The organism is Weissella koreensis KCTC 3621 (assembly GCF_000277645.1).
Genome location: NZ_AKGG01000014.1, coordinates 1 through 57,671 on the forward strand (window position 1 = coordinate 1; position 57,671 = coordinate 57,671).

General features: G+C 34.1%; 59 protein-coding genes, 3 tRNA genes and 1 riboswitch (1 of these 63 running past the window's edge). Of the genes, 13 read left to right on the forward strand and 49 right to left on the reverse strand.

Going from position 1 to position 57,671, the window contains the following annotated elements:
- Window positions 1-14: 14 nt before the first annotated feature.
- The 3 genes from JC2156_RS05370 to JC2156_RS05375 all read right to left on the reverse strand — a co-directional run bounded on the left by JC2156_RS05370 (window position 15) and on the right by JC2156_RS05375 (window position 1,398).
- Complete coding sequence (locus tag JC2156_RS05370; RefSeq protein WP_006845606.1) at window positions 15-731, reverse strand: phage portal protein; 717 nt, start codon at window positions 729-731, stop codon at window positions 15-17.
- A 161-nt stretch (window positions 732-892) separates the two neighbouring features.
- The gene (locus JC2156_RS09005; protein WP_006845607.1) at window positions 893-1,039 is read right to left on the reverse strand and encodes a hypothetical protein; all 147 of its coding nucleotides are present in this window, start codon (window positions 1,037-1,039) and stop codon (window positions 893-895) included.
- Window positions 1,036-1,398 (reverse strand): hypothetical protein, encoded by a 363-nt coding sequence (locus tag JC2156_RS05375; protein ID WP_006845608.1) that lies wholly within the window; start codon window positions 1,396-1,398, stop codon window positions 1,036-1,038. Before JC2156_RS05375 ends, JC2156_RS09005 begins: the two co-directional genes overlap by 4 nt.
- Window positions 1,399-2,113: 715 nt before the next feature.
- On the opposite strand from JC2156_RS05375, the gene JC2156_RS05380 reads away from it, so the two are divergent.
- The 8 genes from JC2156_RS05380 (at window position 2,114) to JC2156_RS05415 (ending at window position 6,598) form a co-directional block, all read left to right on the forward strand.
- The gene (locus JC2156_RS05380) at window positions 2,114-2,452 is read left to right on the forward strand and encodes a helix-turn-helix domain-containing protein (RefSeq protein ID WP_006845609.1); all 339 of its coding nucleotides are present in this window, start codon (window positions 2,114-2,116) and stop codon (window positions 2,450-2,452) included.
- Between the two features lie 111 nt (window positions 2,453-2,563).
- Window positions 2,564-2,905 (forward strand): ImmA/IrrE family metallo-endopeptidase, encoded by a 342-nt coding sequence (locus JC2156_RS05385; RefSeq protein ID WP_006845611.1) that lies wholly within the window; start codon window positions 2,564-2,566, stop codon window positions 2,903-2,905.
- 290 nt (window positions 2,906-3,195) lie between these two features.
- Window positions 3,196-3,729 carry an Ltp family lipoprotein gene (locus JC2156_RS05390; RefSeq protein ID WP_006845613.1) on the forward strand — a complete coding sequence of 178 codons (534 nt, stop codon included), beginning with the start codon at window positions 3,196-3,198 and terminating at the stop codon, window positions 3,727-3,729.
- Window positions 3,730-3,803: 74 nt separating this feature from the next.
- Entirely contained in the window at window positions 3,804-4,142 is a 339-nt protein-coding gene (locus JC2156_RS05395; protein WP_006845614.1) for a hypothetical protein, read from the forward strand.
- Window positions 4,143-4,398: 256 nt separating this feature from the next.
- A tRNA-Ile gene (locus tag JC2156_RS05400) sits at window positions 4,399-4,472 on the forward strand.
- A 47-nt stretch (window positions 4,473-4,519) separates the two neighbouring features.
- Window positions 4,520-5,455 (forward strand): hypothetical protein, encoded by a 936-nt coding sequence (locus JC2156_RS05405; RefSeq protein WP_006845615.1) that lies wholly within the window; start codon window positions 4,520-4,522, stop codon window positions 5,453-5,455.
- Window positions 5,456-5,741: 286 nt separating this feature from the next.
- Window positions 5,742-5,921 (forward strand): hypothetical protein, encoded by a 180-nt coding sequence (locus JC2156_RS05410; RefSeq protein ID WP_006845616.1) that lies wholly within the window; start codon window positions 5,742-5,744, stop codon window positions 5,919-5,921.
- On the forward strand, window positions 5,918-6,598 hold the full coding sequence (locus tag JC2156_RS05415; RefSeq protein WP_006845617.1) for a site-specific integrase: 681 nt from the start codon (window positions 5,918-5,920) through the stop codon (window positions 6,596-6,598). The genes JC2156_RS05410 and JC2156_RS05415 overlap by 4 nt, the downstream gene beginning before the upstream one ends.
- Window positions 6,599-6,780: 182 nt before the next feature.
- Here the strand turns inward: JC2156_RS05415 and JC2156_RS05420 are convergent.
- Both JC2156_RS05420 and ccpA read right to left on the reverse strand, forming a co-directional pair.
- Window positions 6,781-6,869: transfer RNA gene (locus JC2156_RS05420), tRNA-Ser, on the reverse strand.
- 113 nt (window positions 6,870-6,982) lie between these two features.
- Window positions 6,983-7,981, reverse strand: a complete 999-nt coding sequence (gene ccpA, locus JC2156_RS05425) for a catabolite control protein A (protein WP_006845618.1) — start codon at window positions 7,979-7,981, stop codon at window positions 6,983-6,985.
- Between the two features lie 214 nt (window positions 7,982-8,195).
- Here ccpA and JC2156_RS05430 point away from each other — a divergent pair, with 214 nt between their 5' ends.
- Entirely contained in the window at window positions 8,196-9,296 is a 1,101-nt protein-coding gene (locus JC2156_RS05430; RefSeq protein ID WP_006845620.1) for a M24 family metallopeptidase, read from the forward strand.
- Between the two features lie 133 nt (window positions 9,297-9,429).
- On the opposite strand, the gene nrdF is transcribed toward JC2156_RS05430, so the two are convergent.
- From nrdF to nrdH, 3 genes are all read right to left on the reverse strand, one after another.
- The gene (gene nrdF, locus JC2156_RS05435; protein WP_006845621.1) at window positions 9,430-10,392 is read right to left on the reverse strand and encodes a class 1b ribonucleoside-diphosphate reductase subunit beta; all 963 of its coding nucleotides are present in this window, start codon (window positions 10,390-10,392) and stop codon (window positions 9,430-9,432) included.
- 26 nt (window positions 10,393-10,418) lie between these two features.
- On the reverse strand, window positions 10,419-12,590 hold the full coding sequence (nrdE, locus tag JC2156_RS05440; RefSeq protein ID WP_006845622.1) for a class 1b ribonucleoside-diphosphate reductase subunit alpha: 2,172 nt from the start codon (window positions 12,588-12,590) through the stop codon (window positions 10,419-10,421).
- A gap of 114 nt (window positions 12,591-12,704) precedes the next feature.
- Complete coding sequence (gene nrdH, locus JC2156_RS05445) at window positions 12,705-12,938, reverse strand: glutaredoxin-like protein NrdH (RefSeq protein ID WP_006845623.1); 234 nt, start codon at window positions 12,936-12,938, stop codon at window positions 12,705-12,707.
- 280 nt (window positions 12,939-13,218) lie between these two features.
- On the opposite strand from nrdH, the gene JC2156_RS05450 reads away from it, so the two are divergent.
- On the forward strand, window positions 13,219-13,908 hold the full coding sequence (locus tag JC2156_RS05450; protein WP_006845624.1) for a class Ib ribonucleoside-diphosphate reductase assembly flavoprotein NrdI: 690 nt from the start codon (window positions 13,219-13,221) through the stop codon (window positions 13,906-13,908).
- 88 nt (window positions 13,909-13,996) lie between these two features.
- Here the strand turns inward: JC2156_RS05450 and JC2156_RS05455 are convergent, their stop codons facing one another.
- The 25 genes from JC2156_RS05455 to JC2156_RS05575 form a co-directional block, all read right to left on the reverse strand.
- Window positions 13,997-14,446 (reverse strand): MarR family winged helix-turn-helix transcriptional regulator, encoded by a 450-nt coding sequence (locus tag JC2156_RS05455; protein ID WP_006845625.1) that lies wholly within the window; start codon window positions 14,444-14,446, stop codon window positions 13,997-13,999.
- A gap of 196 nt (window positions 14,447-14,642) precedes the next feature.
- The gene (gene ileS, locus JC2156_RS05460; RefSeq protein WP_006845626.1) at window positions 14,643-17,438 is read right to left on the reverse strand and encodes an isoleucine--tRNA ligase; all 2,796 of its coding nucleotides are present in this window, start codon (window positions 17,436-17,438) and stop codon (window positions 14,643-14,645) included.
- Between the two features lie 254 nt (window positions 17,439-17,692).
- On the reverse strand, window positions 17,693-18,493 hold the full coding sequence (locus JC2156_RS05465; RefSeq protein ID WP_006845627.1) for a DivIVA domain-containing protein: 801 nt from the start codon (window positions 18,491-18,493) through the stop codon (window positions 17,693-17,695).
- Window positions 18,494-18,508: 15 nt separating this feature from the next.
- Window positions 18,509-19,300 (reverse strand): YlmH family RNA-binding protein, encoded by a 792-nt coding sequence (locus tag JC2156_RS05470; RefSeq protein ID WP_006845628.1) that lies wholly within the window; start codon window positions 19,298-19,300, stop codon window positions 18,509-18,511.
- A gap of 24 nt (window positions 19,301-19,324) precedes the next feature.
- A complete protein-coding gene (locus tag JC2156_RS05475) occupies window positions 19,325-19,588 on the reverse strand; it encodes a YggT family protein (protein ID WP_006845629.1) in 264 nt (87 codons plus the stop codon).
- Between the two features lie 12 nt (window positions 19,589-19,600).
- Complete coding sequence (locus JC2156_RS05480; protein WP_006845630.1) at window positions 19,601-20,089, reverse strand: cell division protein SepF; 489 nt, start codon at window positions 20,087-20,089, stop codon at window positions 19,601-19,603.
- A gap of 13 nt (window positions 20,090-20,102) precedes the next feature.
- Complete coding sequence (gene ftsZ, locus JC2156_RS05485; RefSeq protein ID WP_006845631.1) at window positions 20,103-21,350, reverse strand: cell division protein FtsZ; 1,248 nt, start codon at window positions 21,348-21,350, stop codon at window positions 20,103-20,105.
- 30 nt (window positions 21,351-21,380) lie between these two features.
- Window positions 21,381-22,730, reverse strand: a complete 1,350-nt coding sequence (gene ftsA, locus JC2156_RS05490; RefSeq protein ID WP_006845632.1) for a cell division protein FtsA — start codon at window positions 22,728-22,730, stop codon at window positions 21,381-21,383.
- Window positions 22,731-22,870: 140 nt separating this feature from the next.
- Window positions 22,871-23,728 carry a cell division protein FtsQ/DivIB gene (locus tag JC2156_RS05495; protein ID WP_006845633.1) on the reverse strand — a complete coding sequence of 286 codons (858 nt, stop codon included), beginning with the start codon at window positions 23,726-23,728 and terminating at the stop codon, window positions 22,871-22,873.
- A 27-nt stretch (window positions 23,729-23,755) separates the two neighbouring features.
- The gene (murG, locus tag JC2156_RS05500; RefSeq protein ID WP_006845634.1) at window positions 23,756-24,850 is read right to left on the reverse strand and encodes an undecaprenyldiphospho-muramoylpentapeptide beta-N-acetylglucosaminyltransferase; all 1,095 of its coding nucleotides are present in this window, start codon (window positions 24,848-24,850) and stop codon (window positions 23,756-23,758) included.
- A complete protein-coding gene (gene murD / locus JC2156_RS05505; RefSeq protein ID WP_006845635.1) occupies window positions 24,850-26,202 on the reverse strand; it encodes a UDP-N-acetylmuramoyl-L-alanine--D-glutamate ligase in 1,353 nt (450 codons plus the stop codon). The genes murG and murD overlap by 1 nt, the downstream gene beginning before the upstream one ends.
- A 45-nt stretch (window positions 26,203-26,247) precedes the next feature.
- Entirely contained in the window at window positions 26,248-27,237 is a 990-nt protein-coding gene (mraY, locus tag JC2156_RS05510; RefSeq protein WP_006845636.1) for a phospho-N-acetylmuramoyl-pentapeptide-transferase, read from the reverse strand.
- 48 nt (window positions 27,238-27,285) lie between these two features.
- Window positions 27,286-29,415 (reverse strand): penicillin-binding protein, encoded by a 2,130-nt coding sequence (locus tag JC2156_RS05515; protein WP_006845637.1) that lies wholly within the window; start codon window positions 29,413-29,415, stop codon window positions 27,286-27,288.
- A gap of 16 nt (window positions 29,416-29,431) precedes the next feature.
- Window positions 29,432-29,791 carry a hypothetical protein gene (locus JC2156_RS05520; protein WP_006845638.1) on the reverse strand — a complete coding sequence of 120 codons (360 nt, stop codon included), beginning with the start codon at window positions 29,789-29,791 and terminating at the stop codon, window positions 29,432-29,434.
- A gap of 24 nt (window positions 29,792-29,815) precedes the next feature.
- Window positions 29,816-30,760, reverse strand: a complete 945-nt coding sequence (gene rsmH, locus JC2156_RS05525) for a 16S rRNA (cytosine(1402)-N(4))-methyltransferase RsmH (protein WP_006845639.1) — start codon at window positions 30,758-30,760, stop codon at window positions 29,816-29,818.
- A gap of 23 nt (window positions 30,761-30,783) precedes the next feature.
- Window positions 30,784-31,224 (reverse strand): division/cell wall cluster transcriptional repressor MraZ, encoded by a 441-nt coding sequence (gene mraZ / locus JC2156_RS05530; RefSeq protein ID WP_006845640.1) that lies wholly within the window; start codon window positions 31,222-31,224, stop codon window positions 30,784-30,786.
- A gap of 301 nt (window positions 31,225-31,525) precedes the next feature.
- A complete protein-coding gene (locus JC2156_RS05535) occupies window positions 31,526-31,912 on the reverse strand; it encodes a hypothetical protein (RefSeq protein ID WP_006845641.1) in 387 nt (128 codons plus the stop codon).
- Between the two features lie 12 nt (window positions 31,913-31,924).
- Window positions 31,925-32,686: an RsmE family RNA methyltransferase gene (locus JC2156_RS05540; RefSeq protein ID WP_006845642.1), complete on the reverse strand. Its 762-nt coding sequence runs from the start codon at window positions 32,684-32,686 to the stop codon at window positions 31,925-31,927.
- A 1-nt stretch (window position 32,687) separates the two neighbouring features.
- A complete protein-coding gene (prmA, locus tag JC2156_RS05545) occupies window positions 32,688-33,644 on the reverse strand; it encodes a 50S ribosomal protein L11 methyltransferase (protein ID WP_006845643.1) in 957 nt (318 codons plus the stop codon).
- A 249-nt stretch (window positions 33,645-33,893) separates the two neighbouring features.
- Window positions 33,894-35,369 (reverse strand): amino acid permease, encoded by a 1,476-nt coding sequence (locus JC2156_RS05550; protein ID WP_006845644.1) that lies wholly within the window; start codon window positions 35,367-35,369, stop codon window positions 33,894-33,896.
- 128 nt (window positions 35,370-35,497) lie between these two features.
- A riboswitch (Lysine riboswitch) is annotated at window positions 35,498-35,666 on the reverse strand.
- Window positions 35,667-35,725: 59 nt separating this feature from the next.
- On the reverse strand, window positions 35,726-36,085 hold the full coding sequence (locus JC2156_RS05555) for a DUF1634 domain-containing protein (RefSeq protein WP_006845645.1): 360 nt from the start codon (window positions 36,083-36,085) through the stop codon (window positions 35,726-35,728).
- On the reverse strand, window positions 36,085-36,924 hold the full coding sequence (locus JC2156_RS05560; protein WP_006845646.1) for a sulfite exporter TauE/SafE family protein: 840 nt from the start codon (window positions 36,922-36,924) through the stop codon (window positions 36,085-36,087). The genes JC2156_RS05555 and JC2156_RS05560 overlap by 1 nt, the downstream gene beginning before the upstream one ends.
- A 90-nt stretch (window positions 36,925-37,014) precedes the next feature.
- On the reverse strand, window positions 37,015-37,863 hold the full coding sequence (gene mreC, locus JC2156_RS05565; protein ID WP_006845647.1) for a rod shape-determining protein MreC: 849 nt from the start codon (window positions 37,861-37,863) through the stop codon (window positions 37,015-37,017).
- A gap of 54 nt (window positions 37,864-37,917) precedes the next feature.
- On the reverse strand, window positions 37,918-38,922 hold the full coding sequence (locus JC2156_RS05570; RefSeq protein ID WP_013989195.1) for a rod shape-determining protein: 1,005 nt from the start codon (window positions 38,920-38,922) through the stop codon (window positions 37,918-37,920).
- Window positions 38,923-39,170: 248 nt separating this feature from the next.
- Window positions 39,171-39,587, reverse strand: coding sequence for a JAB domain-containing protein (locus JC2156_RS05575; RefSeq protein ID WP_006845649.1), 417 nt, complete (start codon window positions 39,585-39,587; stop codon window positions 39,171-39,173).
- A 107-nt stretch (window positions 39,588-39,694) separates the two neighbouring features.
- Between JC2156_RS05575 and JC2156_RS05580 the strand changes: the two genes are divergently transcribed.
- Together JC2156_RS05580 and JC2156_RS08770 are read left to right on the forward strand one after the other, a co-directional pair.
- Window positions 39,695-39,778 (forward strand) — tRNA-Leu (locus tag JC2156_RS05580).
- Between the two features lie 546 nt (window positions 39,779-40,324).
- Window positions 40,325-40,615 (forward strand): SDR family oxidoreductase, encoded by a 291-nt coding sequence (locus JC2156_RS08770; protein ID WP_081482762.1) that lies wholly within the window; start codon window positions 40,325-40,327, stop codon window positions 40,613-40,615.
- Window positions 40,616-40,832: 217 nt separating this feature from the next.
- Here the strand turns inward: JC2156_RS08770 and JC2156_RS05590 are convergent, their stop codons facing one another.
- The 7 genes from JC2156_RS05590 to JC2156_RS05620 form a co-directional block, all read right to left on the reverse strand.
- Window positions 40,833-41,222, reverse strand: coding sequence for a hypothetical protein (locus JC2156_RS05590; RefSeq protein WP_006845652.1), 390 nt, complete (start codon window positions 41,220-41,222; stop codon window positions 40,833-40,835).
- Between the two features lie 45 nt (window positions 41,223-41,267).
- Complete coding sequence (locus JC2156_RS05595; RefSeq protein WP_006845653.1) at window positions 41,268-41,750, reverse strand: hypothetical protein; 483 nt, start codon at window positions 41,748-41,750, stop codon at window positions 41,268-41,270.
- A 154-nt stretch (window positions 41,751-41,904) separates the two neighbouring features.
- Window positions 41,905-42,402, reverse strand: a complete 498-nt coding sequence (locus JC2156_RS05600; RefSeq protein ID WP_006845654.1) for a hypothetical protein — start codon at window positions 42,400-42,402, stop codon at window positions 41,905-41,907.
- Between the two features lie 33 nt (window positions 42,403-42,435).
- Window positions 42,436-43,158: a CPBP family intramembrane glutamic endopeptidase gene (locus tag JC2156_RS05605; RefSeq protein WP_006845655.1), complete on the reverse strand. Its 723-nt coding sequence runs from the start codon at window positions 43,156-43,158 to the stop codon at window positions 42,436-42,438.
- Entirely contained in the window at window positions 43,148-43,360 is a 213-nt protein-coding gene (locus JC2156_RS05610; protein ID WP_006845656.1) for a hypothetical protein, read from the reverse strand. The genes JC2156_RS05605 and JC2156_RS05610 overlap by 11 nt, the downstream gene beginning before the upstream one ends.
- Window positions 43,361-43,363: 3 nt before the next feature.
- Entirely contained in the window at window positions 43,364-44,203 is an 840-nt protein-coding gene (locus JC2156_RS05615) for a Cof-type HAD-IIB family hydrolase (RefSeq protein WP_006845657.1), read from the reverse strand.
- A gap of 210 nt (window positions 44,204-44,413) precedes the next feature.
- Complete coding sequence (locus JC2156_RS05620; RefSeq protein WP_006845658.1) at window positions 44,414-45,121, reverse strand: glucosamine-6-phosphate deaminase; 708 nt, start codon at window positions 45,119-45,121, stop codon at window positions 44,414-44,416.
- Window positions 45,122-45,315: 194 nt separating this feature from the next.
- Here JC2156_RS05620 and JC2156_RS05625 point away from each other — a divergent pair, with 194 nt between their 5' ends.
- Entirely contained in the window at window positions 45,316-46,227 is a 912-nt protein-coding gene (locus tag JC2156_RS05625) for an AraC family transcriptional regulator (RefSeq protein ID WP_006845659.1), read from the forward strand.
- A 117-nt stretch (window positions 46,228-46,344) separates the two neighbouring features.
- On the opposite strand, the gene galT is transcribed toward JC2156_RS05625, so the two are convergent.
- From galT to JC2156_RS05670, 9 genes are all read right to left on the reverse strand, one after another.
- Window positions 46,345-47,814 carry a UDP-glucose--hexose-1-phosphate uridylyltransferase gene (gene galT, locus JC2156_RS05630; protein WP_006845660.1) on the reverse strand — a complete coding sequence of 490 codons (1,470 nt, stop codon included), beginning with the start codon at window positions 47,812-47,814 and terminating at the stop codon, window positions 46,345-46,347.
- Between the two features lie 24 nt (window positions 47,815-47,838).
- Complete coding sequence (locus tag JC2156_RS05635; protein WP_006845661.1) at window positions 47,839-49,014, reverse strand: galactokinase; 1,176 nt, start codon at window positions 49,012-49,014, stop codon at window positions 47,839-47,841.
- Between the two features lie 18 nt (window positions 49,015-49,032).
- Window positions 49,033-50,463: a glycoside-pentoside-hexuronide (GPH):cation symporter gene (locus tag JC2156_RS05640; RefSeq protein ID WP_006845695.1), complete on the reverse strand. Its 1,431-nt coding sequence runs from the start codon at window positions 50,461-50,463 to the stop codon at window positions 49,033-49,035.
- 509 nt (window positions 50,464-50,972) lie between these two features.
- Window positions 50,973-52,853 (reverse strand): hypothetical protein, encoded by a 1,881-nt coding sequence (locus JC2156_RS05645; protein ID WP_006845663.1) that lies wholly within the window; start codon window positions 52,851-52,853, stop codon window positions 50,973-50,975.
- Window positions 52,843-53,862 carry a WxLIP family cell surface protein gene (locus JC2156_RS05650; protein WP_006845664.1) on the reverse strand — a complete coding sequence of 340 codons (1,020 nt, stop codon included), beginning with the start codon at window positions 53,860-53,862 and terminating at the stop codon, window positions 52,843-52,845. The genes JC2156_RS05645 and JC2156_RS05650 overlap by 11 nt, the downstream gene beginning before the upstream one ends.
- Before the next feature lie 94 nt (window positions 53,863-53,956).
- Complete coding sequence (locus JC2156_RS05655; protein WP_006845665.1) at window positions 53,957-54,520, reverse strand: WxL domain-containing protein; 564 nt, start codon at window positions 54,518-54,520, stop codon at window positions 53,957-53,959.
- 238 nt (window positions 54,521-54,758) lie between these two features.
- A complete protein-coding gene (locus JC2156_RS05660; protein ID WP_006845666.1) occupies window positions 54,759-55,271 on the reverse strand; it encodes a cysteine hydrolase family protein in 513 nt (170 codons plus the stop codon).
- A 92-nt stretch (window positions 55,272-55,363) separates the two neighbouring features.
- Window positions 55,364-55,699: a DsrE family protein gene (locus tag JC2156_RS05665; RefSeq protein ID WP_006845667.1), complete on the reverse strand. Its 336-nt coding sequence runs from the start codon at window positions 55,697-55,699 to the stop codon at window positions 55,364-55,366.
- Between the two features lie 1,243 nt (window positions 55,700-56,942).
- Window positions 56,943-57,671 carry the 3' portion of a peptidoglycan recognition protein family protein gene (locus tag JC2156_RS05670; RefSeq protein ID WP_006845668.1) on the reverse strand. Its footprint extends 168 nt past the window's final position, so only the last 729 of its 897 coding nucleotides appear in the window; the start codon falls outside the window, past its right edge; the stop codon is at window positions 56,943-56,945.

Here is a 57,671-nt window from a genome sequence, read left to right on the forward strand (position 1 = left end):
ATAATAATATAGTATCAATATATTGAATCATGATCCAGCAAATTAACAAGTTTTTTTACTTCATTGTTACGATACTCGATAATAGGAACTCCATCAAAATAATTTTGCTTATACTTCGGCTTAGCTACATTGGTTATAACCATTCTGAGACCTGAAACAGTTCGATCTCCTTTAGCAGTATAAACCTTAATTAAATAACCATTTTCACGTCCATTCAAATCAAACTTTTTCTGATAATGAATACCAAACAAAGGATTCTTTTCTACTGAATCATCAGTAACCAGAACAACACCTCGTGGATCAATCGATTCAATCCGTTCTTCAGTATTCTTATCATCAATCGCTTTAAGGTATAACAACTCATAAGCTACTCCAAATACAGACAAATCTTTTTCCAGTTCGGTATCGTGAGATATATTGTCCATCTCATCAAAAGAATCTTGAATGGCTTTAATATTCTTTCCTGGTGCTGCTGTGTAGCTAAATGGTTTTCCTGTAACAAATCCAACAGCCATATCAGTAACATACTTAGCGTGATTTATTACTACCTTATTAGCTTTACTATTATTACTTAACTTACGAGTCAACACATCGTGTTTGCCGTTATAATAACGATCTAACTTATCGAATCGTTTCTTGTTATGAGCTTGTTTTCGCAATATAAAGTCTAATAATTTAAGACTAGGATTATTAACATCCCCTGCCAATTCTCTATCAATTGGAAATCCCAAAATGTTCCTCCTAACCAAAAAGGCCAGACGGTTTGTCTGACACCTTTACTGTTCTATTCTTATAAAGAACCATGAATACAAAGTAACGTATTACATCCATACTATGATCATGTTCTTTAACTGGCTTATCTTCACAACGTTTTCTGCGGTTACCTCCCAAATTATTCGTTAAAAACTAATTCTTCAAGGGCTTCAGTTGTCACCTTAGAAACATTAATATTTTGCTTCTTAGCAATGTTATTTAAATATTCTGGAATAGATATATTACGTCTAACTGTCTTTGAACGACCTTTTCTATACTCTTTCATTCCATATTAATTCCAATATGATATATTTCAAAAGTCGGATATTTTATACCACTAATTTGAATCGCTATAGTAACAACCAGAACTATTAAAGAGCTGGTTATTGCCATCATCATCACATTATTTAATTCCCTTCTGCTTTTTTTGTCATTTAGAATACGCTTCATAATGTTTGTACTTGTTATAGATATTAATATTCCAAACATGCCAACATAGAATCCAAAAACGATAGACACAAAAGTTACTATAGAATTCATTCCATCTTTAATTCCACTCATAGAAAAGATATTAAATTTAAAAGTATAAATAAATATTCCAATAAATATAGATATAACTATTGGCATTACTTTAAATTTATTCATAGTATCACCTCTTTTCTCTAATCCCTTATATCCTCTTTTATTGTATTAGGTGTAAAAACGGTTTGCATCTTTATTCTTATCATATGTAGGCTTTACGTAAATCATCTATAAACTTCCATCTTCGCTTACCACTCATAAAATAATATTCTTGAAAGTAAAGTCCATCTGTATTTTTATATGCGTATTTCATCGCCCTAACATCTTTTCTAATCTGCAAAATTTAAAATATTCTTCATTTCTTCAATGTATTTCTTTTCATATTTTGTAAATTCTGAATCGTTTTGAATTTTTTGAATTAATGAACTCAAATAAAAACCTTTTAATGTTGTTCCCTTGCTGTTATAAATTTATCCAGCCAACCACTCATATGATCCATTAATTTTATTAAGTACATTATCAATGCGAATGTACAAAGAACTTGAGGCCATATATTCATCTCCTTTTCTGTTTAATTTGTTAATTGAATTAATAAATTCATTTACAAAAAGTACAATACATTGTACTATAAATGCATACGAAATAACCCTATATATAACACGCTTGCACTTTTTATAGTATGACAGCTAAAGCTTTCTTGTTATATTTCTAGGTTTTATTTGTTATTCAAAATAATTAATTGTCTTAACAAACGTTATAGTACAACCTTTTGTGATTATTATAAAGGGTTAATTTCAATCAATTGTACTTTTATTAGAAATACCGGAGTGAATTAAAAATGTCTCTTTTAGATATAACTAAAAAAACAGCTAAAGAACGTGGCTTATCCCTTACAGATGTAGCAACAAAAGCAGGAATTGCACAAAAATCAATTTATCAATGGAAGACGGTTACACCGAAAGTTGATACTTTGAAAGCTGTTGCAGATGTATTAGGAGTAACTACCGATTATCTTTTAGGGACCACAGATGAAAAAAATCCCCATCGAGCTGATGAGGATGGCATGGAAGAATTTTACAGAATAGATCTCTCTCGTGTCCCAAAGTCAGAAAGAGACACGATTAAAAAAGCGTTAGATAAATATACACGTTTCCTCTTAGATGATATGTGGAAATAATATATATGCTAGATACTCAATTTAAATCATTATTCAATAAATCAGCATCCTTAGCATTAAAAGTGGCAATTTTTACTGATACAAAAGTTGACTTAATAACATGGGAAAACTATGTCCAACTTAAACTTAGAAATAAAAATAGGTGAAGAGTATTTCCCATATGAAATTAAAGACTTTTTATCTGGTAAGACTGTCTATAAAAATGGTCAACCAAGAATTGGAATAAACCCATACCTGCCTATAACTCGTCAGCCTTTCACTCTATCTCACGAATTGAGCCACTATATTTTACATATAAATAATAATTTATTTCAATCTCAAAACTTTAATAGTTTGATTAACGATGAATTTAATGGACGAAATTTAGAAGAACAAGAAGCTGATACGTTAGTAAGCTATATAATGGTTAATCCGTATGCTTTTATGCGTGCATTCGCTCTCAAAAACAATTAGGATGACATAACAGAATATTTTGAAATGTCCTCCACTGCTCTTTATCATCGAGTAATGTATTATCTTGTTTCTCAAAAAGAGTGCGATTTTTATGAATCACAACGCATTATTAAAAACTATGAAAATGGTAATTATGATGAGTTGTCTTCTATGTTATACATGGATATAAATAATTTAATCGATTATGCTGGTAGTTCTGAATTCGATTTTATTTCTGAATCTATATTTGAAATTATAAGTTAATATCATGTGCTAAGCATCCACAATAAAAGGCTCAAGGAGTAGGTATTATGAGTAAGAAGATCACTGACGAGAACGGAAACACATACGTTCAAAAGAAGCCTTTTTATAAGCGCGTCTGGTTCTGGATATTAGCAATCATTGTTGTAGCAATTATTGCTTCAAGTATGGGTGGAGATTCAGATGATAATAGTTCAAATGGATCATCACAAGCTGCTGATTCAAGTATTAGTAATGATTCTGAATCTAGTTCAGAATCAGAAAGTGACTCATCAGTTCCAACTGAATATAAATCAGCATTAAACAAAGCTAAGTCGTATTCATCTATGATGAACATGTCTAAGGCAGGTATTTACGACCAATTAACCGCTGATGCTGGTGAACAATTTAGTGCTGAAGCTGCACAATATGCAATTGATAATTTAGATGCTGATTATAATAAATATGCTCTGAAGAAAGCAAAGTCATACCAAGATGATATGTCAATGTCTCCAGATGCAATCCAAGAACAATTAACTTCTGACGCTGGAGAAAAATTCACTCCAGAAGAAGCAGCTTATGCTATTCAACATTTGAACGATTAATCCACTTCCCGCCTCTGGCGGGATACATATACGTGTTTAAAATTCACGATAAACTTTTTAAGGAGTAGTTAGTTATGAATGAAGAAAATAGTAAAGTAACGCCGCAAGAAGTTAAAGGATGGAGTTGGGGAGCCTTTATGTTTAGTTGGATCTGGGGATTTGGAAACAAGTCTTATCTAACATTTTTTACATTAATTCCTATCTTTGGTTTCATTTGGCGTTTCGTTTGCGGATTCAAAGGAAACGATTGGGCTTGGAAAAAAGGTAATTATTCATCTGTTGATGAATTTAAAAAAGTTCAGTCTACTTGGAATCGTGCTGGATTGTTCTTATTTATTTTAGCCATAGCTTTATCCGTTATTATTAACATAGCCATCCGCTTTATTTTGATTCCCGATCTTTTAAACATGTAATACTAGTAACCTCATCCCGTCTCTGCGGGATACATAAATATTTACATTGAAAGGCATAACAAGGATTTAATATGACACACTTTTCAAACACTATAGCTCCACCCTATATAATGTTAATTACAGCTTTACTAACATTTTTATGCGTAATAATTTTCATTATATTGCTTAATTTTTATGAAAAACATTTGAAAAAATAATAAATAAAAATTCCTACCAAAGTAAGGAATTATTGACCTGCAAGTCGTTAAACTGCCACGGACCTTTAGCTCAGTTGGTTAGAGCAAACGGCTCATAACCGTTCGGTCGTCGGTTCGAGTCCGACAGGGTCCATACGTGCTTAATATCCACGGTAAACTGTTTATTTTAAGGAGCAGGAAATGGATTTAGATAAAATATTATCTATATTTAAGAAGAAAAGTTTTTTGATAACATTGCTTTGTGTATTGTTAAGCATTGTCATGCTAATTGTGAGTGATAAAGCTAGTAAACAAAATACAGAACATAAACATGATCAAAAAACTTATTTATATATATCTGATAAATTGCTCTCTTATGATGATCTTTCATATCATAATACTGATAAAAATGGATTATTTAAATTCAAACCGAAAACCCATAAAAATACTCATTTGACAATTTATAATGGTGAAGTTAAAAATAAAGAAATTATCTTTGAATCTAAAAAATATGATAATTCTGAAATAACTTTAGATCTATCTAAAACAAAAGATTTTGAACAAAGCGGTGGCTTTCACATCATCGTAGTTGCAAAGCAAAAAGGACTTCCTAAAAATAAGAAATCATTTGATTTATCAAATAAATCTCCACTATATGAATCTTACGTTAGTTCACTAAATAGCGTTGAAGATGAAAAAGCAAGAAAAGAATATAGTGAGAGTGTTGAAAATGTAAAAACATCTAGTTCGAGTTCCGAACAAAGTTCCACAGAAATATCTACTTCGTCAGACTCTTCTACTGATATGAACAGTACAATTAAAGATTTAGTTGGTACTAGTTCTGATTTTAAGAAGGTAAAGGTCAATGGTAGTTACGTTGCTGATCCATATAATGCAGTAATAACCGTAACTTCTGATAAAGATGTTCGTGTAGTCATGGCGGCCATTCTTGAAAATATGCAAAAAAATGCTGGTGATAAGTTAAATAATTTTGATTCTATTTCTATCAGCATAAAAGATTCTAATGGAAATTATGCACTTAAAACTGATTACAATGTATCTACTATTATGAATAATTCAAAAGTGTACGAACCATTTAAGGTCAAGTCATTGGCTAATAGCTGGTCTGAAAATTAACACAACAAATAAAAAAACGCATATCCCCAACTCCGCTAAAAGTAAGGATATGCGTCAAAAAATGAAAGTAACTAGTTAAAGCTCTTTCGAGTATTTATTATACCAGACCCGAGCATATCTTTAAAACTACTTACTCATTATTAGATTTTTTAGGCTAGGGGCCTTAAAGGAGAAATAAGATGAGTATTAAAAAACAATCTAACGGAACTTATAATGTTCGAGTTACTTTCTCGGATAATTTAGGTAAGCGCCGTGAGAAAAATAAAAAAGTATCAATTCCCTAACTTTGGCCAAGAAATGGGAACGTGATATCTTAAATAAAGTTGATGATGGTGAATTTGATAAGTTCAATTCAAACATGACGCTAAATGACGCTTTTAAATCTTGGTTAGATATTTATTCTAAAAAAGTTTTGCCATCAACTTATCGTAAAGCTGAAAATTTTATCCATTTAAACAGGTCATGAGTACATTGGTTTCACTTGAAGTAATTCAGAAGAACCCATTTGATAAAGTTACTTTTCCAAAAGCAAAACCTGCTCCAGTATTTATGGACCGAGTTGATTATTATAAAAAGGATCAGCTAAAATCATTTTTAGATACAGCTGAAATTTTATATGCTGATAAAAAGTACCATGTGTATGCTCTCTTCCGTCTCTTAGCGTTTTCTGGAATGCGTAAAGGTGAAGCTTTAGCTTTGGAATGGAAAGACATTAATTTTGACGGATGTACCATTGCTATTAATAAAGCCTTATCAGTAGACAAGAATGGCAATACGATTTTGAGTACGCCTAAGACAAAAGCTGGTAATCGTATTGTCAAAATTGATAAAATTACCATTAACATATTAAAACATTATCAAGCTATTCAAGCCACATCTATTCTTAAAAGTGGTCTAAAGGCTAAAGGATTTGTCTTTACGAATAATGACCTACAATCTTATATGAAAATTCAAAAGCCACGTAAATGGTGTGAAACAATTACTAAGAAAGCAGATTTACCTCGTATTAAAATTCATGGATTTAGACATACCTATGCTACTCTTTCAGCTCAAGCTGGAATGAATATCAAGCAACTTCAATATCAATTGGGGCATGATGATGTTCAAACAACCTTGGCAATTTATACTGCTGTAACTGAATAAATGAAGGAAACTACTGCTGATATCTTTACCAGTTTAGTTAATTTCTAAAAAGTACCCACTCAGGTACCCTTTTATTCGAACTTCGGCGAACATTTGGGGACTTCAACGAACACATGTATAAAAAACAAACCCCGTCATATCAACGATTATCGCGATACAACGGGATTTGTTTTTTTATATTAAGGAGACAACGGGATTTGAACCCGTGCGCCGGCTCTACACCGGTTCGGCGGATTTCGAGTCCGCTGCATTACCACTCTGCCATATCTCCAACAAATACTATAGTTAATTATAACCATAATATTTAAGCGAATCAACTAAAAAAACCACATCAAATTAAATTTGACATGGATTACAAATGTGATTTAAGTAAAAAAAGAACCCTTAATTCTTTGTTGATTCACGTTTAGCATAGCCGTGTGCCAACAAGACTTCAGACGTTTCTAATTCTTCATTATTCATTAATTTTGTTAACATCCGCATTGAAACAGCCCCAATATCATAAATTGGTTGGATAACTGAACTCAATTGTGGTCGAGTCATAAGAGTAATATGTGAATTATTCACAGTAACTACTTCAAAATTATCAGGAATCTTAACATTATTATCAGTCATATAGTTAAGTACTCCAGCAGCCATTTCATCATCTACTACTACAGATGCTGTAGCACCAGAATCACGAATTTCATCACCTAATTGGTAACCACTCTCATACTCATATTCACCAGCAAAAATCAAATCTTCATCATATTCAATTCCAGCATCTTCCAATGCATTTTGATAACCCTTTAATTTAAAATCACTATTAATTGTTTGATTAAGTGGTCCTGAAATGAAACTAATTTTTTTATGTCCGCTTGCAATTAATTTTTCTGTAATTTCTTGCACAGCAGAAATATAATCAATGTTGACTGACGGCTTTTGATTTTTTAAATCTACCGATCCTGATAAGACAACTGGCACATTAGACTTATCCAATTCTTCTCGTAAACGATCATCAATGATATTTCCCATGTATAAAATACCATCAACTTGTTTACTTAATAATGATTCCACTACTTCAGATGCATTCTTTTCTTCCGAATTAGCTAAAATAATTTGATAGTTGTACATTCGTGCAACGTCATCAATTCCACGTGATAATTCTGAAAAATAGATATTTGTTACATCAGGAATCACGATTCCAACAGTTGTACTTTTCCGTGATGCCAATCCACGCGCAACTGCATTAGGTCGATAATTTAAATTAGCAATAACTGCTTCAACTTTATCTTTAGTTTCGCTACGCACATTTGTATTTCCGTTGACAACCCGTGAAACGGTAGCCATTGATACTCCTGCTTCGCGTGCAACATCATAAATTGTAACCGCTTGTTTTTCCATATTAAGTACCTCCTTTTGATAAATTAATTGATATAAAGGCTATTATATCAATTTATGAAAATAAATACAACCGTTTTCATTCCTAATTTACCAGGGGCTAAGCAACATTTTCACAATGTCTTTATTAAAAAAACTACTAAATTATGTAAATCAAATGAAAATTTTATCATAAAAGTGTAAAATATACATTAATATATTGATAAGGAGTAATATTATGTCTTCAAAAATTAATCAAGTTCAACAATGGCTAAACACCAACCAATTAGATGTTGCATATTTTTCGGATTTCCATTCTATCTCATACTTAACTGGTTTCGAGTCGGACCCTATTGAGCGCATTTTAGCATTAGTTGTTTTTGCTCAAGATGATCCAATTATTTTCGCTCCGGCGCTAGAAGTTGAGGCGGTTAAATCAACAGGTTGGCAATTCCCAGTTTATGGATACCAAGACCATGAAAATGGTTGGCAAATCCTTGCTAATCACATTAAAGAAAATACCAATCACTTAACTCATTGGGCGATTGAAAGTGAACAATTAACATTGGCTCGCGCCGAATTGATTAAATCTGCATTGCCCGAAATTAAATTTGAAGGTGATCTGACAGAAATAATTCAAAATATGCGCTTGCATAAGTCAGACGATGAAATTAAGAAAATGCATTTAGCTGGTGATGATGCCGACTTGGCATTTGAAGCAGGCTTTGCTGCTCTTCAAACTGGAACGACTGAATTATCAGTCGCAGCCAGTCTAGAATTTGAGACTAAGAAACGTGGAATTCCTGGAATGTCATTTGAGACATTAGTCCAATTTGGTGCCCATGCTGCCGATCCTCATGGTGCCACGGGGTTAACTGAATTAAAGAAGGGTGATATGGCGCTCTTTGACCTAGGTACAATTCATGATGGTTATGTCTCTGATGCAACTCGAACAGTCGCTTTTGGTAATGTTTCGGACCATCAACGCGATGTTTATCAAGTCGTCTTAGAAGCTCAACTTGCTGCTCAATCACAAGTTAAGCCCGGTATGACTGCCAGTGAATTAGATGGTATTGCTCGTGATGTCATTACCAAAGCAGGTTATGGAGAATACTTTGTCCATCGTCTAGGCCATGGACTTGGTTCTTCTGTCCATGAATTCCCACAAATCATGGGTGGAAATGATTTAGTACTTGAACCTGGAATGGCCTTCTCAATTGAACCTGGAATTTATATTCCTGGTGACATGGGAGTTCGGATTGAAGATTCAATCGTATTAACAGAATCAGGTGCTGATTCATTTACTCATCTATCAAAAGATCTTAGAATTATTGATTAATTTAAAATATAATAATATCTCTTGTAAACTCTGAAAATTGAGCTTAATTTTCAGGAATTTATGCTGTTTAATATGTTAACTCCAAATTAAAAGACTAGTTAGAACCAATCTCTAACTAGTCTTTTTTTACTTATTAATTTAACCCATAATTGTAATCACTATCATCCATAACTTCAACTTGACCAAGTCTATAACCGTTTCCAACCTGTGAGAAGAAGTCATGATTAGATGTAGTCGTTGAAATCCCATTCATAACAATGGGATTAACATCATCAGCACTATCTGGGAAAATAGGATCTTGCCCCAAATTCATCAAAGCCTTGTTGGCGTTATAACGAATGAAAGTTAAGACTGATTCTGACCATCCCATTGGGTCATATAATTCATGTGTAAATTGCTCTTCATTATTATATAAATCTAGTAAGAATTCATACATCCAATTCTTAAATTCAGCTTGCTCACCTTCACCCAACTCATTAAAGCCAAGTTGGAATTTATATCCAATGTATGTTCCATGCACAGATTCATCACGTAAAATTAATTTAATAATTTCAGCAACATTGTTCAACTTATTATGTCCTAAATAGTAAAGCGGGGTGTAAAATCCTGAATAAAATAAGAATGTCTCCAAAAAGACAGATGCTACCTTCTTTTGAAGGGCTGTTCCATTTTGATAGACAGCATTAATTTTATTTGCCTTATATTGTAAATATTCATTTTGATTAGTCCATGAAAAAATCTCATCAATTTCTTCTGAACTATTTAATGTTTCAAAAATTGATGAATATGACTTAGCATGCACTGATTCCATAAACTCGATATTATTTAAGACCGCTTCTTCATGCTGTGTTCGAATATTTTCCTTTAATGAGGTCATCCCATCTTGAGATTGAAGTGTGTCTAATAAGGTTAAACCACCAAACACGTGCCCTACCAAATAATGTTCCTCTTCAGTCATTTTTCGCCAATCATCCAAGTCATTTGACAAAGGAATTCTGGTATCGAGCCAAAATTGTTCAGTTAATTTCTCCCATGTTGCCTTATCAATCTGATCCTCAATAACGTTCCAATTGATTGCTTGATAATTCTCCGCCATATCTAATAATTCTCCCTATCATTTTCTTAAATTGAACATGATTCACACTCATTGACACCCAATTCACCGTCATCATCAGTATAAGTTCGAATATAATAAACTGATTTAATATTCTTATGATAAGCATACATCCTTAAGATATTCAAATCACGAGTGGTCATCTTATTGGTACGCCCATTTTTCCACTCATAAAGTCCTTCTGGCAAAGTAGAACGCATAAACAAAGTTAAAGCCATCCCCTGATCAATATGTTGTTGAGCAGTTGAATAAACATCAATTACTTTCCTCATATCAAGATCATACGCTGATTCATAATATGGAAGTGTATCATTTTTCAAATATGGCGCTGGATAATAAATTTTACCAATCTTTTTCTCTTGTCGTTCCTCAATCTTATTAATAATTGGATGTAACGAAGCCGTTGAATCATTTACATATGAGATTGATCCAGTCGGTGCAATTGCTAACCGGTAAGCGTTATAAAGTCCAAATTTTTGTATTTGTTCTTTTAAATACTGCCAATCAGCTTGATCTGGAATATGGTGTTGCTTGAATAATTCCTGAACTTTTTCTGTCTTAGGTTGGAAATTATTTTGTAGATACTTATCAAAATATTTTCCATTAGCATATTCAGATTCTTCAAACCCATCAAAAGTAATTTTCCGCTCTTTAGCAATCTGATTCGAGGCCAATAATGAGTAATAGTTTAGCATCATGAAATACATATTGGTAAAGTCCAAAGCTTCTTCATCACCATAATACATCTTATTTTTAGCAAAATACGCTGCTAATCCCATCGCACCAAGACCGACAGCATGTAGTGCTTGATTTCCTTTTTGGACTGATGGTACAACATCTAATTTTGAATTATCTGAGACAAACGAAAGGGCCCGAATCATAGTTTCAACTGATGAAGCAAAATCATTAGTCTCCATCATATTAACGATATTAGTTGATCCCAAATTACATGAGATATCAGTCCCCATTTCTTCATACTCTTGTTTATTATTAATAATGCTTGGCGTTTGAACCTGCAAAATTTCTGAACAAAGATTGGAAGAAACCACCTTACCTGAAATTGGATTAGCGCGATTCACTACATCCAAATTAATAATATATGGATAACCAGACTCTTGCTGTAACTTTGAAATTTCATTTTCTAAATCACGGGCCTTAATCATAGTTTTTTTAATACGCGGATTAGCAACCAAATTATCATACTCATCAGTTATGTCGATATAGTTGAAAGGTTCCCCATACTCTCTTTCCACATCGTAAGGTGAAAAAAGATACATCATAGCGTCTTTTTTGATTAATTCATAAAACTTATCTGGAACAGTAAGCCCCAAAGAAAGGGTCTTAACCCGTATTTTCTCATCAGCATTTTCCTTTTTAGTCGACAAAAATTGCATAATATCTGGATGGAAAACTGATAAATATACTACCCCTGCTCCTTGGCGTTGACCCATTTGGTTGGAATAGCTAAATGAATCTTCTAATAACTTCATCACTGGTACAACCCCGGATGCAGCATTAGCAGTCCCTTTAATCGTTGCACCTGCTTCTCGTAAATTAGATAAATTAATTCCAACTCCGCCACCCATTTTAGATAACTGTAATGCTGAATTAATGACGCGTCCAATGGAATTCATATCATCAGTCGTCTGCAAGACGAAACAGGAAACTAATTCTCCTCGACGTGCCTTTCCAGCATTCAAAAATGATGGAGTAGCTGGTTGGTATCGTTGATGAATCATTTCATTAGCTAAATTCATTACTAATGTCTCATCACCATTGGCATAAAACAAAGAGTTCATGGCCACACGATCAATATAATTTTCAACATAGAAACGTTGGTCGTTTGTTTTTAATGCATATTGTGCATAAAATTTGTATGCTGCCATAAATGATTTAAATTTAAATTGTTCTGACTTGAGGAAAGCATATAGTTGTTCAATAAAAGCAAAGTCATATTGATTCAACATATCTTTATCAATAAACTCGTTCTCTAGTAAATAATCAAATTTAGCTTTTAAAGAATCAAATTTAAGTGTATTTGGAATAACATTTTCTTTTAAAAATGCTTCTAATGCTTCACGATCTTTGTCAATTTGAATCATCCCATTTTTTGGAATATTTAATTCATTATTCAAATCAAAATAAGTTACTTCATCTTGATTCAACGTGTCTAATGCCATTTCATATACTCCCTTATTATCAGATCAAATAAAAAAGACCAATGGTTAAAATAACTTTGGCCCTCTTTATAAACCAACCACTCAATTAATATTTTGTATTAATTGCATCTTAATTTAGATTGCCATACGTAATTTCTTTAATAAATCTGGTCGGAATCCCTTAATGGGCTCTTGTTGATCTGCAAAAACAACTGGGACAGCTTGATAACCTGCACTTTTCAAAAAGTTCATTGCTTCAGCATCATCCTCAACATTTTTTTCAGTAAATTCAATCCCGTACTGTATTAATGTTTTCTTAGTCATCATACATTGCACACAATTATTCTTTGTATAAACTGTGACTGACATGGTTAAAATCCTCCAATTTATTTCTTTTATTTGCACCTTTTTCGGAATGCTTTATGTGCTTTAGTATACCTACGAAAATAACATAAAGCAATATTGAAATTAAATCATTTTCGTGTTAAGGATAAAATAAACCGCTTTAATTAGCTATTTAAAGCCATTTAACAACAAACGTTATTGAGAAACTAAATCTAACGCAATGTTATATTTATTATGCAAAAGAGTTGTTTAACTTTTAAAAATGGAGTATCTTTATACTATTATATTTAACAAGGAGCCTCAAATGATTATCAACTTAATCTATACCTCAATTGCTGGAAATACTAAAAAATTCATTGATAATTTAATTGAATTCTCACAACATAACGAAATTAATTATCAATTTAAAGCTATTGAAATTTCTGCAAACACACAACTAAACACTTTAGATCACCCAAGTTTTGTTTTTGTCCCAACCTATTTAGATGGTGGTAATGGCATTCATAGCGGTGTGAAAGAGATCCTCACTACTCCACTCTTTGAATTTCTTGAAGATCTACCTGATACTAAAAATATTTTAGGCGTCATTGGATCAGGCAACAAAAATTTTAATGCGCAATATGTTTTAACTGCTCGACGTTATGCTATTAAATTTGGTGTTCCTTTAATTGACAACTTCGAATTACGTGGTGTTCCAACAGATGTTGAACGTATCTTTAATAATATTATGACCAGGCTAGATCAAAAGATATCAAATCGACCACTTCAATTTAAACCAACAAAGGCCTATCAATGCATTTCTAACGCTGTGACTGAACTTATAATGATTGATGAAAACCAACAGTTGGTTTCCCCTATCTTTGCTGGAAGCAATTTTAACTTGTCTTCGCAGGCATTAGACCCTATAGAATTAGAAAGACCCGAGGAACTGTATTCTATTCAAGTTAAAGCCTTAACCATTCAACACTATTGGTTGGTACCTCGAACAATCTAAGAACAATATAATTTTTTATATAATTAATAAAAATACCCTTACCATTGAAAGTTAAACTCCAACGGTAAGGGTATTTTTATATTTTTAATTAATCAACTAAATTTTTCAAATAGTCTTGTAATCTAAAAATAGCATTTTGTACTGTATTTGATTCTTCACTATCAAGGTCACTAAACATCGTATGTGTAAGTCCCCGGTGAAAAGCATCATGGGAACGACAAACTGCTTGTCCTTTGGCAGTTAAAACGATTAGAACAAGACGTCGATCAACATCATCACGCTGACGTTCAACATAACCCTTGCGGAATAATTTATCAATCGAACTAGTCATTGTACTTGGTGTTACATGTACAATATGAGCTAGTTTTGATGCGGCCACTTCACCTTGTCCACCAATCGCCGCAATAATGTGCATATCCTTTAGTGTAATATCACTAAACTCAGAGTCACGCAGTGAGGCCTCTTCTATCCACATTGCATTATTAAAAACATCAACAAGTGAAGTATTCACATCTTCAAAAGAAATTTTATCCGCCATTTTCACCATCCTTATTTCTATCAAATTATCTAGAAACATCCGATAATTTGAACTTCTAAATATTCGACACTTCATCTTAACGTGATATTTATTTTTTGTCAAATATCATCGTAAAGATAAAAGCGACCGGGTAAAAAAATTCCGATCGCTTCTCTTCTATTCAGTAATTTATCAAATGATAGAATTATTTATTAAATTATTCTAAACCTTCATCCAATGCCTCTGGGAAATTATCACGAACAATCTGTGCTTCGTGTTTAGACAGCATTGGGAAGTCTGAATCTTGACCAAGATCCAAGTGATACATTCGATCACGTGGTGACATTTCACCAGCAGCATGTTCCACCTCAACAAAGTAATCATCAAATTGATCAACGGTGTCTGGCTTATCTGCAATTGACTTCAATTCCAACTGTGATACCAACAAAAGAACTCGAATGTCTTGACCCAAACTATCGATTAATTCTTTTTGTTCTGGTTGTAGATACAAAGTTACAGCGGCTTCAGCTGGCTTACCAATCAAGTCATTATTACGAGCTACTTCTAAGGCTTTATTGACCGCTGATCGGATATCCATAAACTTAGTCCAACGCGTTAACAATTCGCTATCATGATCCAAATCTTCCACTTCAGGCATATCTGTCAAATAAGCAAATTCACCTGTCTCATTAGGCAAATATTCAAAAATTTCTTCTGCTGTATGAGGCAAAATTGGTAGCATCAGTTTATTTAAGCTCACTAAGATTTTATACAAAACTGTTTGCACTGAGCGACGTAAAATACCATTTGGTGCTTCAACATACAAAACATCCTTGTTGAAGTCCAAGTAAAATGCTGACAAATCAACATTAATAAAGTTCATTAATGATTTATTAACGGCTTGGAAATCATAACGATCATATGCAGACTTCAATTCAGCAACTAGATCATTAAAACGCGCATAGAAATATTGATCAACAGGTGTCATATCAGCAAAAGCGACTTGATCTTTCTGAGAATCAAAGTCACTAGTATTAGCTAGCAAGAATCGCATTGTATTTCTAATCTTACGATAACTGTCTGAAGTTTGCTTAAACCCATCCATGGTAACACGGACATCCTGAGATGTATCAACCGTTGATACCCAAAGACGAATAATATCAGCTCCCATACTATCAGTAATCTCATTTGGTTCAATCGTATTTCCAATGGATTTAGACATTTTTTCACCATTAGCATCTAAAGTGAATCCTTGTGAAAGAACGCTCTTGTATGGTGCATGACCAGTTGCTGCAACCGAAGTAATAATTGATGAGTTAAACCATCCACGGTATTGATCAGAACCTTCCAAGACAAGATCAGCTGGGAACTCTAAATTATCTCGCGTTGCCAAAACACCTTGATGAGAAGTCCCTGAATCAAACCAAACATCCATAATGTCATTTTCTTTAGTAAATTGACCATTTGGTGAATGTTCATTTGTATAACCTTCTGGCAAAAGTTCCTTAGGTTCTTTTTCAAACCAATAAGTTGAACCATTCTCTTCCACTAATTTGGCTACATGTTCAATAATATCTGGGTCTAGGATTGCTGTTCCATCTTCTGCATAGAAAATTGGAAGAGGCACGCCCCAAACACGTTGTCGTGAAATTACCCAATCACCACGATCTTTCAACATATTGTAAAGGCGTTTTTTACCCCAAGCTGGTGAGAAAGTAACATTATCCAATTCAGATAGTAAATCATCTCTAAAATCAGCTACTGAAGCAAACCATTGTGGCACAGCTCGATAGATAACTGGTTTCTTAGTTCGCCAATCAAACGGATATGAATGCGTAATATCTTCTTGCTTTAAGAGAACCCCTTGATCAGATAACTTCTTTAATGAGATTGCATTTGCATCCTCATAGAAGACACCTGCAAAGTCAACTCCAGCTTCTTCAGTCATTTTACCTTGATAGTCTACCGGTACTGCTATTTCTAGGTTGTACTTTTGCCCAACATAAAAATCATCTTCCCCAAATCCAGGCGCAGTATGAACTAATCCGGTCCCTGCATCAAGAGTAACAAAGTCTGCCAACATTACTAATAACTCAACATCATCATAGAATGGATGTTGTGCAGTAATATATTCCAAATCTTTTCCAGTAAATTCAGCCAAAACTTCATAGTCTGACCAACCAAATATTTCAGCATCATGAGCTAACAATTCAGTAGCAATGATATACTTCTTATCTGATCCAGATGGCTTTACTTGTGAATACTTAAATTCAGCATTCAATGAAATTCCACGAGAACCAGGAATGGTCCAAGGAGTTGTCGTCCAAACCACAAAGTAAGTATCATTATCTAGAAGTCCCTTACCGTCCTTCACTTGTTCTGCATAATATGCAGTTGGTGAAGTTACATCATGATACTCAATTTCTGAAAGAGCCAAAGCAGATTCAGAAGACCATGACCAAAAGACTGGCTTTTTACCTTTATAGATATAACCTTTTTTAGCCATGTCACCAAAGACTCGCAATTGAGCTGCTTCAAATTCAGGCATTAAGGTAAGATATGGGTGGTCCCAATCGGCAGCAATTCCCAAGCGCTTAAAGTCATTCATTTGCTTTTTAACTTGCTTGTGAGCAAATTCATCGGCCATTTTACGCCAAATTACTGGTCCAACTGCTTTACGATCTTTTCCCATCTTGGTCAATTGTTGTTCAATTGGCAAACCGTGTGTATCCCAACCAGGAATAAATGGTGAACGGAATCCGTTCATTGACTTGTAACGAACAATAATATCCTTAGAAATTTTGTTCATCGCATGTCCAATATGAATATTTCCATTGGCGTATGGAGGTCCATCATGCAAAATAAACGTAGGTTTTCCTTCGTTTAATTTCTGACGAGCTTCATAGACTTTATTCTCTGCCCAAATCTTTTCACGTCGTACTTCATTGACGGGTAAATTACCACGCATCGGAAATTTAGTTTTACCGATATTCAATGTATTTTTAATTTTCATTAATTTAGCACTCCTATTTTGTATTTTTAAATAAAAAGTCCGCATTGATTAACTTAATAATCAATGCGGGACGTTAGTTTATTAACGTGGTACCACCCGAGTTCGCCAAAAGGCCTCAAAATATTATCATCTTTAATTTGGTCTTTTAGTGATAAGTATTAAGTTTAACTTTTTCGGCTCACACCATCCCGAAATCGCTTAAAAGTACTCTTAATACCGTTTGGTTAAAAAACTCTATTTATAATAAACTAAAATTAATCTTTATTCAAGAATTGATCCCGATTTTGATCTTTTTCAGGTAGAACAACTACAGTATCAACGTCATCAGATTTAGACGTTGCTTTAGCTTCATCAGAAAATTCTGCTAACTTTGCTTGTACAGCAGACTCAAAATCTAAATCAGCTGTTGAAGATATTGGCATAGTAGCTGCTGAAGACATTGGATTAACCGCAGCTGAAGATGTTGGCATAGTAGCTGCTGAAGATGCGGCTACTAATTTTTCATTCGCTGCTGAACCAACTGTTAAGCCTTCAATTTCAGACCAACCATTATCATTATTCACTAAATCAATTTGATTTTTAAGAATTCCTGTCAACTTACTTTTAAATGATAACATTTCTTGAGTTAAAGCATCTTTCTCGGCTTTCAAACGATCAATTTCAACTTGTGAATCATTCTTAATTTTATCTGCATCTCCATTGGCCTTAGTAATAATTTCATTGGCCTTTGAAGTAGCATCCAAAACAGTCTTTTGAGCTTGAGATTCGGCTTGTGAACGAGTTGCTTCCACCTCTGACTCAGTTTGCTTCTTCAAACGTTCGGCAGCTTCTTGCGCAATCAAGATTGAGGAATTAACTGATTGTTTCATTTCCTCTACTTGTTGGGCGTTGGCTTCTGCATCAGCCACCTTAGTCTTCAAAGTTTGATTCTCATTAATCAAATTTTCAAAATCAATTACAATTTGATCCAAAAAGTCATTAACCTCAACTTTATCGAATCCGCGACCGCGACTAGTAAAATCTTTTGAATGAATTTCTTGTGGTGTTAATGCCATATCTCTAACCTCTTCCTATTTTTTGATAACATTTAAGCTAATTCGCCATTTATCTTTTTTTGTTTGTCCATTTATTTCAGTTATTTTTAATCGGCCATAGCGCCGGACCGAAATCAAATCGTTAATTGCTACGACCTCATCCGGGCGATCCATTACGGTCCAATTGATTTTAACTGAACCATGTTCAATCAACTCTTTTGCTTTGGACCTAGATATATTATACCCATTTGCGACAATAATATCCAACCTTAACGAAGCTGCCAACGTTTCTTCTAGTAAGTAATCCTGTAAGGGGTGTAATACGTCCCTGATATCTACTTCTAAATATCGAACTTTAACCCGTCCAATCCGCTCTAAATCAGGTGATTGTTGAACAAATTGTGCAATTGGATTAGTGACAATAATTTGCCAATTTTTCTGTTCGTCGGTAATAATATCGCCAATTCTATTTCGCTGTAAACCAGAATTAATTAATGCCCCTAAAATATCACTGTGATGTAATTCAGCAAATTTGATTGGATAATTAATTTGTATAACTTTCAAATCAAAATCATTAATATTCCAATCATAATAACTAGGAACTAATAAACCACGTTGGCTTTCAGCGTCTTCATAACCGCCCCAAAAATTAACTTTAATTTCATCATCACCATTAATCAACGTTTCCAAAATATAACGTTGACGAGGGTTCAAAAAATCGGTCAGGATAGGTCGATATTCATCATGCGCTTGTCGTAAAAGTCCTTCAGCAAAATCAATAAATTCTGATTCATAAGGTCGAAAATGTTGTTTAATTTTATCAACCATTTTCTCATCTCATTTCATTTTTAATTAATAAAACATTTGGCTAAGCATTCTTAATCCGAATTCAGCTGCTTCTAAAATTAAAATTGCAATCAGTGGTGAAAAATCTAACATACCAGTTCTAGGTAAAAGTTTTCGAACTGGTTCAACAATTAAATCACTCATCCATGTAGCCCATTGACCAAATTTACTTTGTAAGGCACCTGGAAACCATGACATCAAAGCAGTAATTACAATTAATAATTCTAATCCAGAAATTGCAAAGTGTAATAAAGCAAAGATTAAATTCATAAATACCCCTATTTAATTTTCAAAAGAGTTTCCTAGATTTTGTGAAATCGTTCCTGAAATTTCAAAATTATGTGGTGTCGCTAGGAAAATAGATTCTCCAATTCTTTGGACACTACCTTCAACAGATTGTGCAGCTCCAGCTAAATAATCTACTATCCTCATTGATTGAGAATTATCAATTGAACTAAAATTGATCAATGCTGCATTACCATTTAAAATCTCATTTACAATTTCTTTAACATCAGAATAAATTCGTGGCTCAAAAACCACTATTTTAGCTGTGTCTCCTAATTGTGCATCCATAGCTAACACATTTGGCCGTTGCACTTTAGGCTTTGGTCGTGAATCCGCATTATTAGCTGTATTAGCATTTCCAGTATTAGTGGATGGCTCTTCTTCATTATTATTTGATTCATCATAATACTCTTGTGATGATGAATTATATTCATAGTCTTCTTCATTAGAATTAAAAAAATTAGAAACTTTTTGCATAAAGCTCATATCCTATTCTCCGTTAGTTGTTACCCCGGTTTTTCCAGTTAAAGAATGGTGGACGTTCTACTTCTTCGTCATCTACTGTGTCATTTGATGAAAAAGTATCAAATGATTGAGTCCCAGCATTAGGGTCAGTCATTTTTGTTGCATCCGCTGGATTTGAATTCATATTTTGATTCGTATCGTAAGCATTCCATCCATCAAAAGGATCATTAGTTTTGACATTATTATTGATAGAAGAATTACCATCTGTCGCTGCTGCAGTATTATTAGTATTTGCTTGATTTAAATTTAATTCTGGCTTAGTTTGTGCTTCTCGATCGATTCCAGTTGCAACAACCGTCACAACAATTTCTTCACCCAAAGCTTCATCCAAAGTGGTACCAAAGATAACATTGACATCATCCCCAGCAGCCTCTTTAATTGCATCAGCTGCTTGCTGAGCCGCAAACAATGGCATACTGTAGCTTCCCTTAACAGAGAGCAAGACGTCTGTTGCTCCATCGATCTTAGACTCTAATAAGGGTGACTTAATGGCAGCCTTAGTGGCATCGGTTGCTGCACTTTCTCCACTAGCTGAAGCAATTCCCATGACAGCAGTTCCCTTATTCTCCATTACCGTTTTAACGTCAGCAAAGTCGACGTTGATTAGTCCTGGATTCGTGATCAATTGTGAAATTCCACTAACTCCATTTACGAGGACAGAATCGGCCATTTTAAAGGCGTCAACCATTGTAGTATTTCGATCCAAAACTTGAAGAAGGTTGTTATTTGAAACAACGATTAATGAATCAACATTTTTCTTTAGATTGGCAAGTCCTTCTGCTGCTGCTGTTCCACGCTTAGGGCCTTCAAAACTAAATGGTCGGGTTACAACCCCAACAGTCAAAGCACCTGCTTCTTTAGCAATACGGGCAATAATAGGGGCAGCCCCAGTTCCTGTACCACCTCCCATTCCAGCAGTAACGAAGACCATATCAGCACCGTTTAAAGCTTCTGCAATTTCAGCTTCAGATTCAGATGCCGCATCGGCTCCAACTTCTGGTCGAGCACCAGCACCTAATCCTTTAGTCTCTTTTGATCCAATTTGGATTTTAATTTCCGCTGGTGAACTAGCGAGGGCTTGAGCGTCGGTATTGGCAACAATAAATTGCACACCACTAACACCACTGGCGACCATCTGAGCGATTGCGTTTCCACCACCACCACCAACACCAATTACTTTAATTGCTGCTCCTACCGGTTGATTTTCGATTTGCATTTCCATTCGGATAATCCTCTTTCATAAATTAATTCTTTAATTAAACAACTCACTAAACCAATTTTTTATTCTATCCATAATACCAGGTTTACTATCATTGTTTATTGAGTTATTTGGAATACTTGGTTGAATCAGTTGTTCTTCTTCTATAATCTGTTCATTTGGAACTCGAACAACATTTTTTTCATATTTCTTAGATTCATCATTTGTAGGCTCAACTGTAAATGGTAACCCTAGCATCGCCTGTTTTACAATTAAAGCAACTTTATTTTGTTGTGCTGCATAATTCACTAAAGCCCAAGCCCCAACGTATGCCGGATTCTGCAAACCAATTTCATGAGGCATAAATAATTTTGCATTAATCCCATATGCTGCTTGTAAAATATCTTGGGTGTATCGCAAGGAAGAACTCCCTCCTGACACGATCATACCACCAGGTAATTGAAAGGCCGAAATAGTATCTAAACGTTCACCTAACTTAGTTACAATTTGTTGCATCCGAGCACCGATAATTTCACTTAATTCTAATTCAGAAATTCGAATCGGCTTTTTACCAACTGGTTCAACAGTTAGTAAATGTGCCTCATTAGCATATTGTGGTGCCGACACTCCAGCATCTAGTTTAAGTTGTTCCGCATCTTGATTACTGATATTCAAGACCTGACTGATATCATTAGTAATATTAAATCCACCAGCCCCATAGGTTGAAATGAATTTAATTTGATGATTTTGCACGATTGTGGCAGTCGTTTGACCTGCACCCAGATCCAGCAAAATTGTGCCAAATTCTTGTTCGGCATCTGTTGCAATGGTCTGGCTTGCAGCCAAGGGGGCCAAAACCAAATCTCGAAGATTTAGACCAGCCTTTTGAATTGCCGAGCGTAAGTTAGAAACCAATAGACGTGGACCAATATAGGCCGTGGCACTCAATGTTAAATGCGTTCCAACCATATCATTTGGATCAAGAACCCCACCTAAATCATCAACAGTGAATTCTTGAGCCGTTAAATCTAATACAGTTTGATCATGTTCCAATGGGATATTAACGGCAGCTTTTGTTGCAGCTACTACATCTTGGTAAGAAATATGTTGTGAATCTTGTGTTGTTACTGTTCCACGCACCAACCTCATTTGAATTGAATTGGCGGGGATACTTGCAATAACTTCAGTAAATTCTTGATTTGTCTGTTTTTTAACTTGCGATAAAGCTGCTTTGATATCCTGCGCCGTAGCGTCTATATCAACAACAACTCCTCGTTTTACGCCGTGGGAAATTGACCTCCCGACCGCAATCACATTCACTTGTTGATCTCTAACATCAGAAACTAAAACCTTAACTGTACTAGTTCCTACATCAAGACCAACAATAACGCCGTGATTAGCCATTGCCGATCCTCCTCTACCGTCTATTTTTTTATTATATTATTTTCAGTTTTATACTTAAAATAATACCATACATAACTGGATAAATCCTATTAATTATACGCATCATTCATGTTTTTTCAAAACAAATGATGCGTTTTCATTTAATATTGCTGAAAATAAGTTCCCACTTGGAAATTAAATGTTCCATTTTTATCGATCTGGGCAACCATACCTGGATAGTATTTTAATTTATTTTTAATATCAGACGCTTTAATTAAAACCTTATTACCATCATCCATGATCAAAATAACTTTCTCATCATCTTCATGATCTGGGCTCCAGATTACTTCTGAAACACTATTTTGCAATGCCTTAGAGATACCATTAAATTGCATCGCAACTCTTTTTATTGTTTTGTCATTTGGAAATTTCTCATAATTAGGGAGCCGTTGTGGTTTTTCGCCTACGGATTGAGCAGGGATAAATTTACCATCAGCTAAAATATAATAATTCTTATCTTTTTTGGTGACTAACCCCACCTTGGAATTCTCTTCAATTTTAATTTGAGCAACTTGCATGTTCAAATAACTAATTTTAACTTTTTTAATTTGTGAATTTTTTTCTGCACGCTGTATAAAATAATGCTGTTCACTGAGAAGTTGCCAGGCTGGTATTTTTTTATTAATACCACTTGCTGCTAAAACTTCTGCCTTAGTTAAGTCATGATTACCCGTGATTTCCACCTTTTGAAAACGCATCAAAGGTGATAATAACAAGATTAAAAGCAACGAAATAATTGATAGTATCACGATCATATGTATGCTATTTCGTTCCATCGCATTAAATCGATTTAATATTCGAAATGATTGTGATTTTGAAATAGCCTTAGGTTTCGGAGCACGTTTAGCTGATTGTCCTATACTTCTCGAAAAAAACTTATTGATCCTATTCCACATTTTTTGATCTTGTAATTTATCTTCTTGATGCTTCGATTCATCATTTTTATTTTTTTCATTCATAAGTGCTCCTCCCCTCCTTTTTGATATTTAGATAGCTGACTTAATTAGAGTAATAAATTGATCAGCAGAATCTGTTACACCCAATTCTTTAGCATGCTGAGCCATTATTTTTCGTTGATCCTTATTTAACATTAATTGATTAACTTTATTAACTAACGTCCCGCCTGTCAATTCATTTTCACGAATCATCAACGCTGCACCAGCATCAACCATACTTTGCGCATTTTTCGTTTGATGATCATTTGTAACATACGGACTAGGAATTAGAATCATTGGTTTACCTAATGCTGTTTGTTCCGCCAAGCTTGTTGCTCCTGATCGCCCGATAACCAAATCAACACGAGGCATAAGATCTTGCATGTTTGCAATATACGGAACAATTTTAATATTATGCTTTACTGTTAGTTTTTCAGACATGATTTGATCTTGAACTTGTTGAAATCTATTCTTACCCGTAGCAAAAATAATTTGGTAATCTTGCTCATTAAATGCTGGTAATGCTTCGACCATAGCTTGATTTATTTTTGGTGCTCCTTGTGAACCACCGAAAACTAAAACAGTTGGTAAATCATTTGATAAATTAAGTTCATCAAAATTAAATTTAGAATTCAAACTACCAGTCACCACCTGCTGCGCTCGTGGATTACCAACTAATGTAGCTGTATCAAAGAATTGTTCTGCCGCTGGAAATGCGATTCCAACTTTGCTCACCTTGCGTTTTAAAAATTTATTTGTAACTCCAATAACTGAATTTTGTTCATGAATCACTGTCGGAATTTTTAATAACTGAGCTGCGTAAAGGACTGGTCCGGCTACATATCCACCTGTCCCCACAACAACATCCGGTTGAAAGGCTTTTAGCAATTTTTTTGCTTTGGTTACAGCTTTTAAAAACAAGTAAACGGTTTTGAAATTATCCAATGAAAGACTACGCACAAATCCTTGAATTTTAACTGATTCAAAAGAGATACCTGCTGCTGGAACAATTTCTTTTTCCAACCCCCGTTCACCACCAATATAAAGAAATTCGACGGATGAATCCTGTTTCGACCATTCATCAATGGTCGCCAATGCTGGATAAATATGTCCGCCTGTTCCACCGCCTGAAAATACAACTTTCATTAATTTTGCTCCTTTTGCGCAATGAATTCCTGCATCGATTCTACGAAAATATCACCGCGAATTTCAAAGTTGTCAAATTGATCCCACGAAGCTGCTGCTGGTGAAAATAAAATAATATCGTCTTCATCACTAAACTCAAAAGCAGGTACAAAAGCATCTTTGACGCTCTCAGTTTCAACCACCGGAATGTCTAATTCAGACGCCAACTTTGTTAGTTTCGAACCTGTTTGACCAAATGTCACCATTGCTTTAACGTGCTCTTTTATATCTGGCAATAGCCGTGATAGATCGTCTCCTCGATCTAATCCACCAGCTAATAATATAACCGGTTGAGTAAATCCAGAGAGGGCTTTTTGTGTGGCTTCAATATCAGTAGCCTTGGAATCATTATAAATTTTACGATTCTTATATTCACTAACAAATTGCAAACGATGCTTAACTCCACTAAACTCATGTAACACTTTAGCAATAATCGAGGCTGGAACTTGATTTAAACGACCTATCGCTATCGCGGCCAGTGCGTTTTCTATATTATGATCACCTGGAACGCCTATCTGATCAGCAGCCATAATTTGTTCATCTTTAAAATAAAGCCAACCATCTTTCAAATACGAACCTGTTTGCGTTAGATTGTTCCGAGAAAATGGAATAATTTGAGCATGACTAGTCCGTGCAAGCGTCTGCCATTCATCATTATCCCAATTAATAATCAAATAATCATCATTTGTTTGGTTGCTTGTAATCTTTCTTTTCGCTGATACATATGATTCACGTGTTTTATGCCAGTCCAAATGAGACGAAAATATATTGGTAATAACGGCAAAATGCGGATGTATATTTGGGGTATCAGTCAGTTGAAAACTCGACAATTCAGTAACAATGACATCGTCTTTTGATGAATCTGGTGTCACTTCACTCACAGGGGTCCCAATATTTCCTGCAACCAAGGTGTGACCCTTAGCATTTGGCATTGCTCGCATCACGGCGGCAATCATCTCTGTCGTAGTCGTTTTACCATTTGAGCCTGTGATAGCTATCCAATTACCTTTGATATATTTTTGAGCTTCTGCTACTTCAACTTCAGTCTTAATACCACGTTCTTGGGCTGCTTGTAAAATCGGAATCGTATGAGGAATTCCTGGATTTTTAATAATTAAATCAATTTTATCCAACAATTCCACTCCTTGTTGCTGAGTGAATTTTATTCCCTGAGTTCTTAATTGTTGAATATGCGAATCTTCCAAATCCAAATTTGGATCTGAAACAAGTACATTTGCCCCTTCACGGTTTAATAATTTCGCTGCTGCAGCACCTGAACGTGCAAATCCAATTATTAATACTTGCTTAGTCATCAATCAACGCCCCTTTTCTTACTATTAAAATTACATTTTTATTCTTTATAACCAAATCACAAGATATAAAATTGCTGCTAGAAGACCAACTGCCCAAAATAATGTGTCAACTTGCCATTCATTCCAAGGATGCTTAGGATCCATTCGCCAACCACCTTTTTCAAAGGCGTGATGAATCGGTGCCATCAAAAAGACCCGCTTTTTGAAGAAATGATAAGTTCCAACTTGGATCATAACAGATAAAGTTTCTAGCATAAATACTAATCCAATAATCAGCAATGACCATTCAATATTTAAAACTAAAGAATTCATTGCTAAACCAGCCCCCAAGGCCAAAGATCCAGTATCCCCCATGAAAATTTTAGCAGGATTTTGATTCCAAACGAAGAAGCCTAACAAAGCTCCAATTACTAAGGCATTTAATGCCACAACGTCATAATTTCCTTGTTTTAAAGCCACAATTAAGTAAGCACCATAAGCAATCACTGTTAATCCAGTTGCCAAACCATCTAATCCATCAGAAAAATTAACTGAATTAGACCATCCGACCAACCAAATAATCGTAAACAATCCAAAAATAACCACATTTTGAATATTAACAAAACCTAGGTGTAGGACAAAATCAAAGTTACCCAATAACAAAAGTGAAAAAGCAACTAACGCTGCTAAGATCTCAGCAAACAATTTTGGCAAAAATCGAAAACCTTCATCCCGTTTTTCAAATATTTTTACACTATCATCAAAACCACCAACTAAGGCATACAATAAAATTGCTAACAAAATTGCCCAACTAGTAGGGTTCATTGATCCAAAGAAAATTTGCTTAATGACAAATAAAATTGTAATCGTCAAAATAAAACCTGCTCCACCCATTGTGGGTGTTCCTGCCTTAGCTTGATGATCAGGACCTTTTTCAGAATTTCGAATCACTAATTGTTGAAACTTTATTTTATTAAACCAATTCTTTAATAGATAAGTTCCTCCTAGGGAAACTAAAAAGGCAATTAAAAGCTCAGGTAACCACTTTTCGATCATTATTCATACTCCTCCAAAATTATTATTATTAATTTTAACATTCTTTAATCACGGGGTTTTAAATTTAACAGTAATTTCATGGATTCCGTCAGCAATTCTAGTATCGGGCAAAACCGACTGTTCTACTAAGAAGCCTTCACCACTTGAATTGATTTTAATATCCACTAATCGTCCCCAATTTTTAACATCTTTTTTAGACCAACCTTGCATATTAGGGACTTTAACGTTTCCTCCAGATACAATAAATACCCGTTGATTCAACAAGGTTTTCCCTCCACCTAATGGGTACTGATTTTTAACAACTTTACCATCACCAATCACTTCAGGTTTTAAATGGTTAGCTTCAATTTCAGATTTAGCTTTTTTCATTGACTCATTTTTAACAGCTGGAATTTTCGTCTGCTGCTTATCACTGATCACTGCTTTTTTATCTGAAGTGTTCATTTGCAAAGCTTGTTCCATCGTTGAAACGAATACATTCGACATATCCTTGGAAATATTATCGGTATTAGATTGTGGTTCTTTAACAACAATATACATCATGTAGCGTGGATTATCAGATGGAGCCATTCCCATCCAAGAATGTATTTCGTTAGTATTATCACCAGGTTGAGTATATCCAGCTGATGTTGAAATTTGAGCCGTTCCAGACTTACCAGTCGTTTTAACATTCGGAATTGCGTACATTGCACCTAATCCCTTAGGGTTATAAATAACATTTTCTAATTCTTTTCGAGTTGCTTTAGCCGTTGACTCTTTAATTGGCTTAGCCACTTTTGTTCGTTTTGCGCTATAGATAACTTTTTGTGTGTTAGGATCAACAATCTTAGAAATAATATTGGGCTTAATTTCCTCACCATTCCCAGCAATTGCTGAATAGGCTTGAATCATCTGAGCCGGCGTTACTTTAATTCCTTGACCAAATGCAGTATTCGCCTGTTCAATTGGATAGCGAAAATTCATTGATCCTGATGTTTCGGAGCTAAACCCCATGTCAGTAGGTTTTAAGAATTGGAAACGATCCAAGTACTTACCCCAAGTTTTAGAACCCATTTTTTGCTCAGTTAAAACCATTGCCACATTCGATGAAAGTGCAATTCCGTCAGTATATGAAATTCTTCCCCAACCATCACCGTTGTTCCAATCCTTAACAACCTTGTCATCAACTTGAATTTTCCCAGAAGAATAAGTATTATCCCCATTCCAATTGTTTGTATCAATCGCTGAAGCTAAAGTAATTCCCTTTAAGACAGATCCTGGTTCATAAGGTTCCTGTACTAACAAATTTGACCAAAAATTACCAAAGCCAGATTTAGTCGTCGCGTTATAGGTCGGTCGTTGCGTCTCAGCAACAATATCACCCGTTTTAGTATCAACTATCGCTGCAAACGCCTGTTTTGGTTGCATATCGGCTTGCAATGCATTCATTTTATCTTCAAGAGTCGACTGAAGTTTAGTATTCAGAGTTGTGTATATGTCATAACCATTTTTAGCTTCCACATTTTTAGTTTTTTGACTAAGATTACCATTTTTAATATTATTAGCACTAACCCCAGACTGTTCTGTTAATTGTTTGTTCCACGAACCTTCTATTCCCGAAACCCCTTTAATCTTATTTGAACCAGACGAACTGGCTTCACCAATTAAATCTGAAGCAAATTGTCCATTTGGATAAAGACGTGCCGGATGGGCTTCAAAAATCAATCCAGGAATATTTTTTTTCTTAATAGTACGATATTTTTCTTGAGAAATATTAACCCCATTACTTCCAAACTGAACTTGAAAATAATGATGTTTAATTCCATTTTTGATTATTTTTTTATAATATGAAGCATCGCCGCCTAATTCTTGCGCAAGCTCTTTTGAAACAGTGTTAACTTGGCTATTTTTTAAATATTTAGGCTGATCTTTTTGTAAGACAATAATAGCCGTGTAAACTGAAGAATTTTCGGCTAACACATTTCCAATTGAATCATAAATTTGTCCTCGTTTAACCGATTCTTGGTCTTGATTTTCATAAAGATTTTGGGCTCGTTGCTCCAAATTAACGTGATCAACTGAGTGAGTTACGGCAACACTAAAAAAACGGGAGCCAATATAGAAAATCACTCCTGTCAGAATACACAGCATAAAAATAATTGCGCCATGTGATCGCTTCATGTTTCCTTTATTTAACATCCGTTTTCCTCTGTTGTTATTTAACATTCTTAATATTACTATTCTCTAACGACATTCCCGCCTTCTGTGCGACTTCATTGAGTCGTTGTTGTGTCGTTAAATTACTAATTTGTTCCTTAGTATCATTATTTTTATTTCTAACATTGTCTAGTTGCGTAGAGTTAGCTTGAGCAACCTCATTTAGAATCGTAGCTCGGTTAGAAATCCAGACGCTGGCTACTCCAAAACACATCGTAATGAGAATCGCACAAATAATATGTTTTATTTCATTACGCCAAGGCGTTTTAGCATATCGAACCCGTTGTGCTGGCATTTTCTTTGGCCGTTGCTTTGGATTTGGTTGTTGCGGTTGCCATTGTTGCGCATTTTGGGCCATAGTCTCATTCCTTTCATACCCGATTTAGCGAATTCTTTCAATTATTCTTAATTTAGCCGAATGTGCTCGACGGTTTTCTTCTAATTCATGTTCATTAGCATAAATTGGCTTGCGATTGACTAATTTAAAATCGGGCTGCATCTCATCTGGTATTACTGGTAGTCCCGATGGTAAATCTGGCAACTGTGTTTTTTCTTTAAACATCGTTTTAACCAAACGATCTTCTAAACTATGAAAAGTAATCACTGCAATCCGGCCATTAACGTTTAACATATCTAATGCTTGTTGGAGTGATTCTTCAACTGCCCCTAATTCATCGTTTACGGCAATTCGAATTGCTTGAAATGATTTTTTGGCAGGATGACCACCTGTTCGCCGAGCTCCCATAGGAATTGCTGACTTAATAATATCAACCAATTCAAACGTGGTTTCTATTGGTTGTTCCATACGAGCCCGTTCAATAGCACGGGCAATTCTTTTAGCAAATTTTTCTTCACCATAACGTGATAGAATTCGCATCAAATCATTGAAAGACCATTCATTAACTACTGTTCGAGCATTCAAAGTTTGCTTCTGATTCATTCGCATATCTAACGGTGCATCATAATTGTACGAAAACCCACGTTGACCATCATCAAATTGAGGCGATGAGACACCCAAATCATAAACAATTCCATCAATGCTTTGTACACCAACCTCATTTAAAGCTGTCATTAGATTTCTAAAATTATTTTGAATTAAAGAAACTTTATTTGTTTCAATTTCATTTTTTAAATGTTCTTGATTATAATCAATTGCCGTTTGATCTTGATCAAATGACCATAATTTTCCAGTCGTTAACTCACTGGCTAAAAGCTTAGAATGTCCACCTCCGCCTAAAGTTGCATCAACATAGGTACCTGTTGGCTGAACTGCCAGATTTTCAATTGCCTCGTCTAAAAGGACCGTGATATGTTTAAATTCCGTCATACTATTTCCCTTCATCCATTCAGTTAAATATCAAAGCCTAATTCAGCTAGCTCATTTGAAATGTCATCAAAGTTATCCGTAACATCAGCATTGTATTGCTCAAAACGTTCAGTATCCCAAATTTCAAATTCATCATCTCCATAACCAATAATGGTGATGCTTTTTTGTAACAAGGCGTGTTCTTTTAAATTATTAGGTAAAACAATTCGGCCTTGCTTATCAAATTCAACCTCTGTTGCCCCAGCTAAAATAATTCGCTTAAATTGACGCACTTTTGCGTTATTTGATGGTAATTGATTCAACTTACTCTGGTAGGTCTCCCATCCAGCCTGACTATATGCATGTAAAGAATGTTCATTCCCTTTGGTAATAACAAAACCACTTCCTAATTGATTTCGGAATTTAGCCGGAATAATTAAACGATTTTTAGAATCCAACGTATGTTGGTATGTTCCCATAAACATTTAACTATCCCTTCTTTACACTTGAATTAGAGCATATTTTTAAATTTATTAATTGCTTTTCAATATGTATAATTTACCACTTTACACCACTTAATACCACTCTAAACCACCGCCATTCACCATTCAGTGGAATAGTTTTTGCAATTTTTTTTTAAAAGCCTATTCCTATGCGTATAATTCGGTTAAGCTCAAATGTTAAAAAACGTTTAAGAATATTTATATTCAATTAATTTTTATACGTTTTATCAAAAAAAGACCTAATTCTTTCTTAGAATCAGATCTTGTTATAATTAATTTTCATCTATTTAACTTCTTTAATTCCCCCATCAATTGGGATTTGGTCATCAATATCAACTTCAGATTCTTGTCCCATCGTGTATGCATAAAGTTCAATAATAAAATATACAATTCCAAAATAGTATCCATATGCATCTGGAAATAGATTTAAAACAACGCCTAGACAAAAAATAAGTGGCCAAACAATTAATAAATACCAAAATGATCCATGACGACGTAGATAAATACCCACAAAGACACTAAAAATAATATTAATAATAAATAAGCTAATAATTACTCCCAAAATTTTTAAATTACCTGTTAATTCTTTAATAGCAAATGGGATTAACAATCCAAAAACTGGCATTAAAATCCAAAATTTCCAGTCAGCAATCTTTTTAAATTCGCGCATAATAGCCCCTCCTTATTTAATTTTAATTTGCGAATGATCTAATTCTAATGCAAAGCTCAATACACTCATGGCATACAAAGGTGCTGTTTCTGCTCGTAAAATACGCGCACCTAAACTAGCTTTTTTGAACCCTAAGTCCTCTATCCTACCTAATTCTTGCACTGAAAGGCCACCTTCAGGTCCTATCATAAAGCCAATTGATTTGGCTACCTCTGCATCTTCAATCGATTGAACTAATTGACTTTTTTCACCGGATTTGGCACTTTCTTCCCAAGCTACCACTTTAACCATTTGATCTGGTAAATCAAGCTGTTCGATTTTTTCACAATACTGAACCGTTGGTATTCTTAAACGATGACTCTGTTCAGCTGCCCCTTGAGCAATTTTATTTAAACGTTCGATTTTACGCGGAGCTTTGCTTCCCCAATGTGCTACCGACCAGTCCGTTTCTACTAAAATAAAATGATGTGCTCCTAATTCCGTCGCTTTTTTTATGACATCATCAGGTTTATCACCCTTTGTTAATCCTAGAATCAACGTTACTTCCACAGGCAATTCTACAGTTTGCTCTAGAACTGGTCCCAACTTAACAATTGTTTCCATATCATCAATTGAAATCACCTCACCCACCCGAATGGTTTGCTGATCATTAAAAACAAACTCAGCCTTTGTACCAATTTTACCACGCAAGACTTTCATCAAATGATGTTTTATGTCATCTGGTAATTTAACTAAATCATTTTCAGGTATTTCATCTAAAAAATAACGTTGCATATTATTCTCCTGCAATTTTCAAATGTGCAATTACTCCGTACCAATCACCAATCTGCATAACCTCATCAATAGCATAATTTGCATTAACCAAATTAGTTTTTATAACCTCAATCTTATCAAAATAGATACCTGATAATAAGAAATCACCACCTGGTTGCAAATATCCCTCCACTTCTGGAATTAACGGTAGCAAAACCTCTGTTAACATATTTGCTACTACCAAATTATATTTTTCCGTTTTTGGAACACTTTTTAATAAATCACTAGCTATAACAGATACATCTTTTGCGATCGGATTTAAATCTAAATTAGTCTGAGCTGATCGAACCGCCACTTCATCAATATCAGTGGCTAAAATATCTCCCACGCCCAATTGTTTAGCCGCAATACTCAAAACCCCAGATCCCGTCCCGACATCCAAAACGCGTTCGTTTCCCCGAACTACCATTTCTAAAGCTTGCAGCATCAATTTAGTAGTTGGATGTGTCCCCGTTCCAAAAGCCAAACCAGGATCTAAAACAATTAATTTCTCCATTTGATCTTGGGGTGTATATTCTTCCCATTTAGGAACGATTGTTAATTGCCGAGTTACACGAACTGGATGATAATACTTTTGCCATTCTGTTTCCCAATCCTGATCCAACACTACAATTGACGTAACAGTTCCTGGTGCAGCATCTAATCCAAATTCATTTAGTTGTTGCACTTTGTTAGTAATTTCAAGTGTTATTTCAGGCAGATGAAGTCCAAATGCAAAGAAGCCAATGACTAATGCTCCATTTTCACGATGTTTTACATCATCCCAATCTATAAAAACAGTTGCATCATTTGGTTCAAAGTGATCAACGTCAGCAGAATCTTCAATTTGAACACCTTCAGCCCCTGCTTCCATTAAAATATTACTAACTGCATCAACTGCTTCAGTTTGAGTCTCCACTTCAATTGTGTGCCAGCTCATCTTATTTTCCTCACTTAATTTAATTTAATAATATTAAGAATATCATATCATTCTATTTAATACATTCTGAATTTTAAAGATAAAATTATCCTTTAATATTTTACTTAACTTTTAAACCATTTTATTTTCTATCAATTTAAAATAATATTTTATTTAAAAATAAAAGCCCGAATGTCAAATTGACATTCAAGGCCCATCTAAGGAAAATAATTCCTTATTTTATTTATAATAATATTTCAAACATTAAGCCTATTTTTTAGCTTCACCAACAGCTCCTAAATCAATTTCTTCTAATTTTCTTAGTTTAGATTTATTTTTAATCTTATATCCAAAATATAAAAGCAAAAATAAAGGAATTGCCATATAGGTGGTAATAATACCTTCCCAGTTCCACTCGGAAATTTTTCCATGAAAGGCACTTAAATCTTGTCCGACTACGACAACAATACTCAAGAACAATGCTAGCAATGGACCGATCGGGAACCATTTAGCATGATATTTCAATTCATGAACTGAATGGTTTTGACGGTGTAGGGCTCGACGGAAACGATAATGTGAAATAGCGATTCCCATCCAAGCGATAAAACCAGATAATCCAGAAGCAGCTACCAAGTAATAATAAATATTTGGCCCCAAAATGGCAGTTAAAAATGTCAATAAACCTATAAAGACTGTTGCCAAAACTGCTGGTACTGGTATTCCTGTTTTACTATTAACTTTACTAAAAATTTTCGGTGCTAACTTAGTTTCACCCATTGACCATAACATTCTTGATGATGCATATAGGCCAGAATTAGCAGCTGAAATAACGGCCGTCAAGATCACAGCATTCATAATCGAAGCAGCTGCAGCAAATCCAGCACGTTTAAATACCAAGGTAAAGGGTGACATCGCAATATTACTTTCTGATGACCGTAATAAATTTGGATCTTTGTAATAAATGATGGCCCCAATGATAAAGATAGCTAAAATATAAAATATCAAGATTCGCCAAAATACTTGTCGAATCGCCTTTGGAATAGACTTAGTTGGGTTTTCTGATTCACCAGCTGTAATTCCAATTAATTCAGTTCCTTGAAATGAGAATCCTGCAACCATAAAGACAGCTAAAATCCCATTAATTCCGCCTACAAATCCATGTTTACCACCAGCACTCAAATTATGAGCTACATCTGGCTGATAAGTGAAAGCTCCAAATATCATTAAGGCTCCAATAATCAAGAAAGCAATAACTGCAATCACCTTGACCATCGACATCCAAAATTCTGTTTCACCATATGCTTTAGCCGAAAGTAAATTGATTGATGTAATTAAAACTAATACTAATGCTGACCAAATCCAAGATGGAACATTAGGTAACCAAAAGCCCATTACCACACCCACAGTAGCTGCTTCAACTGCAACTGTGATGGCCCAATTAAACCAATAATTCCACCCCATAGCAAATCCAAGGGCCGGTTCAACATACTGATCGGCATAAACCGAAAATGATCCCGAAACTGGATTGTTAGTTGCCATCTCACCCAAAGAAGTCATTAGGAAGAAAACCATAATTCCCATAACCCCATATGCAGTTAACGCTCCTAGAGGGCCGGCTTGCGAAATTGTAGCTCCAGAAGTAACAAATAAGCCTGTTCCTAATGTTCCTCCTAATGAAATCATCGACAAATGTCGTGTTTTCATGGTTCGCTTAAGCTTTTGCGGACTATCACCATTATCTGACATAAAAAGTCTCCTATCCTTTTCTTCATAACACAATATAGTATATTTAAACAAATAAAAAGCCTACGAAATACTATGTAAGAGTGTTACATAACGTTTCGCAGACTTATTTAAAGTCAATTCGATAGGAATCATCGATAAGCGCTCCGTAATGTATCATTACGACAATCTAGTTGCTATTAACACCTAGACCAATGAAAAATATGTCTATTTTCCATTTCGGCAATATCCCCTTTCTTTAGTCTCTAAGCCTACCAGCTCCGCTAAATAATGATGTCAATTGCGACCTCTAATCTTTATTCGTTTATAATAGCAAATTATACTTTGCTATATAATATATGTCAATTATTAAATAATTATTACTTTTGACTAATTCCAAAAATCATCGCAACAATCAATATCAGCAAAACTAATGATGTAATCCACATGTAAGTCCAATCTTTAACCTTCATAAAAGCAAACACAGAGGTTAAAACTCGTATCACTGGTGTTAGAATTAGGACAAACAGTCCACCCATAAGCCATGCATTGGGCTGTAGCACTAAAATTCCACTTAAAATTTTATTTAATTCAAGATATGAATAGTATGGAATAATCTCTTTATTATTCCTAAAGACTAAGAGCAAGCAACCAAATAGCATTAACCCGATAGAAATTGCTATTCCAACACGCAATATTTTACCGATAATTAATTCCAATCGACTCATTTCATCTTTCATTAGCCTATCCCCAACCCCTTCAAAATTAACTGTAACGCCATCAATAACACAAATGGTATAAAAATTTGGCGAATTAACTTAGCTGGTAAATGTTGCATTAATCGAGCTCCAATGGAAGACCCTACGATAATTCCTAAAGCAATTGGTACTGCAATTACTGGCTGAATCATCCCACTGAAAAAATAAATCACAGCCGAGGCCGCTGCAGTAACTCCCATCATTAGATTAGAAGTTGACGTTGAAGGCTTAAGTGGCATTTTCATTACGCCATCCATCGCCATAACTTTGAAAGCACCTGAGCCAATTCCAAGCAAGCCAGATGCAATACCAGCTCCAAACATAACGGCTGCTCCCCCTGGAACATTCTTCAAAGAATAACTTACATATTTTTTAGTGTTTTTATCATAATATGATCCATTTAATTGTAGTTTTTCAGCTAAATCATCATGATTAACCTCAATTTTTTCATAATTTTTTGCCCGTAATTTCTTCCACATATTCCAAGCTTGAAATATCAATAAAGCTCCAAATAAGAAATATAGAACTACTCCGTTAAAATAACCGGTTAATAAAGCCCCGATTAATGCTCCAACAGTAGTAAATATTTCTAAAAACATGGCAACTCTAAGGTTTAAAACATCATCTTTTAAAAATGCAATGGATGAACCAGAAGAAGTTGCGATAACCGCAATAATTGATGCTGCAATTGCATATTTAATATCAACACCCATTAAGGTTAACGCCGGCGTTATTAAAATACCCCCACCTAATCCTAAAATGGAACCTATTAAGCCTGCAATAACACCAACTAATAACATTATCATTGCTTGTGTAAGCATTTTTAATCCTCATTTTCTTTACTCGAAAAAACAAGAGATTTGGAACAATTCCAAACCTCTTGTAATTAATTTCAATGATCAAGTATGTAGTTACTTCTGAATAGCAACAGAAACAACTGGAATATTATTGAAATTCATTGAAGGTTTGATATAGATTTTCTTTGACAAACCATAATCATTCGCTTCAACTGAGCTAACTGTTCCAACAAATAATCCTGCTGGAGTAACTCCGCCTAATCCTGATGTAGTAACTTTATCTCCAGGTTTGATTTCAACATCTGAAGTAACATATTCCATTAAAATTTTATTCTTAGTCTGATTAAATCCAGTAATTAGTCCATCAACCATTTGTCCCTTGTCAGTTGCAATACGAATCGCAAATCGATTTGCGGTTTGACTATTATCTGACAACAATTCAACCTTTGAACTGGTATTTGAAACCTGTGAAATTCGACCAACCAAACCACCTGACCCCATGACTGGCATATTCTTCTTAATTCCAGCATTTGAACCCTGATCAATCACCAGTTGAGTTTGCCAATTTACAGGTGAACGTGAAATAACCGAGGCATTCACTAAGGAATAGTCTGTTAATGTATCTGTTAATTTAAGTTGATCTTTTAACGCTTTATTTTCTGAGCGCATAACTTGTAGTTGAACTTTAGCTTGTGCTAATTCGTCCACCTTCGCACTCATTTGTTTATTTTCTTGATAGGTACTAATTAGATTATCAATACTGTTAAAACCATGTTGTACACCACCAACTGGAATGGACACCGTATTGGAAATCCAACTAGTAACATCGTTTAACATTCGATTTGGCATTGATGGTCCTTTATCAGAACGCAATGAATACGAACTAAATGTCAAAACACCTAGAGTCAAAATTGTAATAATAACCCCAATTACTAATCGTCGTGCCGTAAATATTTTTTTCATTACAATACCCTTTTTTCAGTTCCACTTTCTTAAGCGAATCCGGCCCCTCCAGGATTAATTGTTTTTCATTGCATCAATTGACTTCAACGCTTCTCCAGTACCGATCGCCACAGCTTCCAATGGATCATTCGCAATAAACACCGGCACTTTAGTCTGTTCTGAGATCACTTCATCAATATTTTTTAACAAAGCGCCCCCCCCAGTCAGTACAATTCCATGATCAATAATATCGGCTGCAATTTCAGGTGAAGTTTCTTCTAGGGTTTCTTTAATCGCAATAATAATTTCTGCGATCACATCACGTATAGATGTAGCCACATCCACGGCCGTAATTTCGATTGTTTTAGGCAAACCAGTCACTAAATCACGTCCCCGAGCACTACTTGATGGCATTTCTTTTGCAGATTCAATATCAGCTGATCCGATTTCCATCTTTAAGCGTTCTGCTGTCTGTTCCCCAATCAAAACTGAGTACTTTTGGCGAATATATGATGCAATTGATTCATCTAACCGATCACCCGCTAAACGAATCGAACGAGATGAAACAATCCCCCCAAGTGAGATCGTCGCAACATCAGTTGTTCCACCACCCATATCAACGACCATTGAACCAGTTGGCTCTGATACAGGCAATCCAGCACCTACAGCAGCAGCAAATGGTTCCTCAATTACATAAGCATCTCTGGCACCAGCTACCCGAGCAGCATCAATCACAGCTCGTTTTTCAACTGCCGTTACACCTGAAGGAACTCCTACAGTAACATAAGGTTTTGAACCATAACCCGATAATGCAGTTCCTAAATAATGTTTGAGCATTTCTACCGTGGTGTCGTAATCAGCAATTACACCATCGCGCATTGGACGAATAGCATTAATTGATCCAGGAGTACGTCCAAGCATATCTTTGGCAGCAGACCCCACAGCAACAACCTTATTTGTTTTCTTATTTCTTGCTACAACGGTGGGTTCTCGAAGTACAATACCCTTCCCCTCAATGTAGACAAGTGTATTAACAGTTCCTAAATCGATTCCTACATTTCGAGTTCCAAATGAAAACACAACAATCACCCACTTTTCTCTATAATCTGATCTTATCCAATAATAGTTTAAATTTTATCACAAATATGACTTGTCTTCCAATTAAATATCATAATAATTATGCTAGCTTGTAAACTTATTCTACACCGTTTATGAAGCACAAACTATCCCCAATGTTAACGACCTTTTTTAGACTGATTTTACTATCAAAATTAAGTCTATAATTATTAAACTAATTCCAGGATAATATAATTGTAATTCGCACCTAACTATTGATTAAAAATTGATGTATCAAAATTCCATAATTCCATAATTGTTCTTACGTCATAATGTAATGAAAAACTGCAATAGTCTACTTGACTGATGATAATGAAGTCTTGTACGTGAATTTGCATTAAGGTTCCACAAATTGCAATTTGGCGAGCCGTTTTTAGATCCGATTGTGATGGCGCTAAATTTCCGCTAGGATGATTATGTATTAAAATCAAAGCATAAGCATTTAAGGCAATGGCATTTCGAAATACATCACGTGGATGAATTTGGACATTAGCCAAGCTTCCTTTAGCGACACAAAAATCGCCAATAATTTGTGCTTGTGTATTGAGATAGACAGCCCAACACTCCTCTTGTGGTTCTGATCCTAACTTTATTTGATATTGTTGGATTAATTTATTTGTTTTTCCCATTATTATCCCTCCGGTTAACAATCATTTTTATACACATTAGTAAGGATCGAGAAAATATATTTTATCCAAAATAAAAATAAATTTATGCTATAATTATAGTCGTATTTGCCACTGTGGCGGAACTGGTAGACGCGCATCGTTCAGATCGATGTGAGAGTATTCTCGTGCAGGTTCGACTCCTGTCAGTGGCATATATTAAAATATATAATAGCTTATAAACACTGATTAAACGGCGTTTGTAAGCTATTTATTTTTTTATCGTAGCACTCTTGTAGCACTTTGTATTTTTTAACATCAAATATACAATTAATAAACTTCTACTATATAATGTCGTTCATGCGCTATTGGATACTGATACAAAATAAAAAAGGCTAACCAGCTAGGAAGTTCCTAACCGATTAGCCTTTTAATTTATCCTATTCTGCGTATGCTGCTTTCAACCAAACCGGTTCTCCACCAATATTAACTTCAATGTATTGTCCTACACGACTCATAACTTTGTAATCATCATTTAAAGTAAAGAATTCTACATTACCATCATTTCCGTGGATAGTTTGATCAGATAATTTATTACCATATCAATCAGTCATTGTAATTGGCCCAGCTGGAATTAAATTATTGTAGTCAATTGGATTAATCGACATATCGTAATTCAATCCATACCACTTACCTTACCAAATTGACCATTGATCATTAATGAGATATTGAAATCATAAGGTATTAATAATGTTGAATTTATTAAAATAGATTTAAATAATCTAGAAACCATCAGGATTACTCGTTCATATATAGGCCAAAATCATTCAGATATAAACGCTATTATCAATAACGCTGGTATCTCTGGTGACATGTCTAAAAGTTCATCAGATTTTACTGTTGAAGAATTAAAAGAAGCAACAGACGTTAATTTCTTCGGTGATTTTGAAATTATTAAGAGCTTCACCCCTATTTTAGCAACTAATAACGGTAAAATTTTAAATCTAACAATTAATGAAAATCCCAATTCATTCTTCTATCCTTTCACTTAGTATGATAAGTAAAACTACATTAAAATGGCTAGTTTTTATAAATGAAAGTCAACCAACCTACGCTATATATATTTCAATGAAAAAAATATAAAATATACTTAATAAAATAAAAAGGACTAACAAACACTCCCACATCGGAGTTTGTTAGTCCTTTTTATTTTAAAAATGTTAAGTTTAAACACAAATCAATATTTCCTAATTAATTCGACTCCACTCATCAATTTATAACCCTTTTCACTATATGAATAAGTCTTTCTTTTAAAGAATACTTTTTCAAAATATAAACACAACCTAAACTAAATCCACTAGCAAACAGTGTATATAATCCCAATTGTTGAGTCATAGGTGTTGGAATAACTAAAATTAGCAATGGAAAAGCATAGACTGCTGGTAATTGAATTCTAAACATTTTTAAAATTATCAGAATCAAAGGCATCATCATTGAAATATAAATGACATCATTTGAAATTAATTGATGCACGCCCATGCTAAGATATGCAATGCCCGTTAAAATGATAACCTGTTTCAAAAATACATTTACAGGATAATGCTCTTTTTGAATGACTTCCAACAATAAAACTAAAACCGGCGGAATGGCAATCATCATATCAACGCCCAACAAATGTACTAATATAATCCATAATAATAATATTTACAAATATTGACGCATTGCATCTCTTTCAAGAGATTTTATAGGATTTTGAATATTTTTATAACTACCACTCAATAAAACTCCAAGCATTAAAATACTTGTCATACCCACAACAACTAAAATAAAATACCAATGACTAGTATTAGTAACAATTGGTAAAAGTCCCGTTGCAAATGAAGGTGCTAATTTTGAATTAGCTATTTTCAACACAACTAACATTATTAATATAACTAGATATATTTTAAATAAGTAATCTATTTTCAATAAATTAATACTAAATCCCAATATTGCAGTAATCGATGGCATCAAAACAATTTTAAAAGGATTCACAATCCAATGTGCCTCTTGCAAAGCTAAAACTCCCACACATAGTACTGCAAATTCAGGTAAAATCAAATGATGGTTCCCCATTTTTACTGAAAATTCTACCATTAATAGGATTAATATATATCCAATTAAATAATTAATTCTTCTAATTTTCATTTAACACCTACCATTTTCAGATTTTAATCAAACACAATAAGAGTAACTATACACGTTTCATCGCATAAATTGTAGTTTTTCAGTTCGGTTATTTTATAAAAAAGATCAGAAACCCAGAATAATCTGAAGTTTCTGATCTTTAATTTACTTATTGTTAAAATTTAGCAAATTGGAATTTCTTCTCACGGTAATGAACATTTGATGCATACTGAAATGATTTGAAAAAATCATCTATTATCGGTTTAAATTCCTGTAACTGTTTTTCCGTTTTCCAAGTCGTTAAAATTGCATAATCAAAACCTTCATTTACTTGTAGTAAAAAGATATTAATTAATCCAGTTTCATCTTGATGATCAGTAATCCATGCCTTCGCGCGCATAATAAAATGTTCTCGCTCGTCATCATTTAATGTTAGATAGTTCCAATCCATCAATCCTCGTAAATCAAGTGATTGATTTTGTTTAAATAAAACATCATATTGCACTCCAGAACTAAATGGGCTTTTCTCATTGATTGAATATTCAATCAATTGAAAATGTTCATGATCATCTAGATCAAATGTTAAATATATTGGTCGATTAGAATAACGTTGTTGAACAGTTTGTAAAACATCTTTAGTACCAAAAGTAGTATAAATATATTCTTTTCCCATTATATTATCCTCCATCTTTCAAATTGAAAGTAATTATTGAAATAATAAAATCAACATCGCAACCAAGTTATTTAAGCAATGTGTCGCCATCGAATATTGTAATTTCTGAGTCTTCTTATAAACAAATGCCAAAATTATCCCAGTTAATGAATATTGTATAAATGCCATTAATTGAAATGGTTGAAAAATGACATGGAATAATCCAAAGGCCATTCCTGAAACAACTACATTGGCCCACCAATATGAATTTTTCATAAAGTAATTCATCAAAATTCCTCGGAAAATCGATTCCTCTAGTAGCGGAGCCAAGATAACTGATAAAAAGATTAAATATATTTTAGTTGCTAAACCAGCATGCGCCATTTCAACTAGCGCCAACTGATTAGCAGGTTCAACATTATTTCCAGTAATTAAAATTTTTACGATGGTCACTAACATACCAGCTACGATAATTAAAACGTATCCCTTAATAATCCAGAGCGTCTTTTGACGTCGAAAGGGCTCAAGTTTATTTTCAGGAGCAGCTAGTTGAATGTACTTTTTCATATACAACAATGTGATATAAAGCAACCCGCCCATCGTTAAAAGCATTGCTAAAATTGGTATCCAAGTATTTTCGTTTATATTGAATGCCTTAGCTATTAATTTGAGCATCAACAGACCAAAGTTTTGAATAATCACATCACAAAGCAACCCAATTAAAATAAATAAAATTCCTAATCCGCCAACTTTCCAAACACCTTTATTATTTATCACGACTCTTATCCTCATCAACAGCTTTCTTGTTTTGAATATAAACCGTAATTATGGTCATTATAATCGTCGTTATAACCAATAATACAATGTAACCAATAATCGTTAATACTGTTGATAAATCTAGCTTTGTCGCCAAATTACCCCAAATTAAAAATACAATTAAAATCGCTAATCCTGTTATAAATGACAAGGTTCTTTGCATTTTTTAATCATCCCCCAAAACAAATCGTTCTAAAATTTCCGCAATTGCACCCTCATTATTTGTTCGATCAGTTATAACTTGAGCTACATCTTTGACTGGTTGAATAGCATTTTGAACAGCAATACCTAATCCAGCGGATTTAATCATCGCAATATCATTTGAATTATCGCCGGCTGAAATAATTTCTTCAGGATTAATTCCTAATTTAGCACCCAGGACATTCCCAGCTGAGCCTTTATCAACACCTGCAGGATTAAATTCAACATATCTTCCAGAGGAATAAGTCGCTTCCACTGCTTCAGAGCCCACTGCTACCAAAACATTTGCCATTATCTTTTCACGCACTTCCAAATTAGAATGTTCAAAAATAATTTTCATCAGAGGCTCTTCATGCTTCAAAAAAGATAGATCAGGTTCCTCTAACAATTCATAAGAAACTCCTCGTTCATCCATATAATTTTTATCAGCCACTGAAATATTATAAATAAATAATTTATCGGTCGTATAAATGTGAGCATCAGTCAAAGGATCACTCTGGATCCCAGTTTTGAAAATTAAGTCCGCTAACATCAAGTCCATATCACGAGCAATTAAAACTTCATTATTCAAATTTTCAACAATTGCTCCTCCATTATAGGAAATTACATATTGTTGTGCTTTGTTTTTTAGACCTAATTTATCTAAGACACCCTGAACTGAATTAAAAGATCGACCAGTGTTTGGTACAAATTTAAAACCCATTTGAACAGCTTTTTTAATTGCTTGAACATTTTTTTCATTAATGGTCCCATTATCGTTCAATAAGGTTTCATCTAAGTCAGATATTAACATTTTATATCGCATCTGGTTTGCCTCTTTTTCATAAATTATTATCCTAATTATAACTTATATCTATTAATTTAACTCAGCATAAAATCTACAGATCTTAATTTACATGATATTGATTTTTTCATCATCCGAATGTGTAAAAAAATGACCAGCATTCGAAAAACGAAAACTAGTCATATCATCATTTCATATCAAAATAAAATGCATAGATATTATCTATCTAAATTATTTATTTAAATTGCTAGCCGCAGCCTCATCTAAAATTACAACAACATTGTCATGTTTTTGTAAAATTGATGCAGGTACATTCTCAGTTACTGGCCCCTCAATCATAGCTTGAACTGCTTGAGCCTTATTTGCACCATAAGCCACCATCAAAATTTGCTTGGCTGACATAATTGACTTGATTCCCATTGAGTAAGCTTGGCGTGGAACGTCATTTTGATCGTCAAAGAAACGTGCATTCGCTTCAATCGTTGATGCTGTTAAATCAACTTCATGTGTAGTTGATTCAAAAGAAGTTCCTGGTTCATTAAATCCAATATGCCCGTTTTGACCCAAACCTAAAATTTGTAAGTCACGTGGGAATTGATCCAAAATAGCATCATATCGTTCTGATTCAGCTATTCCATCAGGATTTAACCCATCGGGAACATAGCTTTCTTTGAAAGGCTTCTCGTTGAATAAATGCTGTTGCATGAAGTAACGATAACTTTGTTCATGATCTCCAGATAAACCTTTGTACTCATCCAAATTAATTGAAATTTTATCTGAAAAATCCATATCGCTTTTAGTAATAGCATCATAGATTGAAATAGGTGTTGAGCCAGTGGCTAATCCAAAAACTTTGGCATTAGTTTGTAAGGCATCTTGAAAAACGCGAGCACCAACTTGTCCACCTTCAACCTGATCTTGAACTTTAATAATCTTCATATTCTTATTCCCAACCTTTCACTTCATAATGGTATATACCAATTATATGACACAAATTTTTAAAGTACAAGTAAAATTAAATAATATCTCTAGAAACTGCAAAACATAAAGATCGCATCTGGTATACCATATACACTTTTCGATAATGCTATAATTAGGTTAATGACTTGTCTGTTTGAGAAAGGTTGCTCATTATGGAAAAATCAATTTTTAATGTCGTTAATAATCATACCTTTAATGCTAGTATCTACTACCAATTTAGTGGTATCAGTCAAACCCTACCCTTCCATACTTTTGGCCCTGCCAAACGTCACGACTACATTATCCATTTTGTACTAAATGGGCAAGGAATTTTTTTTGTAGATAATGAGCAATTTCATTTACAAGCTGGTGATTCATTTTTGATTCGCCCAGGCGAATCCATTTTTTATCAATCTGATATTAAGAATCCATGGACCTATGCTTGGATTTCCTTCAATGGATCTGAAGCTAAACAAATTATCGAACATTTTTCCCCTTTTAAAAATGAGAACCATGTTTTCAATACAGCTAATCAATTAAAATATTTAGAACTTATCCAAAAAACACTTAATTGGTCAGATTCATCACCACAAAGCGAATTACAATTGAATCAATTAGTTCATGAATTATTGATTCAAGTAATCCAAGAATATCCATCACAGAAAAATCCACAAAATGATTTCAAAGGATCAAAGCTGGCCCGTCAAGCACGTGAATATATGGATGAATACTTCGAAACAGGAATAAATGTAAATGATGTAGCTAATGAATTAAATGTTAACCGATCATATTTAACTAGAGTTTTTACTAGTAATTTTGGTCTGTCGCCTAAAGCTTGGTTAATTGGGGTTCGGATTAATAAGGCCAGCGAGCTTTTGCAAATGGAAAAAATGTCAGTTGATGAAATTTCCGAATCTGTAGGCTTTAACAATGTCTCAGTTTTCAGTCGATCATTTAACAAAATGGTCGGCGAAAGTCCCAGTAAATATCGTAAAAATCGTCAATTTAAACGAACAACTAATCTACATAATCAGCAAATTAAAGATTTACTAAAAGCAGCTAAACCTGTTCGTCAAACTACATAAAAATATAAAAAACCGATGTCTAAAGTCTTTTGATATAATATGCTGTTTATCTTCTCATTTTTAGTGGGAAGCAGTATAAATATCAAATTTAAAGATCATCGGTTTTATTTTTAAATTCTAATCAAAAGTGGCAATAAATTCAGAAAACCCTCGATGACCTTCTGAATCATCTTTAAATACACCCGCATCGGATAGTACTCTAGTAAAGACATCTGCCACAGCTTGTTTAACATAAGCATCGACATCGGTAAAAGAATGTTGTTTTAATTGATCAGCCCATTCTTGATGAATTGGATTAACCTTCTCAGCCTTATTCATCAAAAACGCCTTGACTTCATCCAATTCTCTGACCAAACGTGGAGGTAAAATCGCTAGTCCCATCACCTCAATTAAACCAATGTTCTCTTGCTTAATATGTTGAACATCTGCATGTGGATGAAAAATACCATCCGGATATTGATCATTTGTATTATTATCACGTAAAACTAAGTCAAGTTCGAAATCATCCCCACGCCGTCGCATAATTGGCGTTACAGTGTGATGTCTTGTACCTTGATCATCACTTGCCTGAATCAATAAATCAATATTGTCATATTGATTCCATTTCAAACGAATCATTTCCGCCGCTTCAATTAAAGCTTCTCTGTCAGCGGATTTAAGACGAATCACACTCATTGGCCAATCAACAATTCCCGCCTGAACCATTGGGAAATTATTTAAATTAATCTTCTCTCTGATAGGTGCCTTAGCCATTGGAAAATCATGTTTTCCAGCTTGGTAATGATCATGCGTTAAAATGGATCCACCCACAATTGGTAAATCGGCATTTGATCCGATCATATATTCTGGAAATTGTTCAACGAAATCAGCTAGATGCTCAAAACTTTTCTTATTTACTATCATGGGTTGATGAATATGATTTAAAACAATGGCATGCTCATTAAAATATGCATAGGGTGAGTACTGAAAGCCCCACTTTTCACCAGATAATTCTAAATTAATAATTCGATGATTGCTTCGAGCAGCTTGATTTAAGCTTCCAAAAAAACCTTCGTTTTCAATACAAAGTGCACAATCTGGATAACTATTTTGTGGTAACTTCAATGCTGCAGCAATTTCCTTAGGATTTTTCTCTGGTTTCGATAAATTAATCGTAATCTCTAGCTCTCCATATGGACTAGGTGCAAAATAATGAATATTTTTAGCAATTGATCGCATTTTTATATAATTATTTTGTTGAGATAAATGATAAAAATAATTGGTAGCCGCGTTTGGTTGCTGTTGATAATATTCCCAGAATTTATGATTAACTTGACTAGGTAAAGGCGTAATTGTATCCATAATTAACGCTTCCATCATATCTAGATTAACTTTATCATTAATCATTTCATTCCTTTTAGCCGCATCCATTAAAGTTGATACAATTGTTTCCAATTCCTCTGGCGTTTTAACTTCAGGCGTACCCAAATTATTTGAGCCAATCAATCTTAATAATTCATTTTGATGATAAATTCGATCTTCTTCCTCAATTCGACCATTTTTGATTGCAATGGTCGTTAAATCATATACTGCTTGACCAACATTCATTTATCCCATCTCCCCGTTTTGAATTTAATCTTTTAACTTCATTGCACCATCCCCAATATGGGCAACGTAAAATTCTGGTGTATAACCAACAATTTTCAAATAGTCATCGTACACATTATTTTCAAATTTAGTTATCTCAGATTCTTTAACTAAAGCAATGGCACAACCACCAAAACCAGCTCCGGTCATTCGAGCTCCCAAGACACCTTCTTGGGCTTGAGCTGATGATACCAATGTATCTAACTCCAATCCAGTCACTTCATAGTCATCTCGCAATGATGCATGTGATTCATCTAATAATTTACCAAATGCTTTTAAATTACCAGCTGACAATTCAAACTTGGCATCAATCGTACGTTGATTTTCATAAACTGCATGTCGAGCACGCTTGATCAAAATTTCGTCTTGAATCAAATCTTGGTTTTCATCAAATTCAGCATTCGTTAACTGGCCTAATGAATCAATTTCTAACCCACCAGCTTGAAGGCGGCGTAGCGCTTCTTCACACTCAGATCGTCGTTCATTATATTTAGAATCACTGAGTTCACGTCTTTTATTGGTATTCATAATAACGATCGCATAATCGCCCAGTACAACAGGCACCATTTCATGTTTCATGGTGTTAACATCTAATAAAATGGCTTCATCTTCTTTTCCAAAGCCAATAGCAAATTGATCCATAATTCCAGTATGCAACCCAAAGTACTCATTTTCAACTTTTTGACCAGTCTCTACTAGATCCAAACGATTCACTTCTAATTGATATAAGTCTTCTAACATAACTCCTACCAATAATTCTAACGAAGCTGATGACGATAACCCCGCTCCATTAGGGATATTTCCTTGAACTAATAAATCAAAACCATTGTCAAAATAATATCCCTGTTCTTGTAACTTCTTAATCATTCCCTTAACATAGTTCGCCCAACCATGTTTTGGATCATAATCCAAATTATCAAGATCAACTTGAATAACTCCCTCGGTGGCAAAATTCATTGAGTACAAAAAGACTTTTGAATCATTCCGTTTAGCGGCTACTCCATAAGTACCATAAGTAATCGAAGCCGGGAAAACATGTCCTCCATTGTAATCAGTATGCTCCCCAATTAAGTTAATTCGTCCTGGAGCAAAAAATTGTTGTGTAGTCTTAGGCCCAAATTTTTCAGCAAAAGCTGTATTTAATTCTTTAATTCGCTTCATAATCTTAATCCTCATTTTCTATAATTTTGTATTTTCGTCTTTTTTGTAACGTGATTCAAGTTCCTTAACAATTTCAGCATGATTTTTCTCTGTTAATGTAATTTTCCAAATGAAAATAATCATTGAAACTAGCATTAGAACACCTGGAATTACGAATGCATACAAATGATATGTTCGAATACCACTCGCCGTAATGTCACTTGCCGTAGCGCTTCCGGTCATACCAGCAGCAATAGCTACAAATCCCACAATGGCATTTGAGAAGGCCCCCGCCAACTTATCAAGTAATGGTCGCAAAGATAAGGTTACAGCTTCCTTTCGAACTCCATTCTTCCATTGACCATATTCAACCGAATCGGTAATTGTCATCAAAACTGACAAGAAAATTAATTGTTGTGGGAAATAGAACAAGATCAAGCCTAAAGTAATAATACCAATATTATTACCGGCTACCAAAAATGACGTATATCCTAATAACATTAAAATAATTCCCAAAATAAAGACATAACGGCGGGGAATTAACCGTGTCAAAATCGGAAATAGTGGGACAGCAATGATTCCAGTAATCATTGAGATAACTCCAACCAAAGCAAATTCTGACACTCGACCGATTACAAACTTAAAGTAAAACATCAAGACACCAGTCGTTGCTACGTTAGCAATCGCATAAAACATATATGAAATAGCCAACCACATTAATTGATCATTCATAAATATAGCCTTGAAAACATCTACAATACTATATTTCTCATTCTTTTCTTGTCGACGTAAGATCGTATTATTTTCTTTTGAGAACTTAGCTGTTATAATTGCTGATCCAGCTGAAATAACTGCAATAACAATTGCAAACCAGAACCAACCAGCTGCACTTTCATCACCTTTACCACCTGTCATTGCCGTAAAGAAAGCCACAATTGGAACTACCAAAGCAGTCGTACCATTAGCCCCTAATGAAGATCCGAACCGGGCAAAAGTTGCCAAGGTGCCACGTTCAGCGGTATCATTTGACAATGCAGGAATCATTGACCAAAAGGCGATATCCTTAAATGAATAAAAGCTATCCAAAATAATAAAAATTACGGCAAATAATCCTAAATATAATGATGGTTGACTAACTGCTAACCCAAAGAAATTAGTATAAATAATTACCAAGGCCACCGCTGACACTAACCCACCAATGACTAACCATGGTTTAAATTTACCATACTTAGACTTCGTATTATCAATTATACTTCCAATAATTGGATCAAAAATAATTTCAACTAATCGAATTCCAACAACTAATGAGGTAATTAAACCGATATATTTAGCCTCAGTTGCTTTATCAGCACCTGTAAATAATGTACTTGTAACGAAAATCATAAAATAAGTTGATAACGTTACATAGTATGCATCATGCCCAAACGCACCAAAAGCATAAGCAAAACGCTGTTTCATTTTATCAGACATAGTAACACTCCTTAAAGTTTACTGATTAATATTTTTACTACGCCTTAACTATAGTTTGAAAGCGCTTTCAGTTGCAAGGCTTTTTGTTACTCTATTTTGACCTTTTGTGACTCTTGATTGTGAATATACTTACAATAAAAAGTTAGAAGTGTTCATTAATTGAAAAAATAAATAACTGTATCGACTCATAATACCTGTAATAAATTATTCAATCCTTAATTTAATATATGTTAATTCTATTAATTAATGTATCTATGATGAGGATTGTTTAATTAAATTAAAACTTTATAATTATATTCACTCTCCTCAATGACCATTCATCCAATTTAAAAACATTTGTGATTTATAATACAGTTTACCGTAAATTAATTTAATTAAATTTTATTTTTATATCAAAAAAGGTAGATATAAATATATCTACCTTTCAAGTAAAAAGCTACTAATAATGAATATTACTTACCTACAATAATTTCTCATACAGTTTTACATTTTTTTACTCTAAAAATATATTATTCAATACCACCATCAACTAATGTATAAGTAACTGTTCCATTAAATACCCCAGCCTTATCACTTTTTGAACTTTGAACTAATAACCCATGTTCTGCATCTGTAGTATATGTTAGTTTTCCCGCAGAATTAGGGTCACCATTTGTACCGGCATTAAAATCAGCACCCTGTAGAATATTTTGGGCGCCAGATCCTAGATTAATAACATCTGCACTGCCATTCTTCTTAAATCCATATTGATGTTCTGGATCTCCGGATACAGAAGCTTGTAATGTGAAATTGTGTTGCTGAGCACGTGAATCAAAAACCGAAAAAACTTGTTGATTATCAGTCGCCCCATTTCGTGGTAACCAAACTTTACTTTTATCATTTGGGAAAATACTATCAGCTAATTGATATACCCAATTTGACGGTTTTACCTGATTAGTATTGTTAATTTCACCTGGTTGAATATCCACTCTAGTTGCATTCTGCAAATTACTTAAATAACTATTACCACTAATTTTAGGGTTCATTTGATCATTTGTTTTCCAATCACCGGCGATGCTACCCAACTCAGCCACAAATAAACTATTTAGCTCATTATTTTGAAAACCTTTAATTGTTAATGGGCTAGTTGTACCCAAATCTAGTATTAAATTGTTGGCCTGAACGGGTGGAATGGTTTGCCCCTGCATCGAAAATAGCTTCACCGCATTTAAATTAATTTTAGAACCACTAGCCCCATTTCCGTTAATCACTCGTTGATTAACATTAGTGCTAGTATTATTGGTTTTCAGTATCGTCTGGCTTCCATTTTGCGCCGTCAATGTTAGTTTACCCATAGATTGCGGGTTCAGTACCGAAATATTTGAAATGAAATTAGTAACCGCATTATTCCCTAAATTGATATTAGTTGTAGTGGGTAAGATCACCCCGCCCCAAACTGAATTAGCAGCTGGTGTTTCTGAATTGGAATAACCTAGATTATTCCAATTCATTGTTCCATTATTAGTAATGTTCACGGTGTTAGTTGTTATTCCACGACCATAATACAAGATATTTTTTTTAGCGTTATTATTTACTTCCCAAGTAGCACCGGTATTCACCGAAATATTAGATGTATTACGTCCAGTATAAGCAACACTAAACATTCCATCATTACCACCACCACTTCCCCAAGTCATCGCTGTTTTACCGTTAACAACCGTTAAATCAGATATTTCTGCAAATTCTTGGGTAGAAGTACCTTTAATATTAAAATTATTTTGTCCAGTAAATCGTAATGGCACATAATAAGCTGAAAACATTTGTGCACCAGCGTCTGATAAATTAGGATAATTAATACTTACATTATCATAGGTCAAACTACCTGAAAAATTACTAGGTACGATACTCCAATCTCCTCGAAATAAAGAATAGTAAGATAATAGATAACCACTAGTTTTACCCGTCTCATTCGTTGGATCCGGTACAGTCGCATCTCCGTTGGTTGCACTAGTATATTCACTCGAAGATTTAATATTATGCAATGTTACGTTAAGGCTAGGTTGTAAGTTGGACATAATGAACGAAGAAGATATCCGATTCTTGACATAATACATATGATTATTAAAATCGATATCCAAATTTTTAATATTGCTATTCACTCCCAGATTAATGTCTGGAATAGTTATATCTTTATCCACCGATATGGATAAAGAACTTGGTGCTGGATTTGTAATACTCCAATACCCAGCAATATTAGTTGCTCCAATTAAGCTTACTAAATCGGCTCCTGTTGTAATGTGATAAACATTATTAGTATTAGTAATACTGGCTTCAACTTGATTATTACCGTAAAGTCCTGCACCTAACCATACGCCTAAAATGATTAAAACTATTTTCATTTTATTCCGCATTTTCTTGCTCCTTCTTCCGCCTCAGTAAAATAAATAGCCAAATCAATGCAATAATTAGCAATAAGATAATCACTCCCAACAAAATTATTAACCAAGGGCTGGTAGCATTAACTTTAAAATTAGTTTCTTTTTTAACTGCTTCTTTGACCTCAAACGCTTTATTCCATTGCCATTGATTCCCATATTTGTCTTTTGCAGACCCTTTAAAATGATACTTACCCGCCGGAATTTTACCATCATGACGCAGCACATAATTAAATTGAGAATTTGGGGCCACTGATCCTTGATCGACTTTTTTCTTAATTAAAGTCTTACCTGTTTTATCATTTACAACCTTAGTATCCATTTTCAACTCGGTTATATTAATATTTGTTGGATTTCTCATTTTCACAATTACGCCTGGCAAATATTGATATTGGCTCGCTTTAATGGAATTAATCGTTAATTTAGGTTTAACTTTGTTATCGTTTTGATGTATTACTAATCCCTTTACAAAAGCAAATTTATTAGTAATTCCTTCTTTACTACTTTCAGTAATCTTTTCAACTCTAATCCCACCAGCAACGATCCCATCATATTTTTTTTGAGGCATTTTGATTTTAATTGAAAAGGCCTTATTTTGATGACTAGGAACAGTCAACTTGGTGTCACTAATTTCAGTAATTTGGCGGATTTGAATATTTGGTTTGGCGCCAAATCCATCTGCATTGCCGCTTTTACCATATTCAATAATGACATTATCAGACGTTTGAGCAGGATTAATTGCAATCCGATAAGTCGCTTTTTCATCTGACAGATTCTGAACTGTTAAATTTAAAGTCGTTTCATCACCGGGTTGCATTTTCAAATCATAGGTTGTGTCCTTATCGGTTTGAAATTCATTAGCTTTGCCATCCACCGTAAATTCAGCTTGTGGCTGATTATCATCCGCATACACAACGACTCCACCAGTTCCACCACCAATTATTAATAATGTCACAAGCGAAAACAATATTTTTTTAATATTCATAATTAATTACCTATTTTATGTAAAAAGCAGACCATTAGGCCTGCTTTGATTAAATCTGATTAGGTGTGAAGCAGGTCTTCACCTCAAAAGTATTTTATCTCAAAGCACCATCATTAATAGTATATATAATTGTTCCAGTATATGTACCAACTTTGGCATTATTTGAAATTTTTATGTTACCTTTTGTACTTTGAGTCTGTTTCGTTCCATTAGAGTTACCATTTCCAGATAGAATCAGTGCCTCCCCAGATTTAATATCAGCATTTGTCGCTCCTGTCAAAGAAGCATCGCTCACTGCTGTGTCCAAGGTCATCGATACAATGGGTAAATTAACCTCATCAATATTTTGCATATCTGTCGCCTTAGCCGTCACTTGATATCCTGCGTCAGTTCCACGGCTATCAGTTACCTGAAGAGCAGGGGATCCAACGATACCGTTTTCATTAATTGCAGCTTTGGTTGTTAAGCTACCCCAATCAAAACTAGGAACAGTATCTAGCGTGATAGCGCTCGGATCACTTGTCAGGCTTAAAGTTGTGCTCCCATTAGAATTTGCTAGAGGTGCGGCGTTAATTAAGATGGGAGCTGTCAATAGCCCTCCAACTAAAGCAGTGGCACCTAGTAATGCACGCATACGGTTTGCATATAAATTAAACATATTGTCGCCTCCTTTGAATTTACATTGAATTAAATTTCCTTATTTATAGAATAACAGAAATGCCTTAAAAATGAAAGCGTATTCATTTAAGAGTTTTTTTCTTATCTTTTTTTAACAAAAGTGCTTCAATGCAAATCTAAATCACATTGTATATTTATAACAAAAAAGGCAAGGAAATAAACATCCTTGCCTTTATATAAAATGATCGTTCTCACAATCTATTCATTTCAATTATTTATTAATCAATAATATCGACTTGTAATGTTTTTAAAACTTCTAATACATTCTCATGCTTTTGTGGAGTAGTTCCCGCTGTTGCGTGGGCACTTACCATTACTTTAATTTCTGGTGCTATATTTTTAATCAAAATAGCATTAGATATTACACAAATATCAGAATCTAAACCGATTAGTTCAACTTCTTCCACCTTTTCATTTAATAATAATTGAGCCAATTCAATTGAACCAAAGGTACTTTTTTCAATAATATATTTAAATCCTACTTGAGCTGCTGGATAAATTTCCCAACCGTGTGACTTATATTGGGTATGTATGACTGGCAAATACTTACCTTCTTGAGTAGATAAATAATTTTCACCATGCGTATCCATCGTAGCAATTCGTTCATCTTTTGAATATTCGGATAACTTTTTCAAAACTGCAGGAATAATTTGTTGAGCTTCAGGCGTTCCTAATGAACCATCAATAAAATCATTTTGAAAATCAATTAAAATCAGCATCTTTTTTGGCATAGCAAGCTCCTTAAGTGATTAATAGACAAGGTTACCATTAATTTAACTCATTTCATCTTAAATATCCACCCATTTAACTTATCTTACTTTACTTAAGGTTTAATATAGCTGAATCCCGCCCTTTGTTGCAAAGACAGTTCAACCACCCCAGATGACACTGATTTAACTTGATCTTGAATTTCATTCAAAAAAATATTCCTTTGATTTAATGAATTTTCACAGATCATAACTTGAACATCTAATTCAGTCAATTTTTTTAAAATTACAGATGAATCTTTTTTAGCCATTTCAACAGCATCTCCATTAATGACTAATTCAATAATCCCATTTTCATGATTAAACTTCATCCACTCAAATAAATGGTATATATTTGAATTTACCATTTCCCATTTACTATTTTCATCAATATGAAAAATTGTATTTAACATACTCTTACCACCTTATCTATTTCTGTATACAAAAAAATGCACTAACGATGAGTTAGTACATTTTACATAGGTGAACTACTCTCACCTTGATTTATTAACAAATGTATCTGAAGAGTTTCGAGCTCATATCTCACTAAATCAGAATCATAACATCTCTCTGTATGGAAATAAAGAATTAAATTGCATTACCATTTATGCTACAAATACACATTCATAAATTTATTTAGGTTTTATCTAAAAGAATCATTTTATAGTTTATTAACTAGTGATTTCTCAAATTTACGAAATTTGTTAAGTGCTTATCAGCACCAATAAACTAATATTAACATCTTTTATTACAAAAAGCAACACTTTATTTTACCAATCATATCATCAGCTTACACTAAATGTTTCATCTTAATTTTAATATACACGACAATCCCATACACTTCTTTTTATCATTATATTTATGATTTACAATATTGATAAAATGATTGTAATAACAGAAAGGATCGAGACCCACATATAAGCTTGATTTCTCTCAGTCCTATAACGCCATACCCCCCACACAAACATTAATGAATATGAAAACACTATTAACCAACCAGTATTAATAAACATATTTATAACAGTTGTTGTAATTACCAAAATCATTAAAATTAAATCTACTTTTCTCATTATTTATTACATATGATTATGAATAAAATAAACCTAATAAATATGATCACAATTATTTATATCCTATCGATTAAAGATATTTAAAATTATTGAAATTCATACTTTAGGTCTTTTTATACACTTATTCATATATCCTTTCCATTATATAGACATTATCCCATAAATATTTTTGGTTTATAAACTTCATTAAGAATATAACAGCTATTTTATTTCAATACTACCAAATGTTTTTTAAACGATGCCTAAATGGTGTCCAAGTTTAAAATAACCATGAAAAAGTGCCCAAAAGGTGCCCAAAATTCAATTCCCATCACAAACGATCATATTCCATAACGACCTTTTTAAACAAAGAAAAACCCTGATATACCAACGTATTTGTTGAGACACCAGGGTTATCATAGGCTTAATTAGTTCTTAAGACCATATTTCTTATTAGATTAAGTGAACGGCTACAGAAAGCTATTTATGATAAATAAAATGCGTTTTTCGTGTATCGTACAGTCTTATCATGATGATATTACTGTTCGCTACTATCGCAAACAAAAAAGGCCTACCGACAATTAAGTCAGTAGGCTTTTAATTTATTTTAATGATTCATCAATGCATCTGCATTAAACCATGTACCGTCATAAGTACTTCCCCAAGAAATATAAACTCCATTTGTAGGTTCATCATACTTATCAATAGTTCCATTATTATATCCATTGTCAAAAGCAATCATTGCCCCTGGTTCAACATCATTGTTATCTCCACCATCAGTTCGATGTACTAACGCAAGTGGAATCCCATGATCGAGCCAATTTGCATCTTTACCCCCTGCCATCTCAAAACTGATAGCTTGCCACATTCCATAAATATTTTCAACTTTATCTACCTTAAATGGTTTATACAATGTAAACTGGCTATCTTCTTTGAACTTTCGCATAGCTTCTGATTCTTCCACTGGTGTATCATTGCTTGCACCACCGTTTCCGCCAGCAGCTTCACGAGCATATTGGATTAACTTATCAATATCTAATCCACCGGGACATTGTGTGGCTGTAATCTCACCATGTAGTTTGATAGCACTTCGATCAATCGGCAATCCATAACGAGCACAAATATCTGCTAGTAATTTACCGCCAGATCGTAACGTCTCATCTCCGACTTCCCAATTCGGTGCACCAGTCGAGTTTAAAAACTCCAGTCCAATTGAACGATTGTTAATGTCACTAATCTTAGGAACATCTGTCCCACCAGTTCCACCGGCATGATAAGCTATGAAGTTTTCGCCCAATGTTCCAATAATTTCGCCATTTGCTATTTCGTAGTGCGC

What these genes read in the sequence shown, in the direction of transcription:
- JC2156_RS09005 (WP_006845607.1), bottom strand. Translation starts at nt 1,039, where the DNA reads ATGAAAGAGTATAGAAAAGGTCGTTCAAAGACAGTTAGACGTAATATA.
- JC2156_RS05375 (WP_006845608.1), bottom strand. Translation starts at nt 1,398, where the DNA reads ATGAATAAATTTAAAGTAATGCCAATAGTTATATCTATATTTATTGGA.
- JC2156_RS05380 (WP_006845609.1), top strand. Translation starts at nt 2,114, where the DNA reads ATGTCTCTTTTAGATATAACTAAAAAAACAGCTAAAGAACGTGGCTTA.
- JC2156_RS05385 (WP_006845611.1), top strand. Translation starts at nt 2,564, where the DNA reads ATGTCCAACTTAAACTTAGAAATAAAAATAGGTGAAGAGTATTTCCCA.
- JC2156_RS05390 (WP_006845613.1), top strand. Translation starts at nt 3,196, where the DNA reads ATGAGTAAGAAGATCACTGACGAGAACGGAAACACATACGTTCAAAAG.
- JC2156_RS05395 (WP_006845614.1), top strand. Translation starts at nt 3,804, where the DNA reads ATGAATGAAGAAAATAGTAAAGTAACGCCGCAAGAAGTTAAAGGATGG.
- JC2156_RS05405 (WP_006845615.1), top strand. Translation starts at nt 4,520, where the DNA reads ATGGATTTAGATAAAATATTATCTATATTTAAGAAGAAAAGTTTTTTG.
- JC2156_RS05415 (WP_006845617.1), top strand. Translation starts at nt 5,918, where the DNA reads ATGAGTACATTGGTTTCACTTGAAGTAATTCAGAAGAACCCATTTGAT.
- ccpA (WP_006845618.1), bottom strand. Translation starts at nt 7,981, where the DNA reads ATGGAAAAACAAGCGGTTACAATTTATGATGTTGCACGCGAAGCAGGA.
- JC2156_RS05430 (WP_006845620.1), top strand. Translation starts at nt 8,196, where the DNA reads ATGTCTTCAAAAATTAATCAAGTTCAACAATGGCTAAACACCAACCAA.
- nrdF (WP_006845621.1), bottom strand. Translation starts at nt 10,392, where the DNA reads ATGGCGGAGAATTATCAAGCAATCAATTGGAACGTTATTGAGGATCAG.
- nrdE (WP_006845622.1), bottom strand. Translation starts at nt 12,590, where the DNA reads ATGGCATTAGACACGTTGAATCAAGATGAAGTAACTTATTTTGATTTG.
- nrdH (WP_006845623.1), bottom strand. Translation starts at nt 12,938, where the DNA reads ATGTCAGTCACAGTTTATACAAAGAATAATTGTGTGCAATGTATGATG.
- JC2156_RS05450 (WP_006845624.1), top strand. Translation starts at nt 13,219, where the DNA reads ATGATTATCAACTTAATCTATACCTCAATTGCTGGAAATACTAAAAAA.
- JC2156_RS05455 (WP_006845625.1), bottom strand. Translation starts at nt 14,446, where the DNA reads ATGGCGGATAAAATTTCTTTTGAAGATGTGAATACTTCACTTGTTGAT.
- ileS (WP_006845626.1), bottom strand. Translation starts at nt 17,438, where the DNA reads ATGAAAATTAAAAATACATTGAATATCGGTAAAACTAAATTTCCGATG.
- JC2156_RS05465 (WP_006845627.1), bottom strand. Translation starts at nt 18,493, where the DNA reads ATGGCATTAACACCACAAGAAATTCATTCAAAAGATTTTACTAGTCGC.
- JC2156_RS05470 (WP_006845628.1), bottom strand. Translation starts at nt 19,300, where the DNA reads ATGGTTGATAAAATTAAACAACATTTTCGACCTTATGAATCAGAATTT.
- JC2156_RS05475 (WP_006845629.1), bottom strand. Translation starts at nt 19,588, where the DNA reads ATGAATTTAATCTTTGCTTTATTACACTTTGCAATTTCTGGATTAGAA.
- JC2156_RS05480 (WP_006845630.1), bottom strand. Translation starts at nt 20,089, where the DNA reads ATGAGCTTTATGCAAAAAGTTTCTAATTTTTTTAATTCTAATGAAGAA.
- ftsZ (WP_006845631.1), bottom strand. Translation starts at nt 21,350, where the DNA reads ATGGAAATGCAAATCGAAAATCAACCGGTAGGAGCAGCAATTAAAGTA.
- ftsA (WP_006845632.1), bottom strand. Translation starts at nt 22,730, where the DNA reads ATGGCTAATCACGGCGTTATTGTTGGTCTTGATGTAGGAACTAGTACA.
- JC2156_RS05495 (WP_006845633.1), bottom strand. Translation starts at nt 23,728, where the DNA reads ATGAATGAAAAAAATAAAAATGATGAATCGAAGCATCAAGAAGATAAA.
- murG (WP_006845634.1), bottom strand. Translation starts at nt 24,850, where the DNA reads ATGAAAGTTGTATTTTCAGGCGGTGGAACAGGCGGACATATTTATCCA.
- murD (WP_006845635.1), bottom strand. Translation starts at nt 26,202, where the DNA reads ATGACTAAGCAAGTATTAATAATTGGATTTGCACGTTCAGGTGCTGCA.
- mraY (WP_006845636.1), bottom strand. Translation starts at nt 27,237, where the DNA reads ATGATCGAAAAGTGGTTACCTGAGCTTTTAATTGCCTTTTTAGTTTCC.
- JC2156_RS05515 (WP_006845637.1), bottom strand. Translation starts at nt 29,415, where the DNA reads ATGTTAAATAAAGGAAACATGAAGCGATCACATGGCGCAATTATTTTT.
- JC2156_RS05520 (WP_006845638.1), bottom strand. Translation starts at nt 29,791, where the DNA reads ATGGCCCAAAATGCGCAACAATGGCAACCGCAACAACCAAATCCAAAG.
- rsmH (WP_006845639.1), bottom strand. Translation starts at nt 30,760, where the DNA reads ATGACGGAATTTAAACATATCACGGTCCTTTTAGACGAGGCAATTGAA.
- mraZ (WP_006845640.1), bottom strand. Translation starts at nt 31,224, where the DNA reads ATGTTTATGGGAACATACCAACATACGTTGGATTCTAAAAATCGTTTA.
- JC2156_RS05535 (WP_006845641.1), bottom strand. Translation starts at nt 31,912, where the DNA reads ATGCGCGAATTTAAAAAGATTGCTGACTGGAAATTTTGGATTTTAATG.
- JC2156_RS05540 (WP_006845642.1), bottom strand. Translation starts at nt 32,686, where the DNA reads ATGCAACGTTATTTTTTAGATGAAATACCTGAAAATGATTTAGTTAAA.
- prmA (WP_006845643.1), bottom strand. Translation starts at nt 33,644, where the DNA reads ATGAGCTGGCACACAATTGAAGTGGAGACTCAAACTGAAGCAGTTGAT.
- JC2156_RS05550 (WP_006845644.1), bottom strand. Translation starts at nt 35,369, where the DNA reads ATGTCAGATAATGGTGATAGTCCGCAAAAGCTTAAGCGAACCATGAAA.
- JC2156_RS05555 (WP_006845645.1), bottom strand. Translation starts at nt 36,085, where the DNA reads ATGAAAGATGAAATGAGTCGATTGGAATTAATTATCGGTAAAATATTG.
- JC2156_RS05560 (WP_006845646.1), bottom strand. Translation starts at nt 36,924, where the DNA reads ATGCTTACACAAGCAATGATAATGTTATTAGTTGGTGTTATTGCAGGC.
- mreC (WP_006845647.1), bottom strand. Translation starts at nt 37,863, where the DNA reads ATGAAAAAAATATTTACGGCACGACGATTAGTAATTGGGGTTATTATT.
- JC2156_RS05575 (WP_006845649.1), bottom strand. Translation starts at nt 39,587, where the DNA reads ATGGGAAAAACAAATAAATTAATCCAACAATATCAAATAAAGTTAGGA.
- JC2156_RS05590 (WP_006845652.1), bottom strand. Translation starts at nt 41,222, where the DNA reads ATGATGATTGCCATTCCGCCGGTTTTAGTTTTATTGTTGGAAGTCATT.
- JC2156_RS05595 (WP_006845653.1), bottom strand. Translation starts at nt 41,750, where the DNA reads ATGAAAATTAGAAGAATTAATTATTTAATTGGATATATATTAATCCTA.
- JC2156_RS05600 (WP_006845654.1), bottom strand. Translation starts at nt 42,402, where the DNA reads ATGGGAAAAGAATATATTTATACTACTTTTGGTACTAAAGATGTTTTA.
- JC2156_RS05610 (WP_006845656.1), bottom strand. Translation starts at nt 43,360, where the DNA reads ATGCAAAGAACCTTGTCATTTATAACAGGATTAGCGATTTTAATTGTA.
- JC2156_RS05615 (WP_006845657.1), bottom strand. Translation starts at nt 44,203, where the DNA reads ATGCGATATAAAATGTTAATATCTGACTTAGATGAAACCTTATTGAAC.
- JC2156_RS05620 (WP_006845658.1), bottom strand. Translation starts at nt 45,121, where the DNA reads ATGAAGATTATTAAAGTTCAAGATCAGGTTGAAGGTGGACAAGTTGGT.
- JC2156_RS05625 (WP_006845659.1), top strand. Translation starts at nt 45,316, where the DNA reads ATGGAAAAATCAATTTTTAATGTCGTTAATAATCATACCTTTAATGCT.
- galT (WP_006845660.1), bottom strand. Translation starts at nt 47,814, where the DNA reads ATGAATGTTGGTCAAGCAGTATATGATTTAACGACCATTGCAATCAAA.
- JC2156_RS05635 (WP_006845661.1), bottom strand. Translation starts at nt 49,014, where the DNA reads ATGAAGCGAATTAAAGAATTAAATACAGCTTTTGCTGAAAAATTTGGG.
- JC2156_RS05640 (WP_006845695.1), bottom strand. Translation starts at nt 50,463, where the DNA reads ATGTCTGATAAAATGAAACAGCGTTTTGCTTATGCTTTTGGTGCGTTT.
- JC2156_RS05645 (WP_006845663.1), bottom strand. Translation starts at nt 52,853, where the DNA reads ATGCGGAATAAAATGAAAATAGTTTTAATCATTTTAGGCGTATGGTTA.
- JC2156_RS05650 (WP_006845664.1), bottom strand. Translation starts at nt 53,862, where the DNA reads ATGAATATTAAAAAAATATTGTTTTCGCTTGTGACATTATTAATAATT.
- JC2156_RS05655 (WP_006845665.1), bottom strand. Translation starts at nt 54,520, where the DNA reads ATGTTTAATTTATATGCAAACCGTATGCGTGCATTACTAGGTGCCACT.
- JC2156_RS05660 (WP_006845666.1), bottom strand. Translation starts at nt 55,271, where the DNA reads ATGCCAAAAAAGATGCTGATTTTAATTGATTTTCAAAATGATTTTATT.
- JC2156_RS05665 (WP_006845667.1), bottom strand. Translation starts at nt 55,699, where the DNA reads ATGTTAAATACAATTTTTCATATTGATGAAAATAGTAAATGGGAAATG.